The sequence below is a fragment of the uncultured Lentibacter sp. genome (assembly GCF_937123735.1).
In the GTDB taxonomy this organism is placed as follows: domain Bacteria; phylum Pseudomonadota; class Alphaproteobacteria; order Rhodobacterales; family Rhodobacteraceae; genus Lentibacter.
The window spans coordinates 1-55,642 of sequence record NZ_CAKZKL010000016.1; the positions used below are offsets into that span (position 1 = coordinate 1).

46 protein-coding genes and 1 tRNA gene are annotated in these 55,642 nt (G+C 57.7%); 26 read left to right on the forward strand and 21 right to left on the reverse strand.

The window, feature by feature from the left end:
• A partial coding sequence (gene dnaE, locus Q0478_RS04435; RefSeq protein WP_298676604.1) for a DNA polymerase III subunit alpha occupies window positions 1-1,505 on the reverse strand: 1,505 nt, incomplete at its 3' end.
• A gap of 508 nt (window positions 1,506-2,013) precedes the next feature.
• Between dnaE and Q0478_RS04440 the strand changes: the two genes are divergently transcribed.
• The 7 genes from Q0478_RS04440 to Q0478_RS04470 all read left to right on the forward strand — a co-directional run bounded on the left by Q0478_RS04440 (window position 2,014) and on the right by Q0478_RS04470 (window position 8,888).
• Window positions 2,014-3,531 carry an ABC transporter ATP-binding protein gene (locus tag Q0478_RS04440; RefSeq protein ID WP_298676606.1) on the forward strand — a complete coding sequence of 506 codons (1,518 nt, stop codon included), beginning with the start codon at window positions 2,014-2,016 and terminating at the stop codon, window positions 3,529-3,531.
• Entirely contained in the window at window positions 3,524-4,606 is a 1,083-nt protein-coding gene (locus Q0478_RS04445) for an ABC transporter permease (RefSeq protein ID WP_298676607.1), read from the forward strand. Before Q0478_RS04440 ends, Q0478_RS04445 begins: the two co-directional genes overlap by 8 nt.
• Window positions 4,606-5,526, forward strand: coding sequence for an ABC transporter permease (locus Q0478_RS04450; RefSeq protein WP_298676608.1), 921 nt, complete (start codon window positions 4,606-4,608; stop codon window positions 5,524-5,526). The genes Q0478_RS04445 and Q0478_RS04450 overlap by 1 nt, the downstream gene beginning before the upstream one ends.
• Before the next feature lie 45 nt (window positions 5,527-5,571).
• Window positions 5,572-6,645, forward strand: coding sequence for a BMP family ABC transporter substrate-binding protein (locus Q0478_RS04455; protein WP_298676610.1), 1,074 nt, complete (start codon window positions 5,572-5,574; stop codon window positions 6,643-6,645).
• A gap of 96 nt (window positions 6,646-6,741) precedes the next feature.
• Entirely contained in the window at window positions 6,742-7,821 is a 1,080-nt protein-coding gene (locus Q0478_RS04460) for an FAD-binding oxidoreductase (RefSeq protein WP_298676612.1), read from the forward strand.
• A complete protein-coding gene (locus Q0478_RS04465; protein ID WP_298676613.1) occupies window positions 7,818-8,477 on the forward strand; it encodes a DUF938 domain-containing protein in 660 nt (219 codons plus the stop codon). Before Q0478_RS04460 ends, Q0478_RS04465 begins: the two co-directional genes overlap by 4 nt.
• Before the next feature lie 66 nt (window positions 8,478-8,543).
• Window positions 8,544-8,888, forward strand: coding sequence for a carboxymuconolactone decarboxylase family protein (locus Q0478_RS04470; protein ID WP_298676615.1), 345 nt, complete (start codon window positions 8,544-8,546; stop codon window positions 8,886-8,888).
• Window positions 8,889-9,039: 151 nt separating this feature from the next.
• On the opposite strand, the gene Q0478_RS04475 is transcribed toward Q0478_RS04470, so the two are convergent.
• From Q0478_RS04475 to Q0478_RS04485, 3 genes are all read right to left on the reverse strand, one after another.
• Complete coding sequence (locus Q0478_RS04475; protein WP_298676617.1) at window positions 9,040-11,547, reverse strand: FAD-dependent oxidoreductase; 2,508 nt, start codon at window positions 11,545-11,547, stop codon at window positions 9,040-9,042.
• A 156-nt stretch (window positions 11,548-11,703) separates the two neighbouring features.
• Window positions 11,704-13,494, reverse strand: a complete 1,791-nt coding sequence (gene ggt / locus Q0478_RS04480; RefSeq protein WP_298676619.1) for a gamma-glutamyltransferase — start codon at window positions 13,492-13,494, stop codon at window positions 11,704-11,706.
• 50 nt (window positions 13,495-13,544) lie between these two features.
• A complete protein-coding gene (locus Q0478_RS04485) occupies window positions 13,545-14,531 on the reverse strand; it encodes a D-glycerate dehydrogenase (protein WP_298676621.1) in 987 nt (328 codons plus the stop codon).
• Window positions 14,532-14,644: 113 nt separating this feature from the next.
• Here Q0478_RS04485 and Q0478_RS04490 point away from each other — a divergent pair, with 113 nt between their 5' ends.
• Entirely contained in the window at window positions 14,645-15,142 is a 498-nt protein-coding gene (locus Q0478_RS04490; RefSeq protein WP_298676623.1) for an SH3 domain-containing protein, read from the forward strand.
• Between the two features lie 97 nt (window positions 15,143-15,239).
• Window positions 15,240-15,314: transfer RNA gene (locus Q0478_RS04495), tRNA-Gln, on the forward strand.
• A 193-nt stretch (window positions 15,315-15,507) separates the two neighbouring features.
• Here Q0478_RS04495 and Q0478_RS04500 read toward each other — a convergent pair.
• The 9 genes from Q0478_RS04500 to Q0478_RS04540 all read right to left on the reverse strand — a co-directional run bounded on the left by Q0478_RS04500 (window position 15,508) and on the right by Q0478_RS04540 (window position 27,428).
• The gene (locus Q0478_RS04500) at window positions 15,508-18,729 is read right to left on the reverse strand and encodes an error-prone DNA polymerase (protein ID WP_298676625.1); all 3,222 of its coding nucleotides are present in this window, start codon (window positions 18,727-18,729) and stop codon (window positions 15,508-15,510) included.
• Window positions 18,726-20,219, reverse strand: coding sequence for a DNA polymerase Y family protein (locus tag Q0478_RS04505; protein ID WP_298676627.1), 1,494 nt, complete (start codon window positions 20,217-20,219; stop codon window positions 18,726-18,728). Before Q0478_RS04505 ends, Q0478_RS04500 begins: the two co-directional genes overlap by 4 nt.
• Window positions 20,149-20,721 carry a hypothetical protein gene (locus Q0478_RS04510; RefSeq protein WP_298676629.1) on the reverse strand — a complete coding sequence of 191 codons (573 nt, stop codon included), beginning with the start codon at window positions 20,719-20,721 and terminating at the stop codon, window positions 20,149-20,151. Before Q0478_RS04510 ends, Q0478_RS04505 begins: the two co-directional genes overlap by 71 nt.
• Window positions 20,722-20,965: 244 nt before the next feature.
• The gene (locus tag Q0478_RS04515) at window positions 20,966-21,940 is read right to left on the reverse strand and encodes an ABC transporter ATP-binding protein (RefSeq protein WP_298676631.1); all 975 of its coding nucleotides are present in this window, start codon (window positions 21,938-21,940) and stop codon (window positions 20,966-20,968) included.
• Entirely contained in the window at window positions 21,937-22,911 is a 975-nt protein-coding gene (locus Q0478_RS04520; protein WP_298676633.1) for an ABC transporter ATP-binding protein, read from the reverse strand. Before Q0478_RS04520 ends, Q0478_RS04515 begins: the two co-directional genes overlap by 4 nt.
• Complete coding sequence (locus tag Q0478_RS04525) at window positions 22,911-23,780, reverse strand: ABC transporter permease (protein WP_298676634.1); 870 nt, start codon at window positions 23,778-23,780, stop codon at window positions 22,911-22,913. Before Q0478_RS04525 ends, Q0478_RS04520 begins: the two co-directional genes overlap by 1 nt.
• Window positions 23,777-24,754 (reverse strand): ABC transporter permease, encoded by a 978-nt coding sequence (locus Q0478_RS04530; protein WP_298676635.1) that lies wholly within the window; start codon window positions 24,752-24,754, stop codon window positions 23,777-23,779. The genes Q0478_RS04525 and Q0478_RS04530 overlap by 4 nt, the downstream gene beginning before the upstream one ends.
• 59 nt (window positions 24,755-24,813) lie before the next feature.
• Complete coding sequence (locus Q0478_RS04535; RefSeq protein ID WP_298676637.1) at window positions 24,814-26,370, reverse strand: ABC transporter substrate-binding protein; 1,557 nt, start codon at window positions 26,368-26,370, stop codon at window positions 24,814-24,816.
• 95 nt (window positions 26,371-26,465) lie between these two features.
• Window positions 26,466-27,428, reverse strand: coding sequence for a LysR family transcriptional regulator (locus tag Q0478_RS04540; RefSeq protein WP_298676639.1), 963 nt, complete (start codon window positions 27,426-27,428; stop codon window positions 26,466-26,468).
• A gap of 64 nt (window positions 27,429-27,492) precedes the next feature.
• Between Q0478_RS04540 and Q0478_RS04545 the strand changes: the two genes are divergently transcribed.
• Together Q0478_RS04545 and Q0478_RS04550 are read left to right on the forward strand one after the other, a co-directional pair.
• Entirely contained in the window at window positions 27,493-29,115 is a 1,623-nt protein-coding gene (locus Q0478_RS04545) for an amidohydrolase (RefSeq protein ID WP_298676640.1), read from the forward strand.
• Window positions 29,112-29,978 (forward strand): GTP-binding protein, encoded by an 867-nt coding sequence (locus Q0478_RS04550; RefSeq protein WP_298676643.1) that lies wholly within the window; start codon window positions 29,112-29,114, stop codon window positions 29,976-29,978. Before Q0478_RS04545 ends, Q0478_RS04550 begins: the two co-directional genes overlap by 4 nt.
• A 19-nt stretch (window positions 29,979-29,997) precedes the next feature.
• Here the strand turns inward: Q0478_RS04550 and Q0478_RS04555 are convergent, their stop codons facing one another.
• From Q0478_RS04555 to Q0478_RS04575, 5 genes are read right to left on the reverse strand one after another with little or no spacing between them, the layout of a single operon-like run.
• Complete coding sequence (locus Q0478_RS04555; protein ID WP_298676645.1) at window positions 29,998-31,329, reverse strand: FAD-binding oxidoreductase; 1,332 nt, start codon at window positions 31,327-31,329, stop codon at window positions 29,998-30,000.
• A 1-nt stretch (window position 31,330) separates the two neighbouring features.
• Window positions 31,331-32,881 (reverse strand): trimethylamine methyltransferase family protein, encoded by a 1,551-nt coding sequence (locus Q0478_RS04560; protein WP_298676647.1) that lies wholly within the window; start codon window positions 32,879-32,881, stop codon window positions 31,331-31,333.
• On the reverse strand, window positions 32,878-34,350 hold the full coding sequence (locus tag Q0478_RS04565) for an aldehyde dehydrogenase (protein ID WP_298676649.1): 1,473 nt from the start codon (window positions 34,348-34,350) through the stop codon (window positions 32,878-32,880). Before Q0478_RS04565 ends, Q0478_RS04560 begins: the two co-directional genes overlap by 4 nt.
• Window positions 34,347-35,255, reverse strand: a complete 909-nt coding sequence (locus tag Q0478_RS04570) for a dihydrodipicolinate synthase family protein (RefSeq protein ID WP_298676651.1) — start codon at window positions 35,253-35,255, stop codon at window positions 34,347-34,349. The genes Q0478_RS04565 and Q0478_RS04570 overlap by 4 nt, the downstream gene beginning before the upstream one ends.
• On the reverse strand, window positions 35,245-35,949 hold the full coding sequence (locus tag Q0478_RS04575; protein WP_298676652.1) for a GntR family transcriptional regulator: 705 nt from the start codon (window positions 35,947-35,949) through the stop codon (window positions 35,245-35,247). Before Q0478_RS04575 ends, Q0478_RS04570 begins: the two co-directional genes overlap by 11 nt.
• Window positions 35,950-36,136: 187 nt before the next feature.
• Here Q0478_RS04575 and Q0478_RS04580 point away from each other — a divergent pair, with 187 nt between their 5' ends.
• From Q0478_RS04580 to Q0478_RS04625, 10 genes are all read left to right on the forward strand, one after another.
• On the forward strand, window positions 36,137-36,673 hold the full coding sequence (locus Q0478_RS04580) for a YaeQ family protein (protein ID WP_298676653.1): 537 nt from the start codon (window positions 36,137-36,139) through the stop codon (window positions 36,671-36,673).
• A 176-nt stretch (window positions 36,674-36,849) separates the two neighbouring features.
• Window positions 36,850-38,937 carry a hydantoinase/oxoprolinase family protein gene (locus Q0478_RS04585; RefSeq protein WP_298676654.1) on the forward strand — a complete coding sequence of 696 codons (2,088 nt, stop codon included), beginning with the start codon at window positions 36,850-36,852 and terminating at the stop codon, window positions 38,935-38,937.
• Entirely contained in the window at window positions 38,934-40,628 is a 1,695-nt protein-coding gene (locus Q0478_RS04590; RefSeq protein ID WP_298676656.1) for a hydantoinase B/oxoprolinase family protein, read from the forward strand. Before Q0478_RS04585 ends, Q0478_RS04590 begins: the two co-directional genes overlap by 4 nt.
• Window positions 40,625-41,800, forward strand: coding sequence for a PLP-dependent aspartate aminotransferase family protein (locus Q0478_RS04595; protein WP_298676658.1), 1,176 nt, complete (start codon window positions 40,625-40,627; stop codon window positions 41,798-41,800). Before Q0478_RS04590 ends, Q0478_RS04595 begins: the two co-directional genes overlap by 4 nt.
• Complete coding sequence (locus Q0478_RS04600; protein ID WP_298676660.1) at window positions 41,793-42,557, forward strand: Asp/Glu racemase; 765 nt, start codon at window positions 41,793-41,795, stop codon at window positions 42,555-42,557. Before Q0478_RS04595 ends, Q0478_RS04600 begins: the two co-directional genes overlap by 8 nt.
• Window positions 42,554-43,012: a RidA family protein gene (locus tag Q0478_RS04605; RefSeq protein ID WP_298676662.1), complete on the forward strand. Its 459-nt coding sequence runs from the start codon at window positions 42,554-42,556 to the stop codon at window positions 43,010-43,012. Before Q0478_RS04600 ends, Q0478_RS04605 begins: the two co-directional genes overlap by 4 nt.
• A gap of 47 nt (window positions 43,013-43,059) precedes the next feature.
• On the forward strand, window positions 43,060-43,941 hold the full coding sequence (locus Q0478_RS04610; RefSeq protein ID WP_298676664.1) for a LysR family transcriptional regulator: 882 nt from the start codon (window positions 43,060-43,062) through the stop codon (window positions 43,939-43,941).
• A 183-nt stretch (window positions 43,942-44,124) separates the two neighbouring features.
• Window positions 44,125-45,267, forward strand: a complete 1,143-nt coding sequence (locus Q0478_RS04615; RefSeq protein ID WP_298676666.1) for an FAD-binding domain-containing protein — start codon at window positions 44,125-44,127, stop codon at window positions 45,265-45,267.
• 52 nt (window positions 45,268-45,319) lie between these two features.
• Window positions 45,320-45,484 carry a DUF2805 domain-containing protein gene (locus Q0478_RS04620; protein WP_298676684.1) on the forward strand — a complete coding sequence of 55 codons (165 nt, stop codon included), beginning with the start codon at window positions 45,320-45,322 and terminating at the stop codon, window positions 45,482-45,484.
• An 8-nt stretch (window positions 45,485-45,492) separates the two neighbouring features.
• Complete coding sequence (locus Q0478_RS04625; RefSeq protein ID WP_298676668.1) at window positions 45,493-47,022, forward strand: deoxyribodipyrimidine photo-lyase; 1,530 nt, start codon at window positions 45,493-45,495, stop codon at window positions 47,020-47,022.
• On the opposite strand, the gene Q0478_RS04630 is transcribed toward Q0478_RS04625, so the two are convergent.
• Window positions 47,019-47,888, reverse strand: a complete 870-nt coding sequence (locus Q0478_RS04630) for a LysR family transcriptional regulator (protein ID WP_298676670.1) — start codon at window positions 47,886-47,888, stop codon at window positions 47,019-47,021. The genes Q0478_RS04625 and Q0478_RS04630 overlap by 4 nt on opposite strands.
• A gap of 107 nt (window positions 47,889-47,995) precedes the next feature.
• On the opposite strand from Q0478_RS04630, the gene Q0478_RS04635 reads away from it, so the two are divergent.
• From Q0478_RS04635 to Q0478_RS04655, 5 genes are read left to right on the forward strand one after another with little or no spacing between them, the layout of a single operon-like run.
• On the forward strand, window positions 47,996-48,595 hold the full coding sequence (locus Q0478_RS04635) for an amino acid synthesis family protein (protein ID WP_298676672.1): 600 nt from the start codon (window positions 47,996-47,998) through the stop codon (window positions 48,593-48,595).
• Entirely contained in the window at window positions 48,567-49,352 is a 786-nt protein-coding gene (locus Q0478_RS04640) for an alpha/beta hydrolase (protein ID WP_298676674.1), read from the forward strand. Before Q0478_RS04635 ends, Q0478_RS04640 begins: the two co-directional genes overlap by 29 nt.
• Entirely contained in the window at window positions 49,349-50,272 is a 924-nt protein-coding gene (locus Q0478_RS04645) for a flavin reductase family protein (RefSeq protein WP_298676686.1), read from the forward strand. The genes Q0478_RS04640 and Q0478_RS04645 overlap by 4 nt, the downstream gene beginning before the upstream one ends.
• 3 nt (window positions 50,273-50,275) lie before the next feature.
• Window positions 50,276-51,310, forward strand: a complete 1,035-nt coding sequence (locus Q0478_RS04650; protein WP_298676676.1) for an LLM class flavin-dependent oxidoreductase — start codon at window positions 50,276-50,278, stop codon at window positions 51,308-51,310.
• 8 nt (window positions 51,311-51,318) lie between these two features.
• Window positions 51,319-52,797, forward strand: a complete 1,479-nt coding sequence (locus tag Q0478_RS04655) for an aldehyde dehydrogenase (protein WP_298676678.1) — start codon at window positions 51,319-51,321, stop codon at window positions 52,795-52,797.
• Here the strand turns inward: Q0478_RS04655 and Q0478_RS04660 are convergent.
• Window positions 52,787-54,475, reverse strand: a complete 1,689-nt coding sequence (locus tag Q0478_RS04660; protein WP_298676680.1) for an amidohydrolase — start codon at window positions 54,473-54,475, stop codon at window positions 52,787-52,789. The two genes, Q0478_RS04655 and Q0478_RS04660, sit on opposite strands and share 11 nt — an antisense overlap.
• Before the next feature lie 57 nt (window positions 54,476-54,532).
• Complete coding sequence (locus tag Q0478_RS04665; protein ID WP_298676682.1) at window positions 54,533-55,552, reverse strand: extracellular solute-binding protein; 1,020 nt, start codon at window positions 55,550-55,552, stop codon at window positions 54,533-54,535.
• Between the last annotated feature and the right edge of the window lie 90 nt (window positions 55,553-55,642).

A 55,642-nucleotide genomic window follows, 5' to 3' on the forward strand; every position in this document is an offset into this window, starting at 1 on the left:
TAATCCAGCAAGCGCGCCACAACTTCCTCGTTCTTCGCCTCTTCACGCAGCCGCGGCTCCTCGGCCAAAGCCTTCTCGATGCTCACAGGCTTCACCCCTTCCACGGGGATCATCTTGGAAAGGCGGTCCACCTGCCCGTAAGGCATCTGCAAAACCCGGCCAATGTCGCGCACAGCCGCCTTGCTCAACAGCGCTCCAAAGGTGATGATCTGCCCCACCTTATCGCGCCCGTATTTCTCCTGCACATAGCGGATCACCTCTTCGCGCCGGTCCATGCAAAAGTCGATGTCAAAATCCGGCATGCTGACCCGCTCAGGGTTCAAAAAGCGCTCAAACAGCAAGGAGTAGCGCAAAGGGTCAAGGTCGGTCACCGTCAGCGCATAGGCCACAAGGCTGCCCGCCCCCGAGCCACGTCCCGGGCCAACCGGAATCCCGTTGTCCTTGGCCCATTTGATAAAATCCGCAACGATCAGGAAGTAGCCGGGAAAGCCCATGCCCTCGATAATATCAAGCTCAAACTCAAGCCGCTTCTGATAGTCCTCCACAGACACCGCATGGGGAATCACCGCCAAGCGCGCCTGCAAGCCTTCATTGGCCTGCCGGCGCAGCTCCACCACCTCGTCATCGGCAAATTTCGGCAAAATCGGGTCGCGCTTATAGGCCTTGAAAGCACAGCGCTTGGCAATCTCGATGGTGTTCTCCAGCGCCTCGGGCAGATCGGCAAAGAGCACCGCCATCTCCTGCGGCGATTTGAGATAATGCTGCGCCGTCAGGCGGCGGCGCGGCTCCTGCTGGTCCACATAGGCCCCGTCTGCAATACAAATGAGCGCATCATGCGCCTCATACATGCTCGCCTTGGGAAAATAGACATCATTGGTCGCCACCAGCGGCAGGCCCATATCATAAGCCATTTCGACAAAGCCGCGCTCGCTCAGGCGCTCGGCTTCCGGCTGGCTGCCATCCTCGGAGGGGTGGCGCTGCAACTCCACATAAAGCCGGTCACCAAAAATATCCGCCAATGTCTCCATCAGTGCCCTGGCCGCTGGCCCCTGCCCCGCGCGCAACAGCCGCCCTACGGGTCCATCAGGCCCACCGGTGAGGCAGATCACATCGCCCGCATTTGCGCGCAACTCCTCAAGCGTCACCTGCGGCAGCTCCCCGCCCTTGTCGATATAAAGACAGGAGTTGAGCTTCATGAGATGCTCATACCCGGCCTCGCTCTGCGCCAGCAGCACCAGAGGCGCCGGCGGGCGCGGCCGCTCGCCCGGCTCAAGCCTGTGGTAGCCCAGATCGACCTGACAGCCGATGATCGGCTGTAGCCCCGCGCCCTTGGCGGCCTCGGAAAACTCCAGCGCACAGAACATATTGTTCGTATCTGTCACCGCCACGGCCGGCATAGCCATATCCGCACAAAGCCCCGGCAGCTTTTTCAGCCGCACGGCCCCCTCCAGAAGCGAGTATTCCGTATGCACCCGCAGGTGAATGAATCGTGGTGATGTGCTCATGCGCGCGACCCTACAACCCCCACCCGAAACAGGAAAGCGCCAAGCGCGCGCTTTTTGCCCGCGCGCTCAAAACGCCCCGGCGTCGTCTCTTCAGAAAAATCCGGTGTCTGGGCTGGCCGCCAATTAGACCCTGCCTGCGCTGGCCCCCGGCACACCGCCCCTGCGGTCTTCTTCTGGTCCAAAATACCTCAGGGGGAGTCTGAAAAGCCGCAGGCTTTCAAGACGGGGGACAGCGTCCCCCACCCCCCCCAGCGTGCGCCGCGTTAACGGTTTTTCGCCCAAAAAGTTAACAAACACCCGGTGCACGCATGGTGCACGGGCTGTGCACGCATGTCACCCCCCGGTTTTTGAGCCAAATTAACGAATTAACCTTTCGATTTTCGCCAAATCATAGAAAGTGTTTCCGCGGCGGTCTGTCATTCGAATCTTGCATGGCACAGGCTTTCCGCCTTTGATAACGGCAACAAATAAAGCGCATCCGATGGGGAAACCCGGAAAGGAACCTTGCGTGACAGGGACATTGTTAAAGATCGAAGGCTTGACCAAAGCCTACCCCGGCGTTGTGGCCAACGACCAAGTTTCCTTTGAGATCAACGAGGGCGAAACCCATGCTTTGCTTGGAGAAAATGGCGCTGGCAAGTCCACTTTGGTGAAGATGATCTACGGCCTCGTGAAGCCCGACAGCGGCACCATGCAGATGCACGGCACGCCCTTCACCCCCGCCGAGCCGCGCGCCGCCCGCGCTGCGGGTGTGGCCATGGTGTTCCAGCATTTCTCGCTGTTTGACGCCCTAAACGTGGCCGAAAACATCGCGCTGGGAATGGAAAATCCCCCCGCCATGCGCGATCTGGCCGAGAAAATTCGCACCGTTTCCGAGGCTTATGGCCTCCCCCTCGACCCTTTCCGCACCGTCGGAGACCTCTCCGCAGGTGAGCGTCAACGCGTTGAAATTATTCGCTGTTTGTTACAAGATCCCAAGCTTTTGATCATGGATGAGCCCACATCGGTCCTCACCCCTCAGGAGGTTGAAATCCTTTTTGAGACCCTGCGCAAACTCACCGCCGAGGGCGTGGCCATTCTCTACATTTCTCACAAGCTCGAAGAAATCCGCGCGCTTTGTGATGCCGCCACAATCCTGCGGCTGGGAAAAAATGTCGGAACCTGCGTCCCCGCCGAGACCAGCGCGCGCGACATGGCCGAGTTGATGGTTGGCTCAGAGCTGCAAACCCCCAAGAGCGCAGGTGCGGCGCTGGGCGAGGTGGTTCTTGATATTGCGGGGCTTTCCATGCCCTCGCCCAGTGCCTTCGGCACAGCTCTGCGCAACATTCACCTGCGCTTGCGCGCTGGCGAGGTTCTTGGAATCGGCGGTGTTGCGGGCAACGGACAGGACGAGCTTTTGCTCGCGCTCTCCGGCGAGCAGCGCTGCGCCGCCAGCGCCATAAAGTTCAAAGGCGCCCCGATCGGGCAGCTTTCTCCAAATGCCCGCCGCGCCCTCGGTCTGCTCACAGCCCCCGAAGAACGCCTCGGCCACGCCGCCGCGCCCAACATGAGCCTGACAGAAAACGCCCTTCTGACAGGCAATCTGCGCAAAAAACTGTCGCAGAACGGCTTCTTAAACTGGTCCAAAGCACGCAACTTTGCCTCTGAAATTATTGAAAAATTTGATGTCCGCACCCCCGGCCCCGACAATGCCGCCCGCTCCCTCTCGGGCGGCAATCTGCAAAAGTTCGTGATTGGCCGCGAGGTCCTGCAAGAGCCCGAGGTGCTCGTGGTAAACCAGCCCACATGGGGCGTTGATGCCTCTGCCGCCGCCGCGATCCGACAGGCCATTCTTGATCTGGCCGCCGGCGGCACAGCCGTCATCGTGATCAGCCAGGACCTTGATGAGCTCATGGAAGTCGCTGACAATTTCGCCGCCCTCAACGAGGGCCGCCTCACCGAGGTCCGCCCCACGCAGGGTCTGACCATTGAAGAGATCGGTCTCATGATGGGCGGCGCACATGGCATGGAGGTGGCCCATGTTTAAGCTTGAAAAACGTCCCCAACCGTCTCAGGCCTTCGCCTATCTCACCCCGATCCTTGCCATCGTCGCAACCATGATCGCCGGTGGCCTGCTCTTCATGATGTTGGGTAAAAATCCTTTTGAATCAATTCGCACCATCTTCTGGGATCCGCTCTTTGGTGAATTTGCATTCTATTACCGCCCCCAGCTTCTGGTCAAAGGCGGCCCGCTGATCCTCATCGCCATTGGCCTCAGCCTCGGCTTTCGCGCCGGAATCTGGAACATCGGCGCAGAGGGGCAGTATATCGTGGGTGCAATCTGCGGGGCCGGTGTGGGACTCGCCTTTTACCCCCTTGAGGCGTGGTTTATCTTCCCTCTCATGATCATCGCTGGCGCCTTTGGCGGCTGGGTCTGGGCCATGATACCGGCCTTGCTCAAGGTCAGGTTTCAGACCAACGAGATTCTCGTATCGCTCATGCTGGTCTATGTGGCCGAGCAGCTCCTCGCGTCCATGTCGCTGGGATTGTTGAAAAATCCTGATGGTCATGGCTTCCCCGGATCGCGCAATCTGAAAGACTACCCCAGCGCCTTCAACGACGAGGTGATCACAGGGTCGGGAATGCATTGGGGCGTTGTCGCCGCCTTTATCGCTGTGATCTTCGCCTACATCCTGCTCAACCGTCATATGCTCGGCTTCTCCATCCGCCTGACCGGAGAAGCCCCCCGCGCGGCAAGGTTTGCCTCCGTAAACCCGACACGGCTGATCCTGTTTTGTCTAGGTATGTCCGGCGCACTGGCTGGTCTTGCCGGGTTGTTTGAGGTGGCCGGCCCGGCGGGGCAAATCAGCATTGATTTCAACACAGGATATGGCTTCACCGCGATTATTGTCGCGTTTTTGGGGCGGTTGCACCCTGTGGGCATTCTCTTTGCGGGCTTGCTCATGGCGCTGACCTATATCGGAGGTGAAATTGCGCAGGCCAATCTTGGTCTCCCTGCCGCCGCAATTCAGTTGTTTCAGGGAATGCTTCTGTTCTTCCTGCTCGCGGTGGACCTGCTGACAAACTATCGTATCAAGCGTATCTCCAAGGAGGCCGTGTAATGGACCTTTCCGCCATTAACCCTGCGCTGTTGCTCGCCTCTCTCTTGGTGGCTGCAACCCCGATTTTGCTGGCCGGTATCGGCGAGCTGGTCGTCGAGCGCGCGGGCGTGCTCAACCTTGGCGTGGAGGGGATGATGATCACCGGTGCCATTTGCGGCTTCATGGCAACCATCGTCACAGGCACACCCTTGCTGGGCTTTATCTTTGCAGCCCTCGGCGGGGCTGGGCTGGCCTTTCTTTTTGCGCTGCTTACCCAATATACGCTGGCCAATCAGGTTGCCTCAGGGCTCGCCTTAACTCTTTTTGGGCTCGGGCTATCCTCGCTGCTGGGGCAAGACTATGTGGGCCTCAAGCCACCGTCCACGCCCCAACTCGACATCCCGGTGCTGTCCGATCTCCCTTTCCTGGGAACAGTGCTGTTTAGCCATGATTTGATGGTGTATTTCGGAATTGGCCTTGTTGCGGCCGTCTGGGCCGTGCTGAAATATACCCGTGCAGGCCTTGTCTTGCGGGCGGTGGGAGAGAACCATGAGGCCGCCCATGCGCTTGGCTACAAAGTGGTGCGCATCCGTGTTTTGGCCATTCTTTTTGGCGGTGCCTGTGCAGGGCTGGGTGGTGCCTACATCAGCCTTGTGCGCGTGCCTCAATGGACCGAGGGCATGACCGCTGGTGCCGGCTGGATCGCTCTTGCGCTTGTCGTTTTTGCCAGCTGGAAGCCCTGGCGGGTTTTGCTGGGTGCCTGGCTTTTTGGCGGAGTCACGGTTTTGCAGCTTAATTTTCAGGCAGCTGGCGTGGCCATCCCCGTCGAATATTTGTCTATGTCACCATATATCATAACAATTGTTGTGCTGGTCATCATGTCAGCCGACAAGTCGCGCGCACCCGCTTCTTTGGGTCGCATCTTCCACGCCTCAAGTTAATACAGTAAGTTACGCACAGAATCTGCATCAGGGAGACTTCAGATCATGAAATTCACCAAACTACTCGCCACAGCTGCCGTGGCGCTCGGGGTGGCAACTTCAGCTTTCGCTGACGACAAAACCAAAGTCGGCTTTGTTTATGTTGGCCCCGTCGGTGATGGCGGCTGGACATATGAGCACAACAAAGGCCGCCTCGCTGTTGAGGCAGAGTTCGGCGATAAGGTCGAAACCGTCTATGTTGAAAATGTGCCTGAAGGCGCCGACGCAGAGCGCGTGATGACACAGATGGCGCTGCAAGGGGCCGATCTTATTTTCACAACCTCTTTTGGCTACATGGATCCCACGATCAATGTCGCAAAGAAATTTCCGAATGTGAAATTTGAGCACGCCACTGGCTATAAAACAGCCGAGAACGTCTCGGTTTATTCGGCCCGTTTCTATGAAGGTCGCGCCATTCAAGGCCACATCGCCGGCAATATGACCGAAAGCAATATCATCGGTTACATCGGCTCCTTCCCCATCCCCGAAGTGATCCGCGGCATCAACTCGGCATTTATCCACGCCCGTAAGGTGAACCCTGACGTGCAGTTCAAGATCGTCTGGGCCTACACCTGGTTTGATCCTGCCAAAGAGGCCGACGCCGCCAAGGTTCTCATCGAGCAAGGCGCGGACGTTATCCTGCAACACACCGACTCGACCGCCCCACTTGCTGCTGCGGCTGCCGCAGGCAATGTAATCGGTTTTGGTCAGGCTTCTGACATGGCCGAATTCAAAGACGGTCCCCGCGTATCTTCTATCATTGATGACTGGGCCCCTTACTACATCGCGCGCACCAAAGCGGTGATGGATGGCACATGGGCCACCAAAAGCACATGGGACGGCATCGGCGCAGGCATGGTCGGCATTGGTGACATCACAGACAAAGTGCCCGCAAGTGTCAAAGCCGAAGCTCTGGCCCTGAAAGACGCGCTGGCGTCAGGTGAATACCACGCCTTCACTGGCCCGATCAACAAGCAGGACGGTTCACCCTGGCTCGCCGAAGGCGAAACTGCCGATGATGGCACACTGGCTGGCATGAACTTCTATGTGGAAGGCCTTGAAGGCGACATTCCACAATAAGCCTGACTGTTCAACAGTCCGAAAGCCCCGCCGAAAGCGGGGCTTTTTTTGTGTCCGAAGCTGTGCCAGACATGGGAGGACATCAAAGGAAAACCCATGCACGACATCATCGTGATCGGAGGCGGTATTGCGGGCATATCTGTTGCCGCACGGCTCGCCCCGCAAGCCAAAGTGCTGCTCTTAGAGGCCGAAGAGAGCCTCGCCTACCATGCCTCGGGCCGTTCGGCTGCGCTCTATGAGTCAAATTACGGGCTGGCCTCGACCGTGGCGCTCAGCAAGGCCAGCGCCAACTACTTTCACAAGGCAAACGGAGGCTATCTCACGCCACGCGGCCTGATGGTATTGGGCCAACCAGATGAATATCAGGCGTTTTTATCCGATACCAAAACCCTCGGGTTGGAACAGATCAGCATCACAGAGGCGCAGGCGTTAGTTCCCATTCTCAATCCGGACACCGTTTCTCATGCCTCCTATCACACGTCGGCTTGGGATATTGATACGGATCGAATGGTGCAGGATTTTGCCCGCAATATACGCGCCGAAGGGGGCCGTATTGTGCTCAGATCTCCGGTTATCGCGCTGGAACGCAGCTCGAAAGGCTGGATTGTGAGCACCCCAAATGCCCACTTTGAAGCCGCACTGGTGGTAAATGCCGCCGGAGCCTGGGTTGATAACTTGGCCAAGCTGGCAGGCCTCAGCCCGCTTGGCTTCACACCCTTGCGCCGCTCCATGGCACGCATTCCCGCGCCGGGCGGTCATGATGTGGCCACTTGGCCAATGTTTTTTGGGGTGGGAGAGCAGTGGTATGCCAAGCCGGATGCTGGCGCGCTCATTGTCTCCCCTGCCGAAGAAGACGCGATGCCCCCCATGGATGCCTGGGCCGATGACATGGTGCTCGCAGAAGGCCTTGCCCGATATGAAGCCATGGTAACGGAACCCGTTTCACGCCTTGAGGCCAATTGGGCGGGGCTTCGCACCTTCTCACCAGACCGACATCTGACAATCGGATTTCACGGTGAAGATCCAAGCTTCTTTTGGTTTGCAGGCCAAGGTGGCTACGGCTTTCAGACAGCTCCAGCCGCCAGTCAACTGGCGGCAGACTTGATATTGGGTCGCGCCAGCGACATTGACGCCGCCACCCGCGCGGCCCTCAACCCAAGGAGGTTTCTCCCATGAGCGCCCCCCGCGATCTTTCTGCAATTTCAGGCTTCGCCGAAGACGATGGCCAAGGCCGCTTGTTTGCCCCCTCCGCAGCACGCAATATAGAACCGATTGCCGATCTTTTGGAATATCATGCTCCCGCTCAAGGCCGCGCCCTTGAAATTGCAAGTGGCACGGGCCAACACATCGCCGTGCTCGCGGGGCGCTTGCCCCAGCTGGTCTGGCAACCCACGGAAATAAGCGCAGCCCGCATGGCCAGCGTTGATGCTTGGGCAAAGCAGTCTGGAGAGTTGAACATTCTCCCTGCAATCGCATTGAACGCCACAAAAGCGGGCTGGGGCCGCAGCCATCAAGGACAGAACCTGATCACACTGTCCAACCTCTTGCACCTGATCAGCGAAACCGAAGCGCGCACAGTGATCCGCGAAGCCGGGCAAGCCCTCGCTCCGGAGGGAATCTTTCATATATATGGCCCCTTCCTGCGTGACGGCCACGCAACCTCGGAAGGGGACGCCGACTTTGACGCAACCCTGCGCGCCGAAGACCCCGAGGTTGGCTATAAAGACGACTGGGACGTGATAGATTGGATCCACACCTCGGGCATGGACTTGGTCCAAGTCATCGAAATGCCTGCAAACAATATTTCCTTCGTCGCAACGCGCCCTTTCTGATCTAGGTCAAGGCTGGCCTCCTCGGTCCATGGTTTGCCTCGCAAAACGGCAACAAAGGACAGCTCAATGACCTGGCAAACCAAATTGGACAACACGCGCAACCAATTGCGCGGCCTTAACAAGATGATCCCGGAAACAACCCGCGCTTTCGGCCTTCTTGGCAAAACGGTCAAAGAAGGCGGCACATTGGACTTCAAGACAAAGGAATTTGTCGCCTTGGGCATCGCCGTGGCCAAACAATGCGAAGCCTGTATCGCGCTGCATGTTGAAGCCTTGATCAAGACAGGCGCCAGCCGCGCGGAAATCTCAGATGTATTGGCCATGACCCTCCAGATGGGCGGTGGTCCGGCCATGATGTATGCTGCCAAAGCGCTGGAATGCTATGATGAGTTATCCACTCAAGGCTCCTGAGCCAACGCTACGCCGTCACGACCCCAGTGTTCCCTAAAGCCACTTCAAAGTGGGCTAAAAAAATCCCCCCCTTTCTTGTTGCCAAAAATATCCTGGGGGTCTGGGGGCAACGCCCCCAGCGGGTCGGATGCGAAGCATCCGAAACCCCCAATCACCCATCCTTGCGGATGGTTTCATTTTTAGGATCATAGGGGCTATCACAGCTCACAACCGCGTCCCAGAGCTTGTCCTGCATCTTGACCTTGAGTTTCGTGCCTTCCACCGCCAGCTCAGGCTTCACATACCCCATCCCGATCGACGTTTCGAAAGCCACGGAATAGCCCCCTGACGTCAGACGGCCCACGCGCGTGCCATCTTCAGTGTAAAGCACCTCGCGGCCCCAAGGGTCCGCATCGGCGGGGCCGTCGATGAGCAGCGTGCAGCACTTGGAACGAACGCCCTTTGCCACCATTGCCTCCTTGCCGTGGAAGTCCTTCTCAAGGTCAATAAAGCGCGGCAAATCGGCTTCCGCAGGTGTCGCATCGCGGCCCAGCTCGTTGCCAAAGGCACGGTAGCTCTTCTCCTGGCGCAGCCAGTTTTGCGCGCGCGCGCCCACGAGCTTCATGCCATGTGGCTCGCCGGCCGTCTCAAGCAGATCGAACAGGTAGTTCTGCATCTCGATCGGGTGGTGCAACTCCCAGCCAAGCTCGCCCGTATAGGCCACGCGGATCGCATTCACAGGGCACATGCCCAGCTCGATCTGCCGGGCTGAAAGCCACGGAAAGCGCTTGTTTGTGAGCGCTGTCTCTGGGTCGGCATCCTTGATCACAGCCTTCAGAACATCGCGCGACTTGGGGCCAGCAATGGCAAACACACCCCATTGCGTCGTCACATCCTGAATTTCGATATAGCCGAATTCGTCCATTTTGTCCTCAGCGGCCTTGCGCAGGAAGTCGGCGTCATATTCCGTCCACGCGCCTGCGGAGACGAGGTAGTAGTTGTTCTCGCCATTGCGCACGATGGTGTATTCCGTGCGAGTCGTGCCGTGGGCTGTGAGCGCATAGGTCAGGTTGATGCGGCCCACTTTCGGCAGCTTGTTGCAAGTGAACCAGTCCAGAAACTGGGTCGCGCCGGGGCCTTTGACCACATGTTTGGTAAAGGCCGTGGCATCAATCAAGCCAACGCCCTCACGGATCGCCTTGGCCTCATCCACTGCATGTTGCCACCACCCGCCACGGCGGAAGCTGCGCGCGTCATGGTCAAAATTATCCGGCGCATCCAGCGGGCCGTAGTAATTGGGCCGCTCCCAGCCGTTCACAAAGCCGAACTGCGCGCCGCGCGCCTTTTGGCGGTCATAAGCGGGCGCCGTGCGCAAAGGCCGGCAGGCGGGGCGCTCTTCGTCAGGGTGGTGCAGGATATAGACGTGGTCGTAGCACTCTTCGTTCTTGCGCGCAGCAAATTCGGTTGTCATCCAATTGCTCGAGTAGCGCTTGGGGTCAAGGCTCGCCATGTCGATCTCGGCTTCGCCATCCACCATCATCTGTGCAAGATAATAGCCCGTGCCACCCGCGGCTGTGATCCCGAAGCTGAAACCCTCGGCCAACCACATGTTGCGCAAGCCGGGGGCCGGGCCGACCAGAGGGTTGCCATCGGGCGTGTAGCAGATCGGGCCGTTGAAATCGTCTTTCAACCCGCTTTCCTCACAGGAAGGAATACGGTGGATCATGGCCATATACTGCTCTTCGATCCGCTCCAGATCGAGCGGGAAGAGATCGGCGCGGAAACTGTCGGGCACACCGTGCTCAAACACCGCTGGCGCGTTCTTTTCATACACGCCCAAGATCCAGCCACCGCGTTCTTCGCGCACATAAGACTGCGCATCCGCATCGCGGATCACAGGGTGCTCCACACCGCCTTCGGCGCGGAATTTCACAAGCTCCGGGTCCTGATCCATCACGATAAACTGGTGCTCCACAGGGATCGCCGGCATCTTGATGCCCAGCATCTTCGCCGTGCGTTGCGCGTGGTTGCCTGACGCTGTGACAACATGCTCGGCGGTCACCACGATCTGCTCGTCAGAGGGGACAAGGTTGCCGCCCTTTTCGACCATCTTGGAAAGCGTCACTTCCCAATGTGTGCCGTTCCAGTGAAAACCATCGGCCTGCCACTTGCGCTCGATCATCACGCCGCGCTGGCGCGCGCCCTTGGCCATGGCCTGCGTCACATCGGCGGGGTTAATGTAACCGTCGGTGTTGTGATAGATCGCGCCTTTCAGATCATCGGTGCGGATGAGCGGCCAGCGCTCCTTGATCTGGTCGGGCGTGAGCCACTCATAAGACACTCCGCAGGTCTCGGCTGTCGAGGCATAGAGCATATACTCGTCCATGCGCTCCTGTGTCTGCGCCATGCGCAGGTTTCCGACAACAGCAAAGCCCGCATTGAGCCCGGTTTCAGCCTCAAGAGTCTTGTAAAAATCAACCGAATATTGGTGAATATGCGTGGTCGCGTAAGACATGTTGAAAAGCGGTAAAAGCCCTGCGGCGTGCCATGTCGAACCGGAAGTCAACTCATCACGCTCAATAAGCATGACATCGTCCCAGCCCGCTTTCGCAAGATGATAGGCAATGGACGTGCCAACAGCACCGCCCCCGACAACTAGAGCTTTAACTTGGGTTTTCATGAGCCGACTCCTTGGCTTGGCGTTGCACATGATATGACGCAAACCAACCCAGCAGCACGGCAGACTCCCGACCGCTTAGGGCAAAAAACGACTCTCCCGAAGCCTGGACCAAATTACACTCAGATTTCAGCACTGCTCCAGCCTCGCGACCCGCCCTTACTCCCCCAGAGCAATCCCCTCGCGGCGCGGGTCTGCGCCGCCAAGCAGGCCACTGTCCGTCACGGCAATCATATGCAATCCAGAGTTTAGCCCCCTGATGGCCACCTCATATCCCATTTGCTCAAGAGGTGCCGCCAATGTCTCGGCGGATGTCCCGGCTTCAATATCATAAGCCCCGAAACGATTGACAAGATGGGGCAAACTCACAGCGGCTTGCGGGTCAAGCCCCCAATCCAAATGGGCCACAAGAGTCTTGGCCACATAAGGAATAATGCGCGACCCGCCCGGGCTGCCAAGAATAACCTTGGGGTGACCGTCTTTCAGCACGATGGTGGGCGCCATCGACGAGCGCGGACGTTTGCCCGGCTCGACACGGTTGGCAATAGGCGTGCCGTTGCGATGGGAGCGAAACGAAAAATCCGTCAGTTCATTGTTGAGCAAAAACCCACCCACCATAAGGCGCGAACCAAAGGCGTTTTCAATGGTCGTGGTCATAGACAGGGCGTTGCCGTAGCTATCGACAATTGAAATGTGAGAGGTTGACGGCAAGTCAATCGCCTCATCATCCGCCAAGTCCAAACTGTGATCAAATTCGGGCTGTCCGGCAGAGACCTCGGTGAGCGCGCGCGGACCAGCGAGCAATTTGGAACGCTGGCGCAGATAATCAGAAGCAATCAGCCCTTGCGTCGGCACCGGCACATAATCGCTGTCAGCGATATAGCGGCCACGGTCCGCAAAGCTCAGTCGCGTGGCGTCTCCCAACAGCCGCCACACATCGGCTTCAGTTGGCGCGCCTAGATTGTAAGCCTCAAGCATCCCCATGATTTGCCCCACACTCAGGCCGCCCGACGAAGGTGGCCCCATGCCGCAAATCTCATACCCGCGATAGCCAACACAAACTGGCGGGCGCTCCCGGATCTGATAGAGCCCCATGTCAATGTCGCTCAGAACGCCCGGATTGTGCTCCGCATTGCGCACCTTCTCAACAATCGCTTTGGCAATATCGCCTGTGTAGAAGGCGGCAACGCCCTTTCCCGCAAGCGCCCGCAAGCTTTGGGCATAGGCCGGATTGACAAGCTTCTGACCTTGGGAAACCGGCTGTCCTTCGGGCAGAAAATAAGCACGGCTCTCAGCGTCTCTTGAGAGAAAATCGGCGTCCGCCCTGACCATCTCTGCCAACCTTGGCGAGACGATAAACCCGTCCTCTGCAAGGCCGACAGCAGAAGAAAACAACCCCGCCCAAGGGGTTTTCCCCCAACGCCTATGCGCCTCTTGCATCAATGCTGGCGTGCCCGGAACCCCAACAGAGCGTCCACCAACGACGGCATCAAAGAACTTGAGCGGTGCACCGGATGCATCTTGAAACAGGGTTGGATTGGCCTTTAAGGGCGCTGTTTCTCGGCCATCAAGGCTGCTCAAAACTCCTGTCTCTGCATCATACCACAGCAGAAAGGCACCGCCGCCCAAACCCGAGCTTTGTGGCTCCACCAGCCCGAGAACTGCTTGCGCAGAGACCATGGCATCAGCGGCCGTGCCCCCCGCCGCCAAAACAGCCGCGCCCGCTTGCGCGGCATAGGGGTTGGCCACAGAAATCATCCAGCTTTGCGCCTCTACAGGAAGACCCTCAGCTTTCAGGGTTTGGGCCGCGGCGACAGCCAGGCTGGCGGCATATCCGCCCAAGGCCGTGCTGCCTTCAGGCGCCACCTCATCGGCGCTCTGTTGGGCATTGCCAAAAGTCACAATCAGACAGAACAGAACGGCCAGAGCATGTTTACACTTCAAATTCATACGCGCCTCCATCTGGTCAGGTCTCTGGCGCCCTGCAGGGCACCCGATTTCTAAAGCATCGAAGGAACCACCTGATCAGGCGGTCGGTGCCCATCGTCAAAAGTCTTGATGTTTATGATAACTTTCTCGCCCATTTCCAGCCGCCCTTCCAGAGTGGCGCTGGCCATATGCGGCAGCAAGACGGCGTTGCTCAAGCCACGCAAATCGGCGTTTGCCTCACCTTCGTGCTCAAACACGTCAAGCCCGGCCCCGGCAATTTGCCCTGCTTTCAGCATCCGTGTTAGGGCCGGTTCGTCAATCACCTCTCCACGAGATGTGTTGATAATCACAGCACCAGCCTTCATCAGCTTTAGTCTGCGTGCGTTCATCAAGTGAAATGTCGAAGGGGTGTGCGGGCAATTTACCGAAATCACATCCATCCTTGCAACCATCTGATCGAGACTTTCCCAGTAGGTTGCCTCAAACGCAGCCTCTGTCTCATCGCGCAAGCGGCGGCGGTTGTGATAATGGATTTGCATCCCAAAGGCCTTTGCGCGACGGGCAACCGCCTGCCCTACGCGCCCCATACCGAGGATTCCAAGCCGCTTTCCGCTCACCCGCGTCCCCAGCAAGGCCGTGGGGGAAAAGCCGGCAAACCCTCCCTCTTTGATGTTTTGCAGGCCCTCAGGGATGCGCCGGGTCACAGCCATCATCAACGCCATGGTCATATCGGCAGTGTCATCAGCCGAAACCCCCGGTGTATTGGTCACCAGAATGCCTCGCTGCAAGGCCGTGGCCACATCAATATGGTCAAATCCTGCGCCAAAATTGGCGATCAGTTTCAAGCGCTCACCCGCACGCGCCAGCAAACTCGCATCCAGATTGTCGGTGAGAGATGGCACCAACACATCTGCCTGCGACATCGCCTCCACCAGTTCGTCGCGGCTCATGGGCGCATCTGTGTCCCGCAGCCGCACGTCAAAAAGCTCTTTCATCCGCGTTTCAACAGGCTCCGGCAGGCGTCGCGTGACAACAACACTCAGGCGTCCAGTTGGCATGTTTAGGCTCCAATCGCTTTTCTTTTTGGCGTGTTACTGGCAAGTTGACCCATAGAAAGCCGAGGCACAAGAACCCAACGGCAAAAAAGCAGCAAGGCCACAACGAACACGCCATGAAAAAACTGTTAACCGCCCTCTCCTTGGCGCTTGGCCTGCTTGCAGGCACAGCACCCGCCGAGCAAACCCGTGGCAGCGAAACCAACCTGCCCTTGCCAAGATTTGTCACAACAAAGTCAGATGAATGCAATGTGCGGCGTGGCCCCTCTCTGAGCCATAAGATTGATTGGGTCTTCCGTCGAAAAGGAATGCCTGTCGAAGTGACCGCAGAATACGGACATTGGCGGCGCGTGCGCGACCGCGAGGGGGCCGGGGGATGGGTCCATTACTCGCTGCTCTCGGGCGCGCGCAATGTGATTGTCGATCAAGACATGCAAGCTTTGCACATCAGGCCCGATACGAACAGCCAGATCACGGCCCAACTTGAGCTTGGCGTGATTGCACGCCTCCAAAAATGCTCCCAAGACTGGTGCCGCCTCTCGGCAGGTGGGTATAAAGGCTGGGCACCCAAATCTGCGCTTTGGGGCGTCTCTGCTGACGAAATTATCGAGTAACCCTCCCGCACAGCAGATATCTTGACAGATTATGACAAAAAAATTCACAATCCATCTTGAAAGCACAGGCAAGGCGGCGTAACTAGCGCCTCAGAGTTGGGATGTGGCCTAGCGGTAGGGCAACTGTTTTTGGTACAGTAGATCGTAGGTTCGAATCCTACCATCCCAGCCAAACACCTCTAAATAAGACAGGTTTCAGCAAGAACTGCATGTTTGTGCATTCTATTTCTGTATCGTGAGGGCGCTATGACCCCCAACGCACAGCACATATGCTCCTGTAGAAGCTCCCATGAAGGCCGATTTGTTTGCGCCGGGTCGTGGGAGAGGCCGCCGGCCAAGGGTGGGCGGGATTGTGCCGGGCTCTGTCAATGAAAATCGCGGCTGGGGAACAGGCCTTTGGCTTGTTCGCGTGGATGGCGGGCACGCGAGGCTGTGCGCGGCGGCCTTGGAGCATCGTCCGCTTGGGGCGGGGTGAGGCCAATGGCGTCTTTCATCGGGTGGCCCAGCTCGGAAAGCTTGTGCGACATATCCTCGATATGTTGGGCAATCAGATGCACAACAATACCCTCGCGTTGCAGATAGCCTGTGACGCGCAACAAACGCCCCCCCATAACACTGCGGCGGAACTGTTTATAAACATTTTTCCAGACGACAATATTTGAAACGCCGGTTTCGTCTTCCAGTGTCAGGAAGATAACACCTCCGGCGGTGCCCGGCCTTTGACGCGTAATCACCAGACCGCATACGCTCACCCGCCCCAGCGGGACATGAGGCAATTGGCTATGCGCGGTAAGGCCGTCTATTGAGGGGCGCAAAAGCTCCATCGGATGCGCCCGCAAGGTGAGGCGGGTTGAGACATAATCTTCAACAACTTCTTCTCCCAAGTGCATGGCAGGTAAGCGAACCTCTGGCTCCTGAATGCTTTCTCCGTCAATCGGATCATTGAACAGGGGCAATGGCCTCTGGCTGCGTATCGATTTTACCTGCCAGAGCGCGTCACGCCGTGTCAGCCCCATGCTTGAGAATGTATCAGCTTCGGCCAACCGCTCCAGCACAGCCGGGGTCACACCGGCGCGCAGCCACACAGCCTCCGGATCCTGATACCCATTGCCGCGCGCAGCCACAATCCACGCAGCCTCATCTTCGCGAAACCCTTTGATCTGACGAAAGCCCAAACGCAGGGCCAACGCCCCGTCAGCACGGCGCTCAACCCTGTTGTCCCAAGCGCTGGCATTTACGCAGATGGGCCGCACCTCAACCTGATGTTCGCGCAGATCACGCACGATCTGAGCTGGGGCATAAAAGCCCATAGGCTGGCTATTGAGCAGCGCGCAGGCAAAAACGGCAGGATGGTGACACTTCAACCAAGCCGAAACATAAACCAACATGGCAAAGGCCGCCGCATGGCTTTCGGGGAAACCATATTCACCAAACCCTTCTATTTGTGAAAAGCACCGCTCGGCAAAATCCGCCTCATAGCCGCGCTCCAGCATTCCCGCGATAAACTTGTCGCGAAAGCTGCCAATGGTGCCCATTTTACGAAAGGTAGCCAGAGAACGGCGCAGCTGGTCGGCCTCTTCAGGTGGGAACCCGGCGGCAACAACAGCGATCTGCATGGCCTGCTCCTGAAACAGGGGCACACCAAGCGTCTTGCCCAATACATCTTCAAGCTCCGAAGAGGGAAAGCTCACCGGCTCTTTCCCTTGCCGGCGGTTGATATAGGGGTGAACCATGCCCCCCTGAATGGGGCCGGGGCGCACGATGGCCACCTCGATCACCAGATCATAAAATTCGCGGGGCTTCATACGCGGCAGGAAATTCATCTGCGCGCGGCTTTCCACCTGAAACACGCCAACCGCATCAGCCACGCACAGCATATCATATGTTTTGGTATCGGCCTGCGGTATCGTGGCAATGCTCAAACTTTTCTGTTCGTGCTCTTCAAGCAAATCAAAGCTTTTGCGAATGCAAGTCAGCATACCAAGGCTGAGCACATCAACCTTGAGAATGCCAAGCGCATCAATATCATCCTTATCCCATTCGATAATCGTGCGGTCGTCCATTGCCGCGTTTTCAATCGGGCACAGCTCATCCAACCGCCCCTTGGTGATCACGAAGCCCCCCACATGTTGCGAGAGATGGCGCGGAAAGCCGATCACTTCGCCAATCAGACGGATGGTTTGCGCAAGGCGCAGGTCGTTAAGATCAAGCCCCATCTCACGAATGCGCTCAGGGTCGGCGCCGCTGTTGGACTGGCCCCAGATCTGCCCCGAAAGACGCGCTGTCACATCCTGAGACAGCCCCATCACCTTGCCCACTTCGCGTATCGCCGCGCGCGCGCGAAAATGGATCACAGTGGCGCACAACCCCGCACGATGGCGGCCATAGCGCTGGTAAATCCATTGGATCACTTCCTCACGGCGCTCATGCTCAAAATCAACGTCAATATCAGGCGGCTCGCCACGGTGCTCGGAGACAAACCGCTCAACCACCATAGTGATGGTCTCCGGGCTGACATCTGTTATGCCCAACAGATAACAGATGATGGAATTGGCCGCCGAACCACGGCCTTGGCACAGAATACCCTGGCCGCGCGCATATTCCACAATTTCATGCACCGTCAGGAAATAGGCCGGAAAATCGAGCTTGGCGATCAGCTTCAGCTCCTTCTCAAGCTGGGCGCGCGCCTTGTCTGTGGCCCCTTGGGGATAGCGGCGCGTCAGGCCGTCCCGCGCCAAGCGCTCCAGCCGCGCCATGGGGCTTTCGCCCTCAGCGATCTCGTCGGGGTATTCATAGCTCAGCTCGCTCAAATCAAAGCTGCACCGCGCGGTGATTTCCAATGTGCGCCGCAAGGCAGCCGGGTGATTGCGAAACAGCCGCGCCATATCCGCATGGCCTTTGAGGCGGCGCTCGGCATTGGGCAGCGCACGGGTGCCGATTTGGTCAATCGTGATGTGCTCGCGCATGCAGGTCAGCACATCCGCCAATTGCTTGCGCTTGCCGTGGTGCATCAACACATCCCCCACCGCAACCAAAGGGGTCGAACTGCGCAGTGCAAGGTTTGCACAGGCTTTGAAATACGCCTGATCGCTGCCATCATACCGCGGGGCAGCCCCCAGAAAGACAAAGCCGGGAAAGCGGCGCTGGATGGGCGCGATATCCTGCTGCGCGCCGCTCAGGGCAGGCGGCAAGGCAATCAGGATCATGCCTGCGCCATGGGCAACAAGGTCGCTTTGATCCAGATGGCAGTCGCCCTTTTTCGCGCGCTGTTTGCCAAGGCTCAAAAGCCGGGTGAGCCGTTGATAGGCCGCGCGGTCTGTGGGCAGCGCCAGCCACTGCACCGCGCTGTCACGCAGCACCAGACGGCACCCGATGATCAGCTTGGGAAGCGCTGCATTTTCTGCCCGCTCTTTGCGCAACACGTTCAAGGCCGAATAAGCCCTCACCACACCGGCGAGCGAGTTGCGATCTGTGATGGCGATCGCCTCAAGCCCCAGATCAACAGCGCGCGCCATCATTTCTTCGGGGTGTGAGGCCCCGGTGAGAAAGGTAAAGTTGGTGGTGACACACAGCTCAGCATAATTCATGCAAACTCTCCCTGCACAAACCAAGCGGGGTTTTGCGGTGTATAAAACAGCCACAACCGGCGCCCTTCGCACGTGTCCACGCACCAATAATCGCGCAGGCCAGACCGCCAGTTTTCATCCTCCAACCACCATTCCGGCATGATGCGCTCCGGCCCCACGGCACGCCCTGTTGTGAGAAGCATACGCCGCCAGCGAAACCGTTTCGGCGGATTGGGGCCATGCCCGACAATCGCCTCCGGCGAAAACAGGCACAGAGGGCGAGGCTGCGTTCTTGTCCATGCTTGGCTCGGCTCAGAGAAGGCCGCAGCGGCAAGGATAAAACCCCGCTCCGGGATATGGCTGTCGGCCGGTAGGAAGCGCTGTATGTTTTCCAATCCGATCCGCGCGCCCAGCCGTGTCAAAAGATCATCCAGCTGGTCTTTGCGACCTGAGGAGGCCATATGGCTCAGCTGTTGCGCGGGTATTTTTTCAATGGACCTTGCCGAAAGCCGCAACTGATCAATCCCAAAACCGGCATCAACAGCGCCAATACCCCGCTGAAACAGGGGCAAAATGCGCGCAGCATCCTGCAGCGGCCGCGCAAGGCGCAACTCGATGTCCTGTGGCGCGCCATCCACCCGCCGAAGCGACAGACACAAGACGCGGGCGCCCACATCATGCGCTGCAAGTTTCGCACAGAGCTGCGCCAGCAAACGCTCGGTGCCCGCCATGACATCTGCATAAAATCCGATAGGCTCAGGCAGCGTCATGCGCACCGCATACTGTGGCGGCTCAGCCAGCGGGGTGATCTCTTCAGGCTGCACGCCAAGGGCCTGATCCAGACGCATCAGCAGGTCTTTCCCAAAGCGTCGCGCAAGAGGGGGGCGGGCCGCGTTGACCAAAGCGCCAATGGTGCGCAACCCAAGGCGCTGCAAAGCAACATCGGTTTTGGTCTCAATACGCAAGGCCGCCACAGGCAGCTGGCTCAAGGCCTCTAACGGCTGGTTGGGTGGCGCAACTCCTTCGCCATGCCGCGCCAAAGCCCAAGCGGCGCCGCGTGTATCGCCCAGCCCCACGCAAACGGAAAATCCCGCCCGCGCCAAGCGACCACGCAGATCTGCCAGCAAGAGCGCTTCGCCGCCAAACAAATGCGCTGATCCCGTCACATCCAATGTCAGGCCATCATGGCCCTCCAGACCAACCCATGGGCAATAGCGCAACGCCCACCGCCGCAGCATCAGCAGCATATGATGATCCGCATATGTGTTCGCCACACGGCTTTCCAGCTCACAGCAAAATGCGCGCGCATCTGAAAAGGGCATCCCTCGACACAGCCCGGCCTGCTCGGCCTCTGCATTCAGACAATAAATGCGGTCTGCGTTCTTTTCCTTTATGGTGATCGCAAAGGGGCCGGCAACAGCGCGCCGCCGCAAAACCCGCTCACTGGCGAGGCGGGGAAACCACAGCGAGACGATCCGCCGGGTTGGGCTTTGTCGGTGTCCATCGAACATACCAATCACATAATGTTCCTGATTTGTTCTTAATAAGCTCCCAGTGCATCAGAGTCGAGTCTGCGTCTTGAGAATCAAAAACCGAAGAACAACGCCAACGTGTTGTGGCCGCATGGCTGCCCATCCCTTCAGGAAGAATGCACAGCCCCGTTGTCTTGCCCGCCTGCGCTGCAAGCTGAAGCCGCCGCCCCGCCGTCAGATTGAGCGGGCGCGTGAGTTCTATCACAACCAAAGGCACAGCCCCATCGCGCAAGGCTTCCTCAGCAACAGCCAAAGCTTCCGCTTGAGACACCACCTGCGCCAGCAAGATAAGGGCAGGATCAAGATAAGCAGCCAGCCCGACAGGGTTCACCACATCAGAGCGCCAGCGCTCGCGAATCCAAAGCATCTGCTCACGCGCCAAGGCCGCACAGATCGCAGAAAACCCCAACGCTCCGTTGCCACAAACCTCGTGCACGCAAGCGCGTTTCAAGGGAAAAGAGAGTGCAATATCTGTTCGCATGACACCACCGTAAATGAAGCCGCAACCGGTTTCCATATATCAAGTGCCCTGTAAACATTCAGCAGCGGGCTCACCGCCAACCTTGGGGGTAAGCTCTTTCTGTTCATCTTTGCCCTGATAACGGCTACCCTATATCGCCTTCATCGCAAGTTTACGGCCCAAAGAAAACGCGCGCCAAATCAAAACATAAACACGGCGTTTCTAATTCCGCTCTTGCCGGGTCAGTGGTCGCGCAAACTTCGGGTTATGACCCCGCAAAATGGCATGAAACGGTGAGTGAACCCAACTTCTGCGGATCAGGAGGTGTTTCCCGACAGATCGCCTGTGCCTTTGGGCAGCGCTCGGCAAAAGCGCAGCCTTTGGGTGGGTTGAGCGGTGAAGGCGGATCACCTGAGAGTTTCATGGGCCGGGCATAGCCTTTGGATTTTCTGCGCGCCAGCGAGGGTGCCGCGGCAAGCAGCGCTTGCGTGTAGGGGTGTTTGGGCGCGTCAAACAACGCTTCACAAGGCCCAGTTTCAACAATTTTGCCCAAATACATCACCGCCACGTCATCACAGACATGGCGCACAACGCCCAAATCATGGCTGATAAACAGATAGCTCAGGCCAAGCTCATCCTTCAGCCGTGCCAAAAGATTGAGGATTTGCGCCTGAATGGCAACATCAAGTGCGGAAACAGGTTCGTCACAAACCAGTAGTTTTGGATTCGTGGACAGCGCGCGGGCAATCGAGATTCTCTGGCGCTGCCCACCAGAAAACTGGTGCGGAAAGAGATTGAGTTGATCAGGCCGCAAACCCACGAGCCCAAAAAGGTCACGCACCCGCGCCTCGCGCTCTTCAGGCGTGCCGATCTCCATCAGGTCCATTGGCTCACGCACAATATCCACCACCCGTGCGCGCGGGTTGAGGGAACTGTAGGGATCCTGGAAAATAAGCTGGATGTCACGGCGGCGCAGGCGCATGTGTTCATCGTCCAATTCCAAAAGGTCTTCGCCCTCAAACAAAACCTTGCCCCCTGCGGCTTCTGTCAGGCGAATGGCGGCCATGGCCGTCGTTGTTTTCCCTGACCCGCTTTCCCCCACAATGCCCAGAGCACGGCCCTTCTCGAGCGTAAAAGAGACCTGCCGCACCGCTTCAAGATGCACCGCCGGGCCAAAAAGACTTTGTTTTGCAAGACGGAAGCGGACCGTCAGATCCTCGGCTCTTAACAGCGCGGTCATCGGCGCCCCTCCTCAACAGCATGACAAGCCGCAAGATGATGTCCGTGGTTGAGCAACAACGGCTTTTCTGTCTCGCAGCGTGCATTTTTGAGCGTGCAGCGGTCAGCAAAGGCGCACCCCGCCCCCAAAAGATGCAGGGGGGGCACGACGCCAGGTATCTCCTTGAGCTCGGTTTCCCCCTTTCCAAGCGCGGGGATGCAATCAATCAAGCCCCGCGCATAGGGGTGTTGGGGCATGTCGAGCACATTATCCGCCGTGGATTGCTCAACCACACGACCAGCATACATCACTGCCACACGGTCTGCCATTTCTGAAACTGCGCCCATGTCATGCGTGATCAATATGATGGCCACACCAAAGTCACGTTGAATTTCGTTGAGCAAATCAAAAATCTGGGCCTGCACAGTGACATCAAGTGCTGTTGTCGGCTCATCTGCAATCAATACCTTGGGGCGGCAGGACACGGCCATGGCAATCATCACGCGTTGGCGCATACCACCAGAAAGCTGGTGTGGGTAATCGCGTGCGCGCTCGGCAGCAGAGGGAATGCCAACGCGATCAAGGAGGGCCACCGCATCCCTGAAGGCCTGTGTGGCACTGACATTCTGGTGCAGCCTGATCGCCTCGGCAATCTGTTGACCAACCGTGAACACGGGATTGAGAGACGTCATGGGCTCCTGAAAAATCATCGCAATTTCGCGCCCACGCAACTTGCGCAACCGCGCTTCTGAGGCCGTGGTGAGCTCTTCGCCTTCCAGCTGGATGGAGCCGCCAGCAATTCGGCCCGGCGGCATCGGAATGAGCCCCATCGCCGCCAGCGCGGTGATGGATTTCCCACAGCCACTCTCACCGACGATACCAAGGGTTTCACCTGCGTTGACATGCAGCGCAACACTGTCCAGCGCCGTCACCTCACCGTAACGCGTGTTGAAGGTCACACGCAGGTCTTTGATATCAAGCAGGGCCGTCATCAGCGCTCTCTCAATTTGGGGTTGAACGCATCGTTCAGGCCATCGCCAATCAACGAAACAGCAAAAACGGTGAAGAAAATAGCCAAGCCGGGAAAGGTGACAGGCCACCATGCATCGAGAATATACTCGCGGTTGGCCCCAATCATCAGCCCCCAGCTCATCACATTTGGGTCGCCAAGCCCAAGAAAGGAAAGACCGGCCTCAAACAGAATTGCAACACCGATGGTCAGGGTCGCCGACACAATCAGTGGCGGCATTGCATTGGGCAGGATCACCTTCCAAATAATACGGCTATTGCGCGCTCCAATCGCACGGGCCGCGGTTACATATTCGAGTTCCTTGATCTTGAGAAACTCCGCACGCGTCAGGCGGGCGGTCTGCGGCCAACTCACAACGCCAATCGCAATCGCGATCGTCCAGAGCGACGGCGAAAAAAGTGTTACCAACACCATGGCGAAAAGCAGAGCTGGCAAAACTTGGAAAAACTCCGTGACGCGCATGAGCAGATTGTCGACCCAGCCGCCATAATACCCCGCCAGCGCCCCCATAGAGATCCCGATGATCATGGTAATGAGCGCAGCGGCGCCCCCCACGGCCAGAGTGGGGCCACCGCCTGTAAGCAAGCCCGCCACAATATCGCGGCCCAGATAATCTGTCCCAAGCGGAAACTCGGGGGTAACCCCCGGACCTTCATGAGGAGCCCAGACGACATCAAAAGCGTCGCCATCATAGAATAATTGGCCATAAAGTGTGAGCACGATAATCAGCGCAAGAATGGCCACACCAAAGAGCGCTGGAATATTGCGCCGGAACATGCGCCATGCTTCCAGTGCTGGGCTTTCGGCGCTGTGATCGGTCATATTGCTCATGTGCGGCCTCTCAGCCTGGGGTCAGCCCAGCGATAGGAGATGTCAGTGATAAGATTGGCCACAACAACCATCATCGAGGCGAAGAATAAAACCCCCATGATTGTCGGATAATCGCGGCGCAGGATGCTATCAAAGGCAAGACGCCCCATACCGGGCCAGTTAAACACAGTCTCCACCAAAAGCGCACCTGAGATGAGATTGCCAAATTGCAAGCCAGCCACCGTAAGGATCGGCAGAGCTGCGTTGCGCAACGCGTGTTTGAACAGAACAGTCCCCTCAGAGGCCCCCTTCGCGCGGGCTGTTCGGATATAATCCGAGCTCAAAACCTCCAGCATGGAAGCGCGCGAGAGCCGTGCATATTGCGCCAGATAGATGATGGCGAGAGTAAAGGCCGGCAAGACAAGGTGATGGGCTATATCCAGCGCCTGCGTGAAAAAGCCTGCGTTGCGCAGCTTGATGGATTGCATGCCTTCCACCGGAAAGACCGGAAAGGTCGAGGCAAACAGAATGATCAGCATGATGCCGGTCCAAAACACCGGCACGGCATATCCGATGGTAGAAAACACCGAAACAAAGGCCGACATAACGCCGTTGGGCTTTCGCGCGGCGAGAACACCCAAAACCACACCCAACATGATTGAGAGCAGCTGAGCAGTGATCACCAAAAGGATCGTCGGGCTGATACGTTCCCCAATCAGCTTTGCAACAGGCTGGTTGAAAAAGAAGCTGTCGCCCAGATCGCCTTGTGCCACGCCTGAAATATATATCCAGAGTTGCGTCAAAACTGGTTTGTTGAGGCCGTATTCTTCGCGGATGCTCTCCAGAATTTCCTCGGTTGCCCCGCCCATGTCACCCGCGATCACCACAGCAGGGTCGCCCGGGGCCAGCCGGATCAGAAAGAAATTGAGGACCACAACACCCAACATCAGCAAAAGCCCGTAGCTGAGGCGGCGCAAAAGGAAAGACATGCCCATACTCAAACCTGCTTTCTAAGGAAGAAAGGGCCGCTCACTGGAGCGGCCCCCTGTTTGGGTCACTCAGACCACTCAACTGTGTCCATCGGGTGCATGGTGCCCCAGATCCCGGTTGGCACATTCTTGAGCTTCTTATCATAGGCCGTGTGATAGGGCAGCGCGTTGATCGTATAGAGCGGCACGTCCTGGCCGATGATCTCTTGGAACTCTTTGTAAAGTGCCGCGCGCTTATCGGTGTCCAGCTCTACAGCCGCAGCATTGAGCAGCTCATCAACCTTTTCGTTGCAGTATTGCTGGGTATTGGACCAAATGACACCTTTGCGAATATTGGAGCAAAGATAGGTGCGGTGCACACCGATCACCGGATCGCCCCAGTTAAAGACGATGTCCATGGTCAGCTCAAAGTCATGCCCGCCAACGCGGCCAGCCCATGTGGGAAAATCAGGGGCCGCACGCACCGTAAGATTGATGCCAATCTTTTTGAACTGCGACTTGAGATACTCGGCAATGGACTGCTGTTGTTCTTTCGGACCAGGGATGTAGTCAATCGTCAGATCCATACCATCGCCAAAACCGGCGTCCGCCATAAGCGCGTTGGCCTTGTCCAGATCAACATCATAGGGCGCAATCGCATCTGTGAAATAGGGCGAGCTTTCAATGATCGGGCCACGCTGCTGCTGGCTCACACCACGGTGCAGCGCTTTGGTCACAAAATCACGGTCAACAGCATAGGCAATCGCCTGACGCACGCGCACATCAGACAGTTTTTCACTCTTGGTGTTAAACGCCAGCCAGTTGATAGGGCCAATACCCGCGTAACCTTCATCGGTAATTTCAAGGTGCTCGGCTTTCTCCAAACGGCGAATTTCCTGGCTGCCGGCCATGAAGGGATACATATCTGCATCACTGTTTTCCATGGCGATCAGCAAGGCTGACGGGTCTTTGATAATGCGAATGAGAATTTCATCCAGCTTTGGCCGTCCCTCAATAAAGAAATCTGGGTTCTTCTTGAGCGCAACAAGCTCACCCGCCTTGAACTCGTCCAGCATGAACGGGCCAGAGCCAATGGGTGTCGAATTGGCCGGGTGAGATTTGATGTCCTGCCCATCGCCGTAGATATGTTTTGGCATGATTGGAGCCAGAGCCGGCGACAGCGCCAAAAGCAAGGCCGGATGAGGCTGACTCAGCCGGATGATAGCCGTTTGCGCATCAGGCGTTTCAATGGCTTCAACAGGTGCAAACATGGACTTGAAAGGGTGGTTTTCCTTTGTCGCCATTATCGAGAAGGCCACATCTTCTGATGTCACAGGTTTGCCATCATGAAAGGTCGCCCCCGCCACAAGATTGAGCGTCAAGCTCATACCATCGGCAGCCATCTCCCAGCTTTCGGCCAGATAGGGCTGAGGTTCCCAATTCTCGTCATAGCGCAGCGGCGACGCAAAAATCTGCGCTGAAGGCACCCCTGTTGCGATGCCCGATTGGACTGCGCCGTTCAGGTGGCGCGGGGCTTGTGTTGTTGCAATCACCAGAGTGCCACCCTCGGCAAAGGCTGGCACAGCAGTGAGCGACGAGGCTGAAATAGCGACGGCGCCCAAGAGGCGTGTCATGAGTTTCATTATAATCTCCCTGTTTTTTATTGACGTCAGGCTAGCTCGGAGCATTCCGCCATAAAAAGGGTCTTTTTCAAAGGATAACATCTAAATTTCCGAGGCTATGTCTCGGCAGCCATCACAAGATCATCAAATGCGCCCTCTTGGGCAAGCCTTGCACAAATACTGAGCATTGCACTTACAATAGACGTGTGCCGCGCGGCACGGGTATATGCGAGACCGAAACTGGGGGTATCAAGCTTACCGGTTATAGGGCGACAAACATAGCCAGCGCCTTCCTTCCGGTCTTGAGGGCCACAAATATTCAGGATCGAATAGCCATAGTTTGCAGCCACAAGCCCACGCAAAACAGAAGACGAACGTGTGGTGTAAACGATATTCGGGCTTAATCCACGGGCTTTGAAAAGTTGGCCAAAATAATGATGTGTTGACGCCAGATCCAGCATGATCATCGGCTCAGCAGCAAGATCATGCAGCGAAACCGCCGGCTTTTGGGCGAGCGGCCAAGCTTCCGGGATCAGGGCCCAGGGTGGCGCAGGAAAAAGCGGCATAAAGGGCATGGTTTCCGGGGTAACCCTGCGATAGGTCAGCGCAACATCCACTTCCCCCGCATTGAGAAATTCCACCAGGTTTTCCATGTCGCCTTCTTTCATCTCAACGCGCACCTGCGGATGAGCGGCGCGCACACTATTGAGAATGCGCGGAAGCATGAAGGGGGCTGTCGGCGCATAACACCCCATGCGCAAACTGCCCACAGCAACGCCTTTGGAGGACATGAGGTCCGATTCCAGTATTCGGGCGCTGCTGAGAAACTGGGCAATTTTTTCTGTGGCGTGCACTCCGGCCTCTGTGGGGCGAATACCCTTCGCAGGCATCCGGTGAAACAAAGCCACCCCCATCAAGGTTTCCGTCGCATCAATCGCCGCCGAAATTGAAGACTGTGAGATATTCATCTCTCTGGCGGCATGGGCAATAGACCCGGTGCGCAAGGCAGCATCCACATAGCGCAGCTGTTTGAGGGTGAACTGCAAAGCATATCCTCTAAAAAATATATCTATGCTCATTGCTAAATCTATTTTTCCGATTTTCAACCCTGCGATACCTCTTATCGCAATCAAGGAGACACCCATGAGCCAGATCACCGTTTATCGTGCCAAAGAAATTATAACGATGGATCCAAACCAACCACGCGCCACCCATGTCGCTGTCATGGACGGTAAAATTCTGGCTGTGGGGGGCGCGGATTGCGCCGATCAATGGGGCACGGCCGTGCACGATGACAGCTTGAGCGATGCCGTTCTGATGCCCGGATTTGTCGAGGGGCATTCCCACATGATGGCCGGCGCTATCTGGGATTACGCCTATGCCGGTTATCACGACCGTATCGACCCGGATGGTAAGCTTTGGAAAGGGATGACAGACATCGAGGCCGTCGTTGAACGCCTGTCAGATCAGGCAAACGCCTTACCCGCTGGACAACCCTTGGTGGCTTGGGGTTTTGACCCGATTTTCCTGCCAACCGAACGCTTGAACCGCAACCACCTTGACCAGATCAGCAAAGATCGCCCCGTCGCCGTGATGTATTCCAACTTTCACCTGATGTGTGTCAACACGCGCGCGCTCGAGCTCGCCAGCTACAGCGCCGAGACAAACGTCGAAGGCGTGTTGCGCGGTCCGGACGGGGCACTGACCGGCGAGCTGCAAGAAATGGCCGCCATGATGCCCGTCATGCGCCGCCTTGGCATTGATTTTCGCGGCCTCAGCCAGACAGCGCCAGCCATCCGCTCGTTTGGCAAAGTGTGCACGCGTGCCGGCGTTACCACCGCGACAGATCTCTTCGCGACGATCGAGGAGAGCGATATCGACACCCTCACACGGGTAACCCGCGAAGCAAGCTTTCCGATTCGACTGGTGCCAACTTTGGGGGCCATAGGCGCCCAACCCGAGGAGATAGCCGCCCGCGCCCTGCATCTGAAGACATTTAACCACGATAAACTGCGGCTTGGGGCCGTCAAATTGATGACCGACGGGTCTATTCAGGGATGGACCGCCCGGGTCAAATGGCCCGGCTATGTGGGCGGGCAGCCCAACGGGATCTGGAACACCCCGCCTGAAACCATTTTTGATCTGTGCGAGGTGATGCAGAAAAACGCTGTGCAAATGCATATTCACACAAATGGCGATGAAGCATCTGAGGTGTCGATCGCAGCTCTTGAAGCCGCAAGCCGCAAACACCCTTGGCCCAACAGCCGCCATGTGTTGCAACATTGCCAGATGATGGGACGTGACCAGTTTCGAGCCTGCGCCGCGTTGGGTATTTGCACCAATCTTTTTGCCAACCATATCTGGTATTTCGGAGATCAGCACGCCGCCTTAACACTCGGAGAAGATCGCGCTGAACGAATGGACGCTGTGCGTTCCGCCCTAGACGAGGGGGTGCGCGTTGCAATTCACTCAGACGCGCCGGTCACCCCTATGGGGCCATTGTTTACCGCATGGTGCGCCGTCACCCGCGAAACCATGACAGGCCGCATTCTGGGTGAAGCCCAAAGAATTTCCGTCAGCGAAGCACTCTATGCCATCACGCTTGGCGCGGCCTATACTTTGAAGATGGATCATGAAATTGGCTCAATCGAAACGGGAAAAAAGGCAGATTTTGCCGTTTTGGCTGAAGACCCGACCAAGGCAAAATGCCTTAAAGATGTGGCGGTGCTTGGCACCGTGATCAACGGGGTGCAACACCTGCTATGAGCCAACCAAGACTGCCACTCACCGTCATCTCAGGCTACTTGGGGGCGGGCAAAACTACCTTGATCAATCGCCTGCTATCTGAGCCTCATGGGCAGCAACTCATGGTGCTGGTGAACGATTTTGGAGCCATCAACATTGATGCCGACCTGCTTGTCAGCGCCGAGAAGGACACGCTCCTGCTCTCCAACGGCTGTGTTTGCTGCACCATCGGGGGTGATTTGTTCATGGCCGTTGCAGATGCGCTGGATCGCACTCCGAGGCCAGAACACCTTATAATAGAAGCCAGCGGCGTGGCCGAGCCCAGCAAGATTGCAAATGTCGCATTGGCAGAGCCCGATTTGCGCTATGCCGGTATTGTCACGCTCGCAGACGCTCTGAACTACCGCGCGCTGGCCCATGATCCGCTGGTGGGAGAGCAGGTCAAGGGGCAAGTGCGCGCGGCTGATATTGTTCTGCTCTCAAAAGGCAGCGATCAGGCTCTCTTGTTAGAGCTGGCTGTGTTGGCCAACGCCCCGGCGATGGCGCTTTCTGATGACATATCGGTGTCTGAGTTGCTTCTCGAGCTTAACCCAGACAAGGCGCCCGACATTGCCGCCCACACGCATCCCGCCTATACTTCGTGGTCAGCTCAGGAACCGCGTGAATTTTCACGCGCGCGGTTGCTTGAAAAACTCGAGTCGCGGCCAAGCGGGCTCTACCGTCTCAAGGGCCGACTCTTGGGCCCCGACGGCGGGCTCGAACTTCATGTTGTAGGGGCACAAATCAGCGTGAGCGCGTGTGAGCAGCCCAGTATCGGAAAGCTTGTCGGCATTGGCCCCAAGCAAAGCCTCTCACAAGATGCCATCGCGCAATGGTGGGCCTAAATCGGCCCAAGGCACGACATCACAGCTCACGCCCGGCACGGCGCTCTTGCCACTTGAGATAGAGGTTTGCCCCGAGGCTGGCAAAGGGCGCGGGTGGCAGCCGGGATGGCCGCTCGGCGGCCAATGCCCGTGTCAAGGCAGGCGAGGAAAGGCCCATGGCCAGCTCTGCGGCCAACCCCCCCGCCAAAGTGCCTTTGGCGGTGCCCAATCCGTTTTGGCAACAAGCAGAATAAAGCCCCTCTTCAAGCTCGCCAATGACCTGCACATTGTTGCGACTGAGGCAAAGCCTGCCGCCCCAAACATGCTCCATTTCAACATCACGCAAACCCGGGAACCGGGCAGAAAAAGCGCGCGCGTGATCACGGGAAATGCGTTCAACCCGCGCCTCGTCCACCTCCAAAGAGGGGTCAAAGGTAAACCGGTTGCGCACAATGATCCTGTCGCCTCCTGTCCCGGAAATGCGGCGCACTGTCGTTCCCATAGGGTCTGCGGGGGTGAGCCCCCAAACGGACTGCCCCCCAAGGCGCGCCACCTCTTGAGAACTCAAGGCGCGGGTCATGGAGGCATAGGTAAACACATGCATCAAGCGGTTGGGCACATATCCAAAACTGTTGAGGTGCCCGTTTACGGCCAGAATCACCCGTGGCGCAGTCACCTGACCTTGAGGGGTAACAGCGGTCCAACCGCCGTCACGCCTCAGAGCCGAGACGGGACTCATTTCATGGATTGAAACCCGGTTTGAAGACAGCCCCGCCGCAACGCCGCGTACAAACATGGCCGGCTGAACCATGGCACAGCCGGGCGTAAACAGGCCAGTTTGATAATAGTCCGTGCCGGTGATGTCACGCATCTGGGCCGCATCATAGAGCGCATAAGGTTCCTGCATCTTATCCAGGTGCTTTGCAAAACTCAGGTTATGAGCCTCCCCTTTGGCGCTGGCAGCGCCATTGATCTTGCCTGACAAGACAAAAGCCTCCGGGCCAAGCCCGTATTCTTCAGCCATTTCCCGCGCATGAGCGATACCACGGCGGTTGTCTTCTGTCTGGGCCATATCTGTGGCCAAAGCGCCACCGTAATCATCGGATGTGAGGTCGTGGGGCAGATCAATCATGAACCCCGAGTTGCGCCCGGCTGGCCCTGCCCCCACCCGCGTGGCCTCAAGCACGACAATCCGGTCGCCGGGGGCCAGCTTGGAGAGCCTGTGCGCCGCTGCCAGCCCCGCGAACCCGGCCCCGATCACAAGCCAGTCGGCGGTGCTCTTCCCTTCAAGGGGCAAAGGGCTTGGCGGCTCTGGCAAGAGGCGATTCCAGCCCGCAGGGCCGGGGTCACGCGGAAGGCGACGCACCTCCATCTCAATACTCCTGATTGAGCGCATCCGCGGCAGGGATCTGGCGTTCACGACGCGCGATATAATCCAGCAATGCCTCGTCTACCGCCGTATCCAGCTTGGGCTCCTCATATTCATCAAGCATCGCCCGCGCCTTTCTCAGAGCACGCTCTGTGATCTCGACGCTGCCTTCGGCCTGCCACTGCTCAATGGAGTTGTTGTCAAACATATCAGGCATGAAAAAGGCCTTCTGAAAATGCTCAAGCGTGTGTGGGTGGCCCAGATAATGCCCTCCCGGCCCGACATCAGGCACGGCCGCAAGGGCGGCCTCAAAGTCATCCCACCGGATGCCTTCGGCCATGCGATAACCCATCTCGCACATCTCTGCATCCACAATGAATTTGGCCATCGAGCAATGCATCCCGGCTTCATTCCAACCCGCCGAATGCCATATGTAATTGGCCCCTGCCATCAGCACAGCATTCATGGTCATCGCGCTTTCATATCCGGCTTGCGCGTCAAAGGTCTTGGCGCCGCCCAAAGTGTTCGACGTGCGCCAAGGCACCCCGTAAAAGCGTGCCATTTGGCCAATCATGAAATTCATGAGGCTGATCTCGGGTGTGCCCGCCATGGGCGCACCGGATTTCATACTGACCGTGCTCAAGTAATGTCCATAAATTGCCGGACACCCCTTACGAACAACCTGCGTGTAAGCCAGCGCACTCAGCGCCTCGGCATTCAGCTGTGCGACAGTTGCCGGCACGGATGCCGGGGTATTGGCCCCGCCCAACACAAAAGGTGAGCACAAAACGGGCTGATTGCGTTTACAAAAAGCGCGCAAGGCACCAAGCATGGTTTCATCCCAGACAAGCGGCGAGTTTCCGTTGCAATTGCCCGTTACGACGGGGTGGCTGTCAATAAATTCATCCCCGAACAGAAGCGCCGCCATCTCGATCACATCTTCCGCGTTTTTCGGGCTGGTTGTCATTCCCATGAACGTCTTGTCCGAATGCTTCATCGACGAGTAGGTGATCCGCAGATGGCGCTGGCTAATGGGATGGTCATAGGGTTCAACGATATGATGCGCCGAAGAATGGATCGCTGGGAGCATATGGCTCAACTTGTGAAAATCCGCCAGATCCTTCAGCGTGGGGTTGCGGCGCTGGTCGTCCAGCCCTCTCAAGAAAGGTGCTCCCGTCATCGGCACAAATAGTCCGTGGTCCTGGCCAAATGGCAGGTTATTGGCCGGGTTGCGCGCATGATAGGTAAAACTCTCCGGAATCGTCGCAACCAGCTCGCGCACAAGATCCCGGCCCAGATACACCTGCTCGCCCACAACCTTGGCTCCGGCTCGAGCCCAGTCTTGCAGGGCAATAGGATCCCGAAACTGGACACCCACGTTTTCGAGAATATTCATAGACGCCGCATCAATTTTTTCTATCTGCTCAGGCGTCATTGGCTCGACAAGCGGCAGCTTTCTCTTGAGCGCGGGTAACATCTTCACGTCACGGGTCTGGCGCAGTGCCTTGCGCGCACCGCGACCACGCCGCTGCGTTCCAACAGCTTCAACACTCATGTCAGGTTGTCTCCGTCTGCTGGATCACTCAGATCTATCCAGATGGTTTTCACTTCGATATATTGGTCATGCGCATGTAGCCCGTTGTCGCGTCCGCCAAAACCAGACTGTTTATAGCCGCCAAAGGGCGTTGCTATATTGCCTTCCCCATAGCAGTTGAGCGTGACAGTTCCCGCACGAATGTCGCGCGCGGCACGGATGGCGCGCCGCCCCCCTGCGGAAAACACCGCGGCAGCCAGCCCATAATCAGTCTCATTTGCAAGCTGCACCGCTTCATCATTACTCGCCACCGAGATCACACTCAGGACAGGCCCAAAAATCTCTTCGCGCGCACGGATATCATCCGCCGTGACCTCAATCACAGTCGGCGCAATAAAGGGCCCCTGAGCGCCATCATCAAGATAGCGGCGCACCTTGGCGCAATGGTTTTGATCAATCAACGCCCCAATATGATTGGCCGGATCAAGGGGGTCGCCCACCTTCCAGTCCCGCAGCCTCGCCTTGATCTTTTCAAGAAGCTCAGCCTTGACCGCCGAATGCACAATCAGCCGCGATGTAGCAGAGCAGTTCTGACCCGCATTCCAAAAGGCGGCATTGACCACATGTTCGGCCACATGATCCAGGTTTTCTGCATCGTCAAAAACCACAGCAGGGTTCTTGCCTCCGCATTCAAGGACAACCTTCTTGAGGTTGCTGTCTGCGGCATAATGCAAAAAACGCCGGCCCGTTTGGGTCGAGCCGGTGAAGCTGACCATATCCACCCCCATGTGCCGGCCCAGCGGCTCCCCCACCGATGGGCCGTCTCCGGGCAAAACCTGCAAAACACCGCGCGGCAAACCTGCCTCATGGGCCAACTCTGCCACACGCAGAGCTGTCAAGCTGGTCTGTTCGGCAGGCTTCACGATTACCGAACACCCCGCCGCCAAGGCCGGACCAATTTTCCAAGCCAGCATCATCAACGGGAAATTCCACGGCAATACAGCCGCCACAACACCAACGGGTTCGCGCACAATCACCGCCAGTGCCCCGTCTCCGGTGGGCGCTGTCTGGTCATAAATTTTGTCGGTGGCCTCAGCGTGCCACTTGATGCAATGGATCGTTTCGGGGAGATCAACGAGCTCGCAATCCCGGATCGGCTTGCCTGATTCAAGGCTCTCCATCACGGCAAGTTCGCGACGGTTGCGGGTGAGCAGTTTGCACAGCCGAATCAAAACATCCTTGCGCGCCTCCGGATCGCGTTTTGACCATTGCCCCTGCTCAAAAGCCTCGCGCGCCTTGTCTACCGCAAAATCCACGTCCTCGGCGTTTGCTGTTGAAATCTGTGTGAGTTCCTCTCCGGTTGCAGGGTTCAAAGTGGCCATGAGAGGGCCGCGTCCGGGCTGATACTTGCCGTCCATAAATGGGCTGCGTGGCAGTGTGAGAGCTGCGGCAATTGCTTTGTATTCGGCTTGGGTCAGCAGGTCAGTCATCTTGTCGCCCCCGTAATGTTGGAAATAGCTGTGTTCATGGTGCGGATCACTTCCGCAAGCTCACGCTTGTCGTCCTTGTTCAAAGGTTGCAGTGGCTTGCGTGGCGGCCCCGCCTCGATACCGCGCAGGGTCAGCCCGTATTTGATAGATTGGACAAACTTGCCCCCCTGCTCCAAAACACGCATCAAAGGGAGCATGGCCGACATGATCGCACGGCCCTTGGTGAAATCACCCTCCAGCACGCAAGCTTCATACAGCGCAATATGGGCTTCCGGAGCAAAGTTTGACCCCGCACAGACCCAACTCCGCGCACCCCAGGCAAAAAACTCCAAGGCTTGATCGTCCATGCCACAGCTGAGCCGGATATGCGGATAATCACGGGCCAACATGTGCAGCCGGTTGATATCGCCCGAGCTTTCCTTGATGCCGCAAAAATTGGGAGACCGTCCCAGCCGGTCAAGACACTCCTCATCCATATTCACCGACATGCGGCCGGGATAGTTGTAAAGCATCACCGGCAGGTTCGCAGCTCTGTCCACAGCCAAGGCATGGAGCGCAATCTCGCGCCCTGTCGGATAGGCATAGGGCGGCGTCGCCACCAAAAGAGCGTCAGCCCCAGCCGCTTTGGCCGCCTCTGCATACAGAACGCTGTCCTCTGTCCGGATCGCACCCGTGCCAACCACCATGGGCACCCGCCCCTTGATCAGACCTGCGCAGATCCGCATCATCTCGAGGCGCTCCTCAGGGCTTTGCGCATAGTATTCACCCGTTGACCCAGCCACAACAAGTCCATGCACACCAGCCGAAATGAGGTGCTCAACAGTTTCGGCCAATGCGGCTTCGTTGAGCGAAAAATTCGCATGATACGGCGTGACGAGCGGGGTATAGATACCTTCAAAGTGCATTGCGGCGTTCCTTGAGAGAAATAACATCAACAGGCAAAGGATCCGGGCGCACAAAGCGCTCCATCCGGTCACGGCTGAGATCCCAGTGTTGCAATGTGAGATCTATCGCCAGAGCCCCTTCTCGCGCCTCCAGAGCAGCAATCATCGCGTCATGTTGTTCGATCGCCTTCATCACAAGCAACCTTTCAGCGGGCGCGGCCGGGCGATAGAAAGTTTGGCTCATCCGCGTATGATCAATCTGCAACCGCGCGAGCGAGGCCAAAAGATAGACATTTTGCGCCATTTCCCCGATCACCGCATGAAACCTGTGGTTGGCCAAAGCAGACTGCGCCGCATTTGAAGACCGCGCAGCCCTCGCGAAATCCAGCTGAGCCAACTTCAGCGCATCAAGCTGTGCAGCGCTGCGGTTTTCACAGGCCAGCTGGGCAATATTTGCGTAAATCATCGGCGCGGTTTGAAAAAACATACGCAAAACAGCGATGTCCATGGAGGCCACTTTCGCTCCCCGGTTTTCGCTCATCACCACATAGCCTTCCCCCTGAAGCCTTTGGAGAACCTCCCGCAGCGGTGTGCGTGACATTTGATAGTGCTCCGAAAGGCGCGCCTCATCTAGGTCGAGGCCGGGCTCAAGCTCTGTTGACAAAATGCGCCTGCGCAAATCTTCAAGACAGTCTGATTTTGAAAGGCGTGTCATAGGCTCTCCATAAATTGTATACAACATGTATACCAAAATGGCGTTCCGTCAAGGCCGATCATGAACGCGCCCTCAACGCCCCACAGCCAGCAAAACGCTGTCTTTTTGCGCACGATGGTCTTTATCTTCTTTCGCAAGGGCCCCAGACCCTATAGGCAACGCTATCTTCGTTGCTTCGGGGGCTGTCATGGCGCAAAAATCCACCATCTATAAAGTCGAGCTCGCCGTGTCTGATATGGATCGACACTACTATGAAACCCATAAGCTGACTGTGGCCAAACATCCTTCAGAAACAGATGAACGGCTGATGGTGCGGCTGCTCGCTTTTGCGCTCAATGCCGCCGAGCGCCTGGAAATGACAAAAGGGCTCTCAACAGATGATGAGCCCGACATCTGGCAAAAAAGCCTGAGTGACGAGCTGGAGCTTTGGGTCACCTTGGGGCTTCCCAGCGAAAAGATTGTTCGTCAGTCTTGCGGTAAGGCGCAGGAGGTGAAAATCTACAGTTATGGTGGCAAAACAGCCGAGATTTGGTGGGAAAAGCTGAAAAACACCACGACACGCTTTGACAACCTCCATGTTGTAAATTTTTCTGAGCAAACCACCCACGATCTTGGTCAGCTCGCCAATCGCTCCATGCAGCTGCAAGTCAACATTCAAGACGGCGACGTGATGATCAGCGCAGACGACGCCATTGTTTATGTATCCCCGGAGACTTGGAAATAGCCACGCTAGGGCACACGGTTGCAGCAGGTTTACTGGCCACATCAGAACCCGCAACCTGCTCCCACCGGTTGCTGCTATCAAAAAATTCGATACGCCCATGAAAACTATTCGTTTCCACGCTCAAAACCCATCTCCTAACGTCTTTCTCAACGCCCTTTTCAGCAGAGAGAAAAAGAGTGACAGGAAAAACAGCGCAAACCCGCTTGGCGGCTGATATTGGCGGGACATTTACCGACATCGTGCTGGATACGCCCCACGGGCTCTTCACTGCCAAGGTTCCCACCAACACCGGCCAGCCCGAATTGGGGGTTCTCGCAGGCGTTGAGGTTGTCTTGCAGGACGCCGCGATCAAGCCTGAGGATATTGATATATTCGTCCATGGCACGACCCTCGCCACAAACGCGTTGATCGAGCGCAAGGGCGTGAAAACAGCCCTGATAACGACGGAAGGTTTCCGCGACAGCTTGGAAATCGCCTATGAAAGCCGATACGACCAGTTTGATCTGATGATCGAAAAACCCGCGCAGCTCATACCGCGCAACCTGCGCTTCACTGTCAAGGAGCGTGTGAATGTGCGGGGCGAAACCTTGATCGAACTGGATGAAGCAGCGCTTTCACCCCTCTATGAAAAGCTTGAAGCAGAGGGTGTTTGCGCAATCGCCGTGGGTTTTTTGCATTCCTATGCGAACCCAGCCCACGAACGACGCGTCCGCGACATCCTGCGCGCGCTCGGCTGCAAGGCGGAAATTACACTTTCAAGCGATGTTTGCCCAGAGGTCCGCGAATACGAGCGCCTTATGACCACCGCCTGTAATGCCTATGTCCAGCCCATTATGGCCCGATACTTACGGGCTCTGGCCGGAGCCTTCCAGAACAGGGGGTTTGGGTGCCCGATATTTCTGATGACCTCCGGTGGCGGTATGACGACACTGGAAAGCGCTATCAAATATCCAATCCGGCTGGTTGAATCCGGCCCCAGCGGCGGCGCAATCTTGGCGGCGCGTATTGCCCAGCAACTGAACGAACCAAAGGTCTTGTCCTTCGATATGGGCGGCACAACGGCAAAGATATCATTGATAGAAGATTACAGCCCCAAAACCGCCCGAAACTTTGAAATTGCCCGCTCCGCTCGCTTCCAAAAAGGCAGCGGGATGCCGGTGCGTATTCCTGTGATCGAAATGATCGAAATTGGCGCAGGCGGCGGCTCTATCGCCCATGTTGATCAAGTAGGGCGCCTAAACATCGGGCCAGAAAGTGCCGGCGCGATGCCCGGCGCTGCCTGCTACAGCAAAGGCGGCACAAAGCCTACCGTTACAGATGCCAACCTGCTGCTCGGGCGTATCGACCCTGACGCCTTTGCCGAGGGCAAAATGCCACTCGATGTCACGGCCGCCCAAGAAGCTGTCGCGCAAGACATCGGTGCCACTCTGAACGTCTCTACCGCAGACGCCGCCTTTGGAATTACCGAAATGGTCGAGGAAAACATGGCCAATGCCGCGCGCATTCATAGTGTTGAGCATGGCGTTGACCTGTCAAAATTCAGCTTGATTGCCTTTGGCGGAGGTGGCCCGCTTCATGCGATCCGGCTGGCTGAAAAACTGGGCATAAAACGCGTCATCGTGCCCGCAAACTCAAGCGTTGGCTCGGCATTGGGCTTCTTGAGCGCACCAATTTCTTACGAAATGGTGCAAAGCCACTATACAACGCTGGTTGATTTCAACCTCACCGCCGTCAATGCCGTGATCGACAGCATTTCACAGCAGGCCCATACCATTGTTCAAGCGGGGGCACAGGACGCGAAGCTGCATGAAACGCGCACGGCATACATGCGCTATATCGGGCAGGGCCATGAGATCCAGGTGCCCATCCCCGCGCGCGCGCTCACATCTTCCGACATCACCGCACTCAAAGAAACTTATGACAGCTGCTACCGCCAGCTTTATGGCCGCACAATTCCTGAGCGAGATATAGAAATTTTGTCATGGTCGGTCGTTGTCTCAACCGTTGTTGAACCCCCGACAAGCAGCGCAAAGGCTACGAGCACATCTTCCGCTGTATCCTCAGGAGAACGGGCCGTCTTTATACCGGAACACACGGCCTTCCTGCCAGTGCCACGGTATTGGCGGCCAGACCTGAACGCCGGCGATGTCCTCAAGGGGCCGTTGGTCGTGGAAGAACCGCAAACCACAACTTTTGTCACAGCCGGCTTTTGCGGACAGCTGGACGGGAACATGAATCTGATACTGGACAGGACCGCAACATGACCCAGCAGACCCTCAGCGTTATAGAGCTGCAAATCCTCTGGAACAGACTAATAGCCATCGTGGAAGAGCAGGCGCAAACACTTATGCGCACGGCCTTCAACCCGATTGTGCGCGAGTCCGGAGATCTATCGGCTGGCCTGTTTGATCTGAAGGGCCGCATGATTGCCCAAGCGGTCACAGGCACCCCGGGCCATGTGAATACCATGGCAAATTCCGTGCGTTTCTTTCTCGAGAAATACCCGCTTGAAGACATGCACCCCGAAGACATCTACCTCACAAACGACCCCTGGAAAGCCGCCGGTCACCTCAACGATTTCATGTTGGTGCGCCCCTGCTTTCATCAGGGCGTGCTGGTCGGGTTCACCTCATGCACCAGCCACCTTGCCGACCTGGGCGGCCTGGGGTTTGGCCCTGATGGATCGGATGTTCTGGACGAGGGCTTGTTTGTACCCATCTTTAAGTTGGTAGATGCCGGCCGTCTGGACGAAACCTTCATGACAATCCTCAAGAGCAACAGCCGTGTTCCTGTTGAAGTCGAAGGCGACACCTACGCGCTGATTGCCTGCGTTGAGCGCGGCAGCACCCGCCTCTCTGAATGTATGGCCGACATAGCGCTCACCGAGCTCGACCAAATCGCTGACTATATTATCAACACATCCCGCGAACGGACACGCGACTTGATCAATGCCCTACCCAAAGGCACATATCACTACGACATGCGTGTTGACGGCTATGACACCCCACTCGACCTTATGGCCACAATGACCATCGCCGAAGGTGAGGTGGTGGTTGATTTTTCAGGCTCGTCAGGCCGCTCTGCCAAAGGAATCAATTGCCCGCTGAACTATGCCAGCGCTTACGCTTGCTTTGCCCTGAAATGTGCCCTGGCTCCCGATATTCCAAACAATGAAGGTGCCCTCGCCCCCTTGGTGATCAAGGCCCCCGAAAACAGCATCGTAAACGCCCAATACCCGGCTCCCGTGGCCATGCGGCATGTGGTGGGTCAACTGCTTCCCGATGTGATTTTCGGATGCCTTCACCAAGCAGTCCCCGGCCTTGTTCCTGCGGAAGGGACGTGCTGTCTTTGGGATCTGCCCATGCGCGGGGGATACGCGGCACAGGACGACCCCAGCAAAACCAAATTCGCAACCGAACTGGTTCACAACGGCGGCACGGGCGCGCGGCCGGGCAAGGATGGCTTATCGGCAACCGCCTTCCCCAGCGGTGTCATGGGCTCGCTCGTGGAGATAACAGAGAGTGTTTCGCCCCTGATCATCTGGCGGCGTGAGTATCGCCAAGATTCCGCAGGCGCCGGTGCGTTCCGGGGAGGCTTGGGCCAAGTCTTGGAAATCTCGAGCAGCGAGAATGCCCCGATCTCTCTTTTCGCAGCGCTCGACAGGGTGAACCACGCCCCGCGCGGCCGTGCGGGCGGCAAAAACGGCAAAGCCGGTGCGCTCATACTCAGCAATGGCACTGAGTTACGCCCCAAAGGCGAGCAAGTTATCCCGGCGGGTGAACGCCTCACTGTGCTGACACCGGGTGGCGCAGGCTATGGAGACCCTGCCACCCGAGACCCTGGAAAAATAGCCCAAGACCTCGACTTCGGCCTCATTAGCCCAGAGGCTGCGGCAGCAGATTACGGCGCAACCGTTGGGGCAACCCACCCAAAGAACGAGGATCAAACGAGATGACAAAACGCGCGCCCGAAACGCTCGCGGCAACGGCCCTTGGCTGGATTGACTCACAAACCGATGCCATGGCTGCGCCTTTGCGCCCCTCGACGTCATTCCTGCGCGACCCGACCGATCTGGGCCGCACCGGGCGCATGTTTACACGCGATGACAACCCCACATTCGCGCAACCAGAAGCGCTGATCAATGCTTTGGAAGGCGGCGCTGGCTGTCTGCTCTTTGGTTCGGGGATGGCGGCAATCATCTCTGTTTTTCAGAGGCTTTCCCCCGGAGACCATGTGGTCCTGCCCAAGCTTCTCTATTCGGGGTTACGCGACTGGATAAACATCCACGGCCTGCGCTGGGGCCTCACAGCAACCTATGTTGACACCTGCACCCCCACCTGCCTGCAAGCCGCGATCATCCCGGGGAAAACAAAGCTGATCTGGCTGGAAACTCCAAGCAATCCAACATGGTCAATCACCGACATTGCAGCCGCCTGCGCCTGCGCACATGCGGCTGGTGCGCTCGTTGCGATAGACAACACCGTGGCCACGCCCATCTTGACGCGCCCAATCGAACATGGGGCAGATATTGTCCTGCACTCTTGCTCCAAATACCTGAATGGACATGGCGATCTGATAGGCGGCGCAGTTGTGGTGGCAAAGGGGCATGACGCCCTGCTGAGTGATTTGCAAAAAATCCGGAATGAATACGGCGCGGTCTTGGGCAGCTTTGAAGCCTGGTTGCTGCTGCGCGGGATGCGCACTCTTGCCTTGCGTGTCAAAGCTGCTTCCGAAACGGCGCTGAAAGTCGCGCGCGCCTTGGAGAACACCCCCCTCGTGCAAGAGGTGCTCTACCCCGGGTTGGAGAGCCACCCTGATCACCCCATCGCCGCTCGTCAGATGCACGGCGGCTTTGGCGGTATGCTCTCTTTTCGCGTCAAGGGTGGTGAGGTTGCGGCCAAAGAAGTTGCCAGCAAGGTTCAGGTCTTCCGGCAAGCCATCTCCTTTGGCAGCACAGAATCTGTCATCGAGCACCGTGCTGGAATGGAAAAACCCGACTCTCCGACGCCCAGAGATATGTTGCGCGTCTCCATCGGATTGGAGCACAGCGATGATCTGATCGCAGATTTGCACCAGGCGCTGGCCGCCGTAGAGCAAGAATTGGCCCGGACCGACAAGAATGTCTGACACACTCAACTTTTCCCCCCGATCAAAGCGCATTGGCCTGATCGTTCCGTCTTCCAACACAAATCTTGAGCCGGATTGTCAGCTGCTCTGTCCCCCAGGCCTCACGCTACACTTCGCGCGCAGCGGTGGGTATGATGTAAAAGCCATCCCGGATTCCAGCGAAATGCGCAAATTCGTGCGCCAATCTCTGGAACAAAACTGTCGAGATCTCATGGATGCGCGCGTTGATCTGGTGGCCTATGGCTGCACCTCGGCGACCCTCTCCGATGGTCCTGCCTTTGATGCCGCCTTTTGCGCAAATCTGTGCGAAATGACAGGACGCCCCGCCGTAACGACAGCTGGCGCGCTTGTGGAGGCCATCCACCAGATCGGCGCAAAAAAAGTGGCTTTCACATCGCCCTATGTCACAGCCCTCAGCCAAGAGTCTGTCAGTTTCCTCGCCGAGAGCGGCATACAAGTGGTGAATGAGCTTTGCTTTGAGCGCGCCTTGAGCAGCCTTCAGCAAAATGCGCTGACCCCGCAAGATGCCTATGACATGGCCCTGAAAGCAGACCACAAAGACGCAGAGGCCGTTGTTATCTCCTGCACGGATTACCGCGCCCTTGAGGCCGTGCCCGCGCTAGAAGCCCGACTGGGCAAACCGGTGATCACCAGCAATCAGGCGCTGATGTTTGCCTGCCTCAAACGCCTCAACCTTCTAGACGCCACCCTTTCCGCCGGGGGGCGCCTGTTTGCCAGCGCGGCACCCAAAGGATGAGCCCCTCCGAGCGCATGGAAGCTCTGGGCCTGTTCTTGCCCCCCACGCCTACCCCTGCGGCGCATTATGTGCCGTGGGTCACAACCCAAAAAACAGTCTATGCAGCCGGCCAAACCCCAAAAGAAGGCACGGTTCTCAAATATGCTGGACAGCTGGGCACTGAGCTCACGGCAGATCAGGGATACGCCGCCGCGCGCCTGTGTGCACTGCGTTTGCTCAGTGTCCTGAAAGCTGCTGCCGGTGATCTTGAAAACATCGAGCGCATTTTGAAAGTAACCGTCTTTGTCAATGCCGCCGCAGACTTCTCGGAGCATTCACGCGTTGCTGACGGCGCATCAGAGGTGTTCAACGGCGTGCTGGGTGCGGCCGGGAGCCATGCACGCTCCACGGTTGGTGCCCCTGCCTTGCCGGGCAATGCCGCCGTCGAAATCGAATTGATTGCCCGGATCTCCTAAATAGCGGATGGTCGTTTCATCTGCTCATTGTTCGGTTGCAACCCCTCATGAATATTGACGCCATCAACACGTTTTTGCTCTTGTCAGAGACTGGGAATTTCAGCCGTGTGGCTGAAAAATCCAACCTCACACAATCCACGGTCAGCGCACGCATCAGGGTGCTGGAAGAAACTCTCAATGTAAAACTGTTTGATCGCAGCTCTTCCGGGGTTGTGCTCACCGAGGCAGGACAGAAGTTTTACAAATACGCCGCCGCAATGCGCCAGAACTGGCAGCAGGGCCGGCAGGAAATGGCACGGTCTGCCAGCCCCAAGCAAACGATCGGCCTTGGGTTGCACATGACAATGTGGCGGCGCTTTATGCCGGCTTGGTTGCTCTGGATGGAAAGCAACCACCCCCGTTTTGGCCTTCATGTCGAGGCCGATTATTCCGAACGCCTCGTCGATTATATTTCGCAAGGTGTCCTTGATCTTGCCATCACTCACATGCCCACCGGTCTTCCTGGCCTTGTCGTTGAACCCTTCATGGAAGATGGGCTGGTAATGGTGTCGCGCCGCGCCATAGATTTTGCGGCCTGCAACCCAAAGAACTACATCTTTATTGACTGGAGTTATGGCTATCGCGAAGAACATCAGGAAAAACTTCCCGAATTTGCAAGTGCAACCATCAATATTGGCTATGGCGCGATGGCCTTGGATTACCTGCGTGCGAGTGACTGCTATGCCTATATGCCCCAGGCTTATGTCGCCGAGGACCTTGCGGTGGGGCGGCTACATGTTGTTCAAGACGCTCCAGTTCTGAACCGCCCCTCCTATCTCGTCCATTCAAAGCATCCGAACCATCCGGAGGCGCTTGCAGCGGCGATTGCCGGGCTGCGGGCCTCACAAGCCAGTGTCACAAGTCATAAGCCCCGCGACACCGCCATGTGACCCCATATGCTGCTAGTTTTATGTGATCCAATCTTCCCCATAGAGCGGTATCACCCAAAACAGCCATGCAACCTGCGTTGCGAAGGGCCGCCTGCGGAGGGAAAAAGATGCAGCAGACATCGCCAAACAAAACGGGGTGTTTTGCGCTCAAACTCCAGCTCATTTCAAAGACTGTGAACCCACATGCCTTTTGATCCGACAAGAGAAGCAGGCCTTGCCCGTCTGAACTGTTTTGTATCCAAAGCCGGGAAAGCCTATCAGGACGGCCGCAATTATGATGTCAGCCCAGAAGGCATTGGCGCCGTTTCGCAGCTCTCCCCCTGGCTGCGGCATCGGCTGATCAGCGAAACCGAAGTCCTACGCGCGGTGCTGAACCACCATAGCAAGCGCGAAGCGGAGGTGTTCGTTCAGGAAGTTTTCTGGCGTGGTTACTTCAAAGGCTGGCTAGAACAACACCCCAGTGTCTGGAAGCATTACAAGGCCGCCGTCGCACAAACGACCGCCCACAACAGCAAAGCCTACCGCACCGCAGTTGCTGGGCAAACGGGCATTGAGTGCTTTGATCATTGGTGCGCCGCCCTCAAGAACGACGGCTATCTGCACAATCACGCACGCATGTGGTTCGCTTCCATTTGGATATTCACCCTGCGCCTGCCATGGGAGTTGGGGGCCGCCTTCTTTTTGAAACACCTGCAAGATGCAGACCCTGCGTCCAATACGCTGGGCTGGCGCTGGGTCGCTGGGTTACACACGAAGGGCAAAACCTATCTGGCCACAGCAGACAACATCGCCAAGTTCACGCAGGGCCGCTTCAACCCGGTCGGCGGGCTCGCGCAGGCGGCGCCACCTCTTGAGGAGTTGGAGTTGCACGCCACCGTGCCTTTCTCCGCGCCACAAGCCGAGCCCGAAAAACCCCACCTGTTGGTGATCACGGAAGAAGACTGCCTCGCCGGAGACACGCTTTCCCCCAGTTGCCTTGGTATTTTGGGTATCCTGTCCCCAGAAGCCTCGCGCTTTGCACAGGGCGCGCTGCGCGATACGCTGGCCCGCCACGGCGGTCAGCTCTATCAAGGCCATAACTGGAGCGCAGCGATCGAGACGGCAGCGCAACAGGCCAAGACCAAGCACATTCTCACCGCCCATATACCTGTGGGCCCTGTGGCCGATGGCTTTGCGCATACAAGAAAAGCCCTAACGGCAAAAGGATATGAGATTTCTCACAAAATAAGAGCCTATGACAGCTTGCTCTGGCCCCATGCCACAAAAGGATTTTTCAAACTTAAAAAACAAATCCCAACCCTTCTTGAGGTTTTGGATCTTGGCTAATCGCAAGTCAGCACGCACCCTCAGCGCCGCAGAGCTGAGCGACGTCATAGAAATGGCGCTCAGCGATCATACCCGCTTTGATCAGATCAAAGCGCTCTACGGCCTGTCAGAACCAGACGTGAAAGCGCTCATGCGCAACAGCCTGCGTCGGGGCAGTTATGTGGCCTGGCGCAAACGCGTGCAGCAGTTTTCCCAGCGCCGCGCGCATTATAAATAGGGCACAACATGATGGCCCCGCCGCATATCGTTTGGTTCAAACGTGATCTGCGCTTGCAAGATCATGCCCCTCTTTGGAACGCAGCCGCAGAAGGCGCGCCAGTCATTCCGCTGTATATTGTCGAGCCGGGCTACTGGGCCCAGCCTTTCGCGTCTCAGCGGCATTGGGCTTTTATCCACGACTGCCTGAGCGACCTCAATCATGGCCTGCACAGGCTTGGCCAACCCTTGGTCATAAGAGTTGGCGAGGCTTGCGAAGTTGTCAAATCGCTTCATCAAGAGCTGGGGGTGTCCACTCTCTGGGCCCATGAAGAAACAGCCGATCTCTGGACCTATGAGCGCGACAAAAAAATGCGCCGTATGTGCCGTGAACGCGGCATTGCGGTGTGCGAATATCCCTCCAACGGCGTGGTGAGGCGGCTTGACAGCCGTGACAACTGGAGCGCCATTCGCAACCGGCGCATGGCGGAGAGTCTGATCGCAAAACCCGAGCAGCTCACGGCTGCCCCCAAGGTTCAGAGCGCACCATTGCCCGCCAAAGATCACCCGATGTTCGGCCCCCCTTTACCGGGCCTTGCCCAAAAGGGCGGCCGGCGCGCCGCAATAGAAGAACTGCGCAGCTTCCTGGAAGAGCGCTCTGCCAACTACCTGCGCCATATCTCGGCGCCCGGACCTTCCGAGCACAGCTGCTCGCGGCTGTCGGCCCATCTGGCATGGGGCACCCTCTCGGCCCGCGAGGTGGTGCAGGCCCTCAAGCGGCGCAAAGACCAGCTCAGCCCCCTCGACAAACCCCGCTTCGGGCGCAACCTGAGCGCCTTCGGGGCAAGGCTCGCCTGGCGATGCCACTTTATCCAGAAGCTCGAAGACCAGCCCAGCCTTGAAACCAGCTGTATGCACCCCGCCTTTGAAGGGCTCCGCGAAAGTGAGCACAGCGAAACACGCTTTGAGGCCTGGAAAACGGGCCAAACCGGGGTGCCCTTCATAGATGCCTGTATGCGCAGCCTCATCCATCGGGGCTGGATCACTTTCCGAATGCGGGCCATGCTCGTCAGCTTTGCCAGCTACCAGCTCTGGCTGGACTGGCGCAAAACGGCCCCCTACCTCGCCGGATTGTTCACCGACTACGAACCCGGCATCCATTACAGCCAGTTTCAAATGCAATCAGGTGTCACGGGGATAAACGCGATCCGCGTTTACAATCCGGTTAAACAAGGGCTGGACCAAGACCCGGATGGCCGTTTCACCGCAACTTGGGTTCCAGAGCTTCGTGCATTGCGTGGCCCACAGATCCATACACCTTGGCAGCTCGCAAGCACACTCTTTGAGCCGCTTCAAACCCAGCAAGGCTCTCCTTATCCTGCGCCGATCGTTCACCTGGAAAACGCGGCGCGGCAAGCCAAAGAGCGCATTGCAGCTGTGCGCAAAAGTGCGGCCTTTGGCAGTGCGCAAACCGCGGTCTATCAAAAACACGGCAGCCGAAAGCGCCGCTCCAAAGCCAAACAAGCGCCAGATCAAAAAGACCAGCTTGACCTCTTTTAAACCGCGCCGGCACCCTCTTCTGGGCACCCGGCAAGAGCTTGCAGAATCCAGTCGCAAAATTCGGCAGCAACCGGGGTGCTCGGATCATGCCAGAGATAATAGCCCTCCTTGCTGGGCAGCACCGCCTCATGCGCCCGCACCAGCACACCCGTCTGCAAAGCCGGCTGCGCCAGCACCTCACTCACCAGGGCCACACCATGCCCCTGAACTGCAAAATTGAGCGCTGCACCGTAGTTGTCGACAAATATCCGTGGCGCTACATCAAGCCCCACCGCCGTGCCCCAAGCTGCCCAGCCATCAGATATCCCCACCGATTCAATCAACGGCAATTCTTCGAGAGGCCCCAAAAGCTGCGGCGCTTTCAACGCCACCAAACCGCTAGGCTCAAGAAGACGCCCCCCGGCGCCCACCTGCTTTTGCGAGCCAAACCGGATTTCAACATTCGCACGCACACGATACGCCTCATCAGGCCAAATCGTGCTCAAGAACCGCAGCCGAATATCAGGATGGTGGGCCAAAAACCCACCCAGCAAGGGCGAAAGAACCCATTGTGTCACACTCACCGACGCGGCAACCGTAAGAATATTGCGTTTGGGCAATTGGTCAAAGGCGCGCGCGGCCTGTGTGAGGGTTTCCAGTGCAGAGCCTACCTGCGGCAACAGCTTGCGCCCGTCATCGGTCAGGGTCAGTCCGCGTGGACGGCGCACAAACAATGCCGTGCCCAAAGAGGTTTCCAGCGCCTTCACATGCTGGCTCACAGCCGATTGTGTCATCCCGATTTCTTCAGCAGCGGCCGTGAAACTCAACCGGCGCGCAGCAGCTTCAAAAGCACGAAACCATGCCAGCGGCGGCAATGCTTTGGCCATGGGCAAGCTCTCCATAAGTAATGCTAATACCTAAGCCTTGCCATCATTCGTTTGTCAAACAGATGTGAGCGAACCAAGAGTCAGGAACACGCGACAAGGAAATGGAAATGCGCCCGGAAATTCGCAAACTGGTTACCTATGACGAAGAAATCTTGATCGAGGGCTTTCGCCCGGCCACGCCGCCCTGGCGCTGCTTTGCGGTTGCCGCCGTCTTGCGCAACCCCTGGGCAGGGCGCTATGTCGAAGATCTTAAACCTGAAATTCACGCCTTTGGCCCGGAGCTCGGCGCGCTTCTTACCGAGCGCATGATCACGCTCGCAGGCTCAGGTGCCGCCATCGAGGCCTATGGCAAAGCCGCTGTTGTCGGGCTCAACGGCGAGATAGAACACGCATCAGGCCTCATTCACACCCTGCGCTTTGGCAACCATTTCCGCGAAGCGGTTGGCGCCAAATCCTATCTTGCCTTCACCAACACCCGTGGTGGCGCCAACGCGCCACTGATGGTGCCTTTGATGGACAAGAACGATGCCGGCCGCCGCTCCCACTATCTGACCATTCAGTTCGCTATCCCGGATGCCCCGCGCGATGACGAAATCGTCGTGGTCCTCGGAGCATCAACAGGTGGGCGGCCCCACCACCGTATTGGCGACAGATATCAGGATTTGAAGGACTTGGGCCATGACCTGGACAACCCGGCCGCGGTCTGAGCTGAGCGGCCTCGCCGCCATCACGGTAGGCAAAGGACCGAGGGTCTTGTTGCTGCACGGAGTGGGCCTGAGAGCCGAGAGCTGGGGCGCACAGCTGGAAAGCATCCGTGCAGCCCATCATGTGATCGCGCCGGATCTGCCCGGCCATGGCCACAGCCCCGCACTCGGCAACTCCCAGCCCGATCTGGCTGACTACACCACAACCCTGGCCAAGCTGTTGAGTTCACCAACCATCGTGATCGGCCATTCCTTTGGCGCGTTGCTGGCACTGACCCTTGCTGCGCACCACCCTGAGAAAGTGAGCAGTGTTGTGGCTCTTAATGCCATCTTTCGGCGCAGCCCCGCAGCCAAAACTGCTGTTCAGACGCGCTTGGCCAGTTTGCAAGAGACTGCAACCAGCGACCCCACAGACACGCTCACACGTTGGTTTGGCACCCAAGACAGCGCTGCCCGGCGCGCCTGTCACACCTGGCTCATGCAGGCCAACCCACGGGGCTACAAAGCTGCCTATTCTGTCTTTGCCCATGAAGACGGGCCGAGCGACAGCACTCTGCACAGAGTGCGCTGCCCCGCATTCTTTGTCACAGGCTCAGAAGAACCCAATTCAACCCCGACCATGTCACACCAGATGGCCCAGATGGTGCCACAGGGCGAAGCCGTGGTTATCGCCGGAGCCGCCCATATGATGCCCATGACCCACGCAACCGCGCTTGACCCTGTTTTGCACCGCGCGCTCAAAGCGGGGCTGTGCCAATGACCTCCCTTGATCCACGAGAGCTGCGCCGCGCCTTTGGCAGCTTCATGACAGGTGTGACCGTTGTCACGGCCCTGCGCGCAGATGGCAGCCCCGTGGGCTTCACCGCCAACTCTTTTACCTCGGTCTCGCTGGAGCCGCCCTTGGTGTTGGTCTGCCCGGGCAAGTTCTTGTCAAGCTTTGATGCCTTCACCGAGTGCCGGCATTTCGCAATCAACATCCTCGCAGAGGGCCAGGAAGCGGTGTCCAACACCTTTGCCAGCTTCAAGGGCGACCGCTTCGCCCAGATAGAGCATAGCCCCGATGCACAGGGTGTGCCGCTCATTCACGGGGTCGCAGCCTCGTTTTCCTGCCGCACCGAGCGGGTTATACCTGCGGGCGATCATGCCATCCTCATGGGCGAAGTAACCGATTTCGCTCATGCCCAAACAGCCGGTCTCGGATATGTCAGCGGACAATACTTCAGCCTCGGGCTGGAACGCGCCGCGTTTGAAGATCCGCATGGCCCCGCCATTTGCGGGGCAATTGTCGAAGATGGCGACCATGTCTTGATGGTGCAGACGAACGCGGGCCTGCACCCGCCTCAATGCGCTCACAAAGATCGGGGCCGCCTGATCGAAGATCTCCAAGAAACGCTGGCTCAAAACGGCATAGAAGCCGAGCTCGGACAGGCATATTCTGTCTTTGAAAGCCACAAGCCACGCGCCCAGCACAGTTATTTCCTTGCAAGTGGTCGCTTGCGTGAATCAGGCAACAACATTCGGCGCATTCCCATTTCCCGGTTGCCTGAGCAGCAGTTCAGCAGCCCGGCCATCGCCCGCATGATGACCCGTTTCGCACTGGAATCTCAAACCCGTGTTTTCGGACTCTATCTCGGAACCACGGAAGACGGCAGCATTCACGACCCTATGAAGAGGACATAGCGCATGGAGTTTTCTCTGTTTGCCCACATGGAGCGGATCACCCCGCAGCAAGACCAGCAGGAGCTGCGCAACGAGTTGATCACGCTTGCAAAAATAGCCGATGACGGCGGAATGCGCGCCATCTGGACAGGCGAACATCACGGGATGGATTTTACCATTGCGCCGAACCCGTTTCTCAGCCTCGTCGACTTGAGCTATCACACCAAGAACCTGCGCCTGGGCACAGGAACGGTGATTGCCCCTTTCTGGCATCCGATTGCCCTCGCGGGCGAAGCCGCCGCCGCCGACCTGATCACCGGGGGGCGCATTGAACTTGGCATTGCAAGGGGTGCCTATTCCTACGAATACGAGCGTATCATGCCCGGCCTGGATGCCTGGGATGCCGGCCAGCGCATGCGAGAAAGCGCGCCACTTCTGCGCCAGCTCTGGTCCGGTGATTGCGCCCATGAAGGGCAGTTCTACCAATTTCCAAGCACCACATCCGCGCCCAAACCGGTGCAGCCGGACGGCCCTCCGATCTGGATCGCAGCACGCGATATCAACAGCCACCAATTCGGGATAGAAAACGGTTTTAACATCCAGGTCACACCCCTCTGGCAGGGGATCACGGAGATCGAAAGCTTGATGGAAAAATTCAATCAAGCTTGCGCCGCCCACGCCGGACCGCGGCCCAAGATCATGCTTTTGCACCACACCTATGTCGGCAGCTCGGCCGAGGATGTGGCGCAGGCCGCAAGCGAGCTGTCAAAATTCTATTGCTATTTCGGCGCATGGTTTCAGAACAACCGCCCGGTGCGCCAGGGGCTCATTGAAGCGCTCAGCGAAGAGGAAATGGCCGCCAATACACTGATGTCGCCCGAAAACATGCTGCGCGACCTCACGCTTGGCACCAAGCAAGAGGTCATTGACCAAATCAAACGCTATGAAGATCTGGGCTATGACGAATACGCCTTCTGGATCGACAGCGGTATGAGCGCCGAGCGCAAACGCGCCTCGCTTTCCCGCTTCATTGACGATGTTATGCCAGCCTTCACATGAGGACAGCCATGCCCCAACGCCCCCATTTCCAACTCTATATCGATGGCGCTTTTTGCGAAGGCCACCGCCGGGAAACCCTGACAAGCCAAAACCCTGCAACAGGCGAGGATTGGGCCAGCTTCGCCGCAGCCGCTCCCGAAGATGTGGACCGGGCCATGATGGCCGCCCGCCGCGCCCTGAATGATCCGGCCTGGCGCGATATGAGCCAGACAGCCCGTGGCAAACTGCTCTACCGGCTGGCAGAGCTGATAGAAGAAAACGCCGCTGATCTTGGCCAACTTGAAACCAACGACAGCGGCAAGCTACTGGCGGAGACGGCCAGCCAAACAGCCTATGTCGGCGATTATTATCGCTACTATGCAGGCCTGGCCGACAAGATCGAAGGAGCCGTCCTGCCCATCGACAAACCAGATCTACATGTGTTCACGCGCCGCGAGCCGATCGGCGTTGTGGTGGCTGTGGTGCCCTGGAACGCCCAGATGTTCCTCACAGCCACAAAGCTCGGCCCCGCGCTGGCAGCCGGTTGCACAGTGGTGCTCAAGGCCTCCGAAATCGCCCCGGTGCCGATGCTGGCTTTCGCCAAGCTGATCGAGCAGGCCGGCTTTCCCGCCGGAGTGGTCTCTGTGCTCACCGGCACAGCAGAAAACTGTGCGATCCCACTGACCCGCCATCCGGACGTAGACAGAATTGCCTTCACCGGCGGGCCACAGACCGCACGTCATGTGGTGCGCAACTCGGCTGAAAACTTCGCTGTCACCTCGTTGGAACTGGGCGGCAAATCACCGATAATTGTTTTTGACGATGCCGATCTGGACGGCGCGGCAAACGGGTTGATCGCCGGAAATTTCGGAGCCTCCGGGCAAAGCTGTGTTGCCGGCTCACGCGGGCTGATCCATCGCCCCATCCTTGAGGCACTGATCGCGAAAATCACCGCCAAAGCCGAACAAATCGTCGTTGGCGACCCTCTTAAAGCCTCCTCCCAGCTTGGTCCGCTCTGCACCCGTGATCAAATTGAAAACATAGTGGCCACATTGGCACGCGCCGAGCAGCAGGGGGCAACACTCCACTTCGGTGGCGCGCCTTTGCCTCAAGCCGGCAATTTTATGGCGCCGACACTGGTCGAATGTGCGAGCCCAGAAACCGAGACCTTGCACATCGAGATGTTTGGGCCGGTGATGTCGCTGCTGGCCTTTGACACGGAAGAAGAGGCCATTGCCCTGGCCAACGCCTCTCCCTTCGGGCTGGGCTCGGGTGTGTTCACCCAGAATCTGGCGCGCGCCCATAGGGTCTCGGCAAAGCTTAAAGCCGGTATCTGCTGGATCAACACCTACCGCGCCATCTCGCCGATTGCCCCTTTCGGAGGCTCCAATCAGTCAGGCTATGGCCGCGAGGCCGGGCTTGACGCCATCCATGACTACACCCGCACAAAAACCACTTGGATCAACACGTCAGACAGCCCCATGGCCAATCCCTTTGTCATGCGCTGAGCGCCCGCTCAAAGGTGATTTTGCCGTTGCAAACGGTCACACAGGCAGCGGCCTGTGTGATCCCGCCGGGCGGCAGCGCCGTCAGCTCATGGCTCATCACGGCCACATCGGCCATCATGCCCACCTTGAGCTGGCCTTTCACATCTTCGCAGAACTCGGCCCAGGCGTTCCCTTTGGTGTAGCTTTCCAGCGTGTCGCTCAGGCTCTGGCTCTGGTCGCGCCAGTGCTCGCCCAGATCAAGCGGCGCAATCGCGGCCTTGATGTTGGGCATCACATCCACAGGAATCACCGGCCAGTCGGTCGAAAAGATCACCTTCGCCCCCGTCTCGCGAATATCCTGCCAGGCATAAGCGCCGGCAATCTGGTGATCATGCAGATATTTCCCCACACCATCCGGCGGGAAGATATGCCCCATCGGCGCATGGCCCGGCTGGATGGAAGCGACAATATCAAGCTCTGCCAGACGCGGGATATCTTCAGGGTGCATCACTTCCAGATGTTCGATCCGGTGGCGGCTGTCCCGCTTTCCGTTGGCCTTTAGCGCCGCCTCATAAGCGTCTATCGTGCGCCGGATACCCGCATCCCCGATCGCATGAATGGCAATCTGAAAGCCAAGGCGGTCGGCCTCTACGCAAGCCGCCACAAGGTGCTCCTGCGTGAACACCTCATCTCCCGTGTTGCCACCTGCCCCCATCTCCCCAGGGTAAGGCTCAAGCATCAGCGCCGTGCCGCTCTCGATCACCCCGTCGATAAACATCTTCACATGTGCGCAACGCACCATATCGCTCTGAAAGCGCGCGCGCATCTCGGGCGCTTCTGCTGCCATCCGCTCCAGAGGGTCTGTCCCCTTGAAGTGAAACGGCACATTGCAGCGGCACAGAAGCCGCCCTTCGGCCTCAAGCTCGCTCAAAAGCTCGAGCTGGTAGGTGTTGCCATCCATCAGATGCAGCCCGGTGATGCCCTGCGCAGCGCAGTGCGCAAGGCCCTTCACGATCACATCCTTGTCCATCTCGCGCTGCGCAGCCGTAGCGGGGGGCACGGGGTCCTTGCCCGTGGTCAGCCCCATCATCTCGCGCCCGCCGTGGCGCGTCAACGCCAAGACAGGGCTATAGGCGCCCGGCTCCAGCAGCTCGCCGCTGGCCAGCCCGTCCGCACCCATAACAATCTCCGAGCCGGCATCCACCTCGCCTCCCTGCAAAAGCCCTGCCGCCTTGAGGGCGGCCGTATTGGCCCAGACGGTGTGGTGATCGGGTGCAAACATCGCCAGCGCGCGGTCGGGCAGGATATAATCAAGATCGTGGCGCGTGGGCGTCTTGCCCGTGCCCAGAATGCCATAGTCACACATCACACAAAAGACGAGCTCCTCCTCGGGGGTCGCCGCCGCATAGGGCCGTATCGCCTCGGCCATCGCCTCGAGCCCATACACCCCATAAAGGCTCAGGCAACTCAGCTCCACAGAGCCACCAAAGAGATGCACATGGCTGTCAATAAACCCCGGCAACACCGTTGCGCCCGCAGCATCAATCATCCGCGTTTCTGGGCCTGCCAGCGGCGTGATAGCGGCAGTGCTGCCAACAGCGGTGATGCGCCCTGCCGATATGGCAAGCGCTTCGGCATTGGGCTGCGCGTCGTCAAATGTCATCAACGCGCCATTGTAGATAATGATGTCAGGGGTCATCTTGCGCTCCGCAAAAGAGAAAAAGGGCCCCGCCGGTATGGCGAGGCCCAAGATGTTTTACTTCTGAAGATCAGTCCAGATCGCAGTGTAAAGCTTGCTCGCCTCAGGCGGGCAGGTCTTGGCCACATAGGCCGCCGCTTTCAGCTCGGCTGGCACGACAATCTCGGGCGCGCTCTTCATATCTTCGGGCATGAAGGCCTCCGAGCCGGCAATGCCATTGGCATAGCGTGCAAAGGAAGAGAGCATAGCCGCGTTTTCGGGGGCCATGATGAAGTTGAGGAAGGTCTTGGCTTCTTCCACATTGCTCGCATCAGCAAGGATCGCCGCGTTGTCCATCCAGACAGGATAGCCCGTCTGCGGATAGCCAAAGGCGATGTCCGCATTCTGCTCACGCGCACGGAACGAAGCCCCGTTCCAGTTTACACCAGCCGCCACATCGCCCTTGGCAAATTTCTCGATCATACCGTAGTCCATCGAGAGCCAGTTCGCTTTTGCAGCCTTGAGCGTGTCGCGCACCTTCATAAGGACTTCTTTGTCCGCGGTGCACTGCTCGCCGCCCACATAGTGAATGGCCATACCCATCACGTCGTTCATTTCCGGCACGACATTGATCTTACCTTTGAGCTCCTCGGGCGGATCAAAAATCAGGGCCGCGCTGTGAATATCGCCGCCATAGATCGAGGTGTTTACCGTCACACCCACTGTGCCCCACTGCCACGGAACCGTGTAGTTGCGGCCGGGATCAAACTCTACATCCACCCACTGCGGGTCCATATGCTTGAAATTTTCCATCTCGTTGGGCTTTGACTCCATAAGCAAGCCCTCCCCCACAAAGATCGGAATGTAGGTGCCCGACGGCACGACGATATCAAAACCGTGGCCACCTGCTTTGATCTTGGCCAAAGCCGTGTCGTTGCTGTCATAATCGGTGATCGTCACTTTGATGCCGGTCTCGGCCTCAAACTTCTCGATCATCTCGGGCGAAGTATAGTTGCCCCAGTTATAAATGTTCAGCGCACCATCCGCATAGGCGGGGCTGGCCAGAACAAGCGCCATGGCTGCAAGTGTCTTTTTCATGTGGTGTCTCCCAGTGGTTAAGTGTTGTTGTTGGGTCCGGTCTTCATTTTGCTGAGCAAGGTAAACATAATCACCATGGTGACAGAGACC

Coding starts and splice junctions, on each gene's coding strand:
- Q0478_RS04445 (WP_298676607.1), top strand. CDS start 3,524: ATGTTTAAGCTTGAAAAACGTCCCCAACCGTCTCAGGCCTTCGCCTAT.
- Q0478_RS04450 (WP_298676608.1), top strand. CDS start 4,606: ATGGACCTTTCCGCCATTAACCCTGCGCTGTTGCTCGCCTCTCTCTTG.
- Q0478_RS04455 (WP_298676610.1), top strand. CDS start 5,572: ATGAAATTCACCAAACTACTCGCCACAGCTGCCGTGGCGCTCGGGGTG.
- Q0478_RS04460 (WP_298676612.1), top strand. CDS start 6,742: ATGCACGACATCATCGTGATCGGAGGCGGTATTGCGGGCATATCTGTT.
- Q0478_RS04465 (WP_298676613.1), top strand. CDS start 7,818: ATGAGCGCCCCCCGCGATCTTTCTGCAATTTCAGGCTTCGCCGAAGAC.
- Q0478_RS04470 (WP_298676615.1), top strand. CDS start 8,544: ATGACCTGGCAAACCAAATTGGACAACACGCGCAACCAATTGCGCGGC.
- Q0478_RS04475 (WP_298676617.1), bottom strand. CDS start 11,547: ATGAAAACCCAAGTTAAAGCTCTAGTTGTCGGGGGCGGTGCTGTTGGC.
- ggt (WP_298676619.1), bottom strand. CDS start 13,494: ATGAATTTGAAGTGTAAACATGCTCTGGCCGTTCTGTTCTGTCTGATT.
- Q0478_RS04485 (WP_298676621.1), bottom strand. CDS start 14,531: ATGCCAACTGGACGCCTGAGTGTTGTTGTCACGCGACGCCTGCCGGAG.
- Q0478_RS04490 (WP_298676623.1), top strand. CDS start 14,645: ATGAAAAAACTGTTAACCGCCCTCTCCTTGGCGCTTGGCCTGCTTGCA.
- Q0478_RS04500 (WP_298676625.1), bottom strand. CDS start 18,729: ATGAATTATGCTGAGCTGTGTGTCACCACCAACTTTACCTTTCTCACC.
- Q0478_RS04505 (WP_298676627.1), bottom strand. CDS start 20,219: ATGTTCGATGGACACCGACAAAGCCCAACCCGGCGGATCGTCTCGCTG.
- Q0478_RS04510 (WP_298676629.1), bottom strand. CDS start 20,721: ATGCGAACAGATATTGCACTCTCTTTTCCCTTGAAACGCGCTTGCGTG.
- Q0478_RS04515 (WP_298676631.1), bottom strand. CDS start 21,940: ATGACCGCGCTGTTAAGAGCCGAGGATCTGACGGTCCGCTTCCGTCTT.
- Q0478_RS04520 (WP_298676633.1), bottom strand. CDS start 22,911: ATGACGGCCCTGCTTGATATCAAAGACCTGCGTGTGACCTTCAACACG.
- Q0478_RS04525 (WP_298676634.1), bottom strand. CDS start 23,780: ATGAGCAATATGACCGATCACAGCGCCGAAAGCCCAGCACTGGAAGCA.
- Q0478_RS04530 (WP_298676635.1), bottom strand. CDS start 24,754: ATGGGCATGTCTTTCCTTTTGCGCCGCCTCAGCTACGGGCTTTTGCTG.
- Q0478_RS04535 (WP_298676637.1), bottom strand. CDS start 26,370: ATGAAACTCATGACACGCCTCTTGGGCGCCGTCGCTATTTCAGCCTCG.
- Q0478_RS04540 (WP_298676639.1), bottom strand. CDS start 27,428: ATGAGCATAGATATATTTTTTAGAGGATATGCTTTGCAGTTCACCCTC.
- Q0478_RS04545 (WP_298676640.1), top strand. CDS start 27,493: ATGAGCCAGATCACCGTTTATCGTGCCAAAGAAATTATAACGATGGAT.
- Q0478_RS04550 (WP_298676643.1), top strand. CDS start 29,112: ATGAGCCAACCAAGACTGCCACTCACCGTCATCTCAGGCTACTTGGGG.
- Q0478_RS04555 (WP_298676645.1), bottom strand. CDS start 31,329: ATGGAGGTGCGTCGCCTTCCGCGTGACCCCGGCCCTGCGGGCTGGAAT.
- Q0478_RS04560 (WP_298676647.1), bottom strand. CDS start 32,881: ATGAGTGTTGAAGCTGTTGGAACGCAGCGGCGTGGTCGCGGTGCGCGC.
- Q0478_RS04565 (WP_298676649.1), bottom strand. CDS start 34,350: ATGACTGACCTGCTGACCCAAGCCGAATACAAAGCAATTGCCGCAGCT.
- Q0478_RS04570 (WP_298676651.1), bottom strand. CDS start 35,255: ATGCACTTTGAAGGTATCTATACCCCGCTCGTCACGCCGTATCATGCG.
- Q0478_RS04575 (WP_298676652.1), bottom strand. CDS start 35,949: ATGACACGCCTTTCAAAATCAGACTGTCTTGAAGATTTGCGCAGGCGC.
- Q0478_RS04580 (WP_298676653.1), top strand. CDS start 36,137: ATGGCGCAAAAATCCACCATCTATAAAGTCGAGCTCGCCGTGTCTGAT.
- Q0478_RS04590 (WP_298676656.1), top strand. CDS start 38,934: ATGACCCAGCAGACCCTCAGCGTTATAGAGCTGCAAATCCTCTGGAAC.
- Q0478_RS04595 (WP_298676658.1), top strand. CDS start 40,625: ATGACAAAACGCGCGCCCGAAACGCTCGCGGCAACGGCCCTTGGCTGG.
- Q0478_RS04600 (WP_298676660.1), top strand. CDS start 41,793: ATGTCTGACACACTCAACTTTTCCCCCCGATCAAAGCGCATTGGCCTG.
- Q0478_RS04605 (WP_298676662.1), top strand. CDS start 42,554: ATGAGCCCCTCCGAGCGCATGGAAGCTCTGGGCCTGTTCTTGCCCCCC.
- Q0478_RS04610 (WP_298676664.1), top strand. CDS start 43,060: ATGAATATTGACGCCATCAACACGTTTTTGCTCTTGTCAGAGACTGGG.
- Q0478_RS04615 (WP_298676666.1), top strand. CDS start 44,125: ATGCCTTTTGATCCGACAAGAGAAGCAGGCCTTGCCCGTCTGAACTGT.
- Q0478_RS04620 (WP_298676684.1), top strand. CDS start 45,320: ATGGCGCTCAGCGATCATACCCGCTTTGATCAGATCAAAGCGCTCTAC.
- Q0478_RS04625 (WP_298676668.1), top strand. CDS start 45,493: ATGATGGCCCCGCCGCATATCGTTTGGTTCAAACGTGATCTGCGCTTG.
- Q0478_RS04630 (WP_298676670.1), bottom strand. CDS start 47,888: ATGGCCAAAGCATTGCCGCCGCTGGCATGGTTTCGTGCTTTTGAAGCT.
- Q0478_RS04635 (WP_298676672.1), top strand. CDS start 47,996: ATGCGCCCGGAAATTCGCAAACTGGTTACCTATGACGAAGAAATCTTG.
- Q0478_RS04640 (WP_298676674.1), top strand. CDS start 48,567: ATGACCTGGACAACCCGGCCGCGGTCTGAGCTGAGCGGCCTCGCCGCC.
- Q0478_RS04645 (WP_298676686.1), top strand. CDS start 49,349: ATGACCTCCCTTGATCCACGAGAGCTGCGCCGCGCCTTTGGCAGCTTC.
- Q0478_RS04650 (WP_298676676.1), top strand. CDS start 50,276: ATGGAGTTTTCTCTGTTTGCCCACATGGAGCGGATCACCCCGCAGCAA.
- Q0478_RS04655 (WP_298676678.1), top strand. CDS start 51,319: ATGCCCCAACGCCCCCATTTCCAACTCTATATCGATGGCGCTTTTTGC.
- Q0478_RS04660 (WP_298676680.1), bottom strand. CDS start 54,475: ATGACCCCTGACATCATTATCTACAATGGCGCGTTGATGACATTTGAC.
- Q0478_RS04665 (WP_298676682.1), bottom strand. CDS start 55,552: ATGAAAAAGACACTTGCAGCCATGGCGCTTGTTCTGGCCAGCCCCGCC.